The organism is Microbacterium sp. NPDC089321 (assembly GCF_040684935.1).
In the GTDB taxonomy this organism is placed as follows: domain Bacteria; phylum Actinomycetota; class Actinomycetes; order Actinomycetales; family Microbacteriaceae; genus Microbacterium.
In genome coordinates, this window is sequence record NZ_JBFBGX010000002.1 from 1,015,837 (window position 1) to 1,072,254 (window position 56,418).

55 protein-coding genes (1 of these 55 only partly in view) are annotated in these 56,418 nt (G+C 67.7%); 13 read left to right on the top strand and 42 right to left on the bottom strand.

Features of this window, described 5'->3' with window-relative positions; translation table 11 throughout:
* Window positions 1-50: 50 nt before the first annotated feature.
* The 4 genes from rapZ to AB0N59_RS12945 form a co-directional block, all read right to left on the bottom strand.
* Window positions 51-923, bottom strand: coding sequence for an RNase adapter RapZ (gene rapZ, locus AB0N59_RS12930; RefSeq protein WP_363483813.1), 873 nt, complete (start codon window positions 921-923; stop codon window positions 51-53).
* Between the two features lie 27 nt (window positions 924-950).
* Window positions 951-2,834, bottom strand: a complete 1,884-nt coding sequence (gene uvrC, locus AB0N59_RS12935; RefSeq protein WP_363483816.1) for an excinuclease ABC subunit UvrC — start codon at window positions 2,832-2,834, stop codon at window positions 951-953.
* Complete coding sequence (gene uvrA / locus AB0N59_RS12940; protein ID WP_363483819.1) at window positions 2,834-5,725, bottom strand: excinuclease ABC subunit UvrA; 2,892 nt, start codon at window positions 5,723-5,725, stop codon at window positions 2,834-2,836. The genes uvrC and uvrA overlap by 1 nt, the downstream gene beginning before the upstream one ends.
* Before the next feature lie 100 nt (window positions 5,726-5,825).
* The gene (locus tag AB0N59_RS12945) at window positions 5,826-6,269 is read right to left on the bottom strand and encodes a MarR family transcriptional regulator (RefSeq protein ID WP_363483822.1); all 444 of its coding nucleotides are present in this window, start codon (window positions 6,267-6,269) and stop codon (window positions 5,826-5,828) included.
* A 43-nt stretch (window positions 6,270-6,312) separates the two neighbouring features.
* Here AB0N59_RS12945 and AB0N59_RS12950 point away from each other — a divergent pair, with 43 nt between their 5' ends.
* Window positions 6,313-6,555: a hypothetical protein gene (locus AB0N59_RS12950; RefSeq protein ID WP_363483825.1), complete on the top strand. Its 243-nt coding sequence runs from the start codon at window positions 6,313-6,315 to the stop codon at window positions 6,553-6,555.
* A gap of 34 nt (window positions 6,556-6,589) precedes the next feature.
* Here the strand turns inward: AB0N59_RS12950 and uvrB are convergent, their stop codons facing one another.
* Entirely contained in the window at window positions 6,590-8,659 is a 2,070-nt protein-coding gene (uvrB, locus tag AB0N59_RS12955; protein WP_363483828.1) for an excinuclease ABC subunit UvrB, read from the bottom strand.
* A 176-nt stretch (window positions 8,660-8,835) separates the two neighbouring features.
* On the opposite strand from uvrB, the gene AB0N59_RS12960 reads away from it, so the two are divergent.
* Entirely contained in the window at window positions 8,836-9,456 is a 621-nt protein-coding gene (locus AB0N59_RS12960; protein WP_363483831.1) for a DUF4126 domain-containing protein, read from the top strand.
* Here the strand turns inward: AB0N59_RS12960 and AB0N59_RS12965 are convergent.
* The 3 genes from AB0N59_RS12965 to rpsA form a co-directional block, all read right to left on the bottom strand.
* Window positions 9,429-10,211, bottom strand: coding sequence for a GNAT family N-acetyltransferase (locus tag AB0N59_RS12965; protein ID WP_363483834.1), 783 nt, complete (start codon window positions 10,209-10,211; stop codon window positions 9,429-9,431). The genes AB0N59_RS12960 and AB0N59_RS12965 overlap by 28 nt on opposite strands.
* On the bottom strand, window positions 10,208-10,810 hold the full coding sequence (coaE, locus tag AB0N59_RS12970) for a dephospho-CoA kinase (RefSeq protein WP_363483837.1): 603 nt from the start codon (window positions 10,808-10,810) through the stop codon (window positions 10,208-10,210). The genes AB0N59_RS12965 and coaE overlap by 4 nt, the downstream gene beginning before the upstream one ends.
* Window positions 10,811-10,898: 88 nt before the next feature.
* On the bottom strand, window positions 10,899-12,353 hold the full coding sequence (gene rpsA, locus AB0N59_RS12975) for a 30S ribosomal protein S1 (RefSeq protein ID WP_204973926.1): 1,455 nt from the start codon (window positions 12,351-12,353) through the stop codon (window positions 10,899-10,901).
* Window positions 12,354-12,539: 186 nt separating this feature from the next.
* On the opposite strand from rpsA, the gene AB0N59_RS12980 reads away from it, so the two are divergent.
* On the top strand, window positions 12,540-13,463 hold the full coding sequence (locus AB0N59_RS12980) for a 5'-3' exonuclease (RefSeq protein ID WP_363483842.1): 924 nt from the start codon (window positions 12,540-12,542) through the stop codon (window positions 13,461-13,463).
* Window positions 13,464-13,477: 14 nt separating this feature from the next.
* On the opposite strand, the gene AB0N59_RS12985 is transcribed toward AB0N59_RS12980, so the two are convergent.
* Entirely contained in the window at window positions 13,478-14,467 is a 990-nt protein-coding gene (locus AB0N59_RS12985; protein ID WP_363483845.1) for a PHP domain-containing protein, read from the bottom strand.
* Between the two features lie 16 nt (window positions 14,468-14,483).
* Window positions 14,484-15,548, bottom strand: coding sequence for an anthranilate phosphoribosyltransferase (gene trpD, locus AB0N59_RS12990; protein ID WP_363483848.1), 1,065 nt, complete (start codon window positions 15,546-15,548; stop codon window positions 14,484-14,486).
* Between the two features lie 286 nt (window positions 15,549-15,834).
* Here trpD and AB0N59_RS12995 point away from each other — a divergent pair, with 286 nt between their 5' ends.
* The 7 genes from AB0N59_RS12995 to AB0N59_RS13025 all read left to right on the top strand — a co-directional run bounded on the left by AB0N59_RS12995 (window position 15,835) and on the right by AB0N59_RS13025 (window position 21,230).
* Entirely contained in the window at window positions 15,835-16,392 is a 558-nt protein-coding gene (locus AB0N59_RS12995) for a heme-copper oxidase subunit III (RefSeq protein ID WP_239528311.1), read from the top strand.
* Window positions 16,393-16,412: 20 nt separating this feature from the next.
* Entirely contained in the window at window positions 16,413-17,246 is an 834-nt protein-coding gene (locus AB0N59_RS13000; RefSeq protein WP_363483851.1) for a cytochrome c, read from the top strand.
* A gap of 36 nt (window positions 17,247-17,282) precedes the next feature.
* Complete coding sequence (locus AB0N59_RS13005; protein WP_204973935.1) at window positions 17,283-18,362, top strand: Rieske 2Fe-2S domain-containing protein; 1,080 nt, start codon at window positions 17,283-17,285, stop codon at window positions 18,360-18,362.
* On the top strand, window positions 18,359-20,170 hold the full coding sequence (locus tag AB0N59_RS13010; protein ID WP_363483856.1) for a ubiquinol-cytochrome c reductase cytochrome b subunit: 1,812 nt from the start codon (window positions 18,359-18,361) through the stop codon (window positions 20,168-20,170). The genes AB0N59_RS13005 and AB0N59_RS13010 overlap by 4 nt, the downstream gene beginning before the upstream one ends.
* Before the next feature lie 81 nt (window positions 20,171-20,251).
* Window positions 20,252-20,545: a hypothetical protein gene (locus tag AB0N59_RS13015; protein ID WP_363483859.1), complete on the top strand. Its 294-nt coding sequence runs from the start codon at window positions 20,252-20,254 to the stop codon at window positions 20,543-20,545.
* Window positions 20,546-20,586: 41 nt separating this feature from the next.
* Window positions 20,587-20,808 carry a hypothetical protein gene (locus AB0N59_RS13020; RefSeq protein ID WP_363483862.1) on the top strand — a complete coding sequence of 74 codons (222 nt, stop codon included), beginning with the start codon at window positions 20,587-20,589 and terminating at the stop codon, window positions 20,806-20,808.
* 2 nt (window positions 20,809-20,810) lie between these two features.
* The gene (locus tag AB0N59_RS13025) at window positions 20,811-21,230 is read left to right on the top strand and encodes a rhodanese-like domain-containing protein (protein ID WP_363483865.1); all 420 of its coding nucleotides are present in this window, start codon (window positions 20,811-20,813) and stop codon (window positions 21,228-21,230) included.
* 64 nt (window positions 21,231-21,294) lie between these two features.
* Here AB0N59_RS13025 and AB0N59_RS13030 read toward each other — a convergent pair whose 3' ends face one another.
* The 5 genes from AB0N59_RS13030 to AB0N59_RS13050 form a co-directional block, all read right to left on the bottom strand.
* Window positions 21,295-21,717 (bottom strand): cytochrome c oxidase subunit 4, encoded by a 423-nt coding sequence (locus AB0N59_RS13030; RefSeq protein ID WP_204973941.1) that lies wholly within the window; start codon window positions 21,715-21,717, stop codon window positions 21,295-21,297.
* A gap of 3 nt (window positions 21,718-21,720) precedes the next feature.
* The gene (ctaD, locus tag AB0N59_RS13035; RefSeq protein WP_363483869.1) at window positions 21,721-23,445 is read right to left on the bottom strand and encodes a cytochrome c oxidase subunit I; all 1,725 of its coding nucleotides are present in this window, start codon (window positions 23,443-23,445) and stop codon (window positions 21,721-21,723) included.
* Window positions 23,446-23,448: 3 nt separating this feature from the next.
* The gene (gene coxB / locus AB0N59_RS13040; RefSeq protein WP_363483872.1) at window positions 23,449-24,342 is read right to left on the bottom strand and encodes a cytochrome c oxidase subunit II; all 894 of its coding nucleotides are present in this window, start codon (window positions 24,340-24,342) and stop codon (window positions 23,449-23,451) included.
* An 89-nt stretch (window positions 24,343-24,431) separates the two neighbouring features.
* Window positions 24,432-24,800, bottom strand: a complete 369-nt coding sequence (gene erpA, locus AB0N59_RS13045; RefSeq protein WP_071643050.1) for an iron-sulfur cluster insertion protein ErpA — start codon at window positions 24,798-24,800, stop codon at window positions 24,432-24,434.
* A gap of 110 nt (window positions 24,801-24,910) precedes the next feature.
* Window positions 24,911-26,323 (bottom strand): dipeptidase, encoded by a 1,413-nt coding sequence (locus AB0N59_RS13050; RefSeq protein WP_363483875.1) that lies wholly within the window; start codon window positions 26,321-26,323, stop codon window positions 24,911-24,913.
* Window positions 26,324-26,367: 44 nt separating this feature from the next.
* Here AB0N59_RS13050 and AB0N59_RS13055 point away from each other — a divergent pair, with 44 nt between their 5' ends.
* Entirely contained in the window at window positions 26,368-26,928 is a 561-nt protein-coding gene (locus AB0N59_RS13055; protein ID WP_363483878.1) for a DUF3043 domain-containing protein, read from the top strand.
* Window positions 26,929-26,961: 33 nt separating this feature from the next.
* Here the strand turns inward: AB0N59_RS13055 and AB0N59_RS13060 are convergent, their stop codons facing one another.
* From AB0N59_RS13060 to dnaE, 5 genes are all read right to left on the bottom strand, one after another.
* Window positions 26,962-27,981 carry a quinone-dependent dihydroorotate dehydrogenase gene (locus tag AB0N59_RS13060; protein WP_363484251.1) on the bottom strand — a complete coding sequence of 340 codons (1,020 nt, stop codon included), beginning with the start codon at window positions 27,979-27,981 and terminating at the stop codon, window positions 26,962-26,964.
* 12 nt (window positions 27,982-27,993) lie between these two features.
* On the bottom strand, window positions 27,994-28,470 hold the full coding sequence (gene nrdR / locus AB0N59_RS13065) for a transcriptional regulator NrdR (protein ID WP_363483881.1): 477 nt from the start codon (window positions 28,468-28,470) through the stop codon (window positions 27,994-27,996).
* Window positions 28,471-28,500: 30 nt separating this feature from the next.
* Window positions 28,501-29,814 carry a histidinol dehydrogenase gene (hisD, locus tag AB0N59_RS13070; protein WP_363483884.1) on the bottom strand — a complete coding sequence of 438 codons (1,314 nt, stop codon included), beginning with the start codon at window positions 29,812-29,814 and terminating at the stop codon, window positions 28,501-28,503.
* Between the two features lie 4 nt (window positions 29,815-29,818).
* Entirely contained in the window at window positions 29,819-31,267 is a 1,449-nt protein-coding gene (locus tag AB0N59_RS13075; RefSeq protein ID WP_363483887.1) for a hypothetical protein, read from the bottom strand.
* A gap of 96 nt (window positions 31,268-31,363) precedes the next feature.
* A complete protein-coding gene (dnaE, locus tag AB0N59_RS13080) occupies window positions 31,364-34,882 on the bottom strand; it encodes a DNA polymerase III subunit alpha (protein WP_363483890.1) in 3,519 nt (1,172 codons plus the stop codon).
* 65 nt (window positions 34,883-34,947) lie between these two features.
* Here dnaE and AB0N59_RS13085 point away from each other — a divergent pair, with 65 nt between their 5' ends.
* Complete coding sequence (locus tag AB0N59_RS13085; protein WP_363483893.1) at window positions 34,948-35,430, top strand: NUDIX domain-containing protein; 483 nt, start codon at window positions 34,948-34,950, stop codon at window positions 35,428-35,430.
* 3 nt (window positions 35,431-35,433) lie between these two features.
* On the opposite strand, the gene AB0N59_RS13090 is transcribed toward AB0N59_RS13085, so the two are convergent.
* From AB0N59_RS13090 to AB0N59_RS13195, 22 genes are all read right to left on the bottom strand, one after another.
* Complete coding sequence (locus AB0N59_RS13090) at window positions 35,434-36,516, bottom strand: hypothetical protein (protein ID WP_363483896.1); 1,083 nt, start codon at window positions 36,514-36,516, stop codon at window positions 35,434-35,436.
* Window positions 36,517-36,550: 34 nt separating this feature from the next.
* Entirely contained in the window at window positions 36,551-37,153 is a 603-nt protein-coding gene (locus AB0N59_RS13095; protein WP_363483899.1) for an RNA polymerase sigma factor, read from the bottom strand.
* 31 nt (window positions 37,154-37,184) lie between these two features.
* Complete coding sequence (locus AB0N59_RS13100) at window positions 37,185-37,766, bottom strand: GNAT family N-acetyltransferase (protein ID WP_363483902.1); 582 nt, start codon at window positions 37,764-37,766, stop codon at window positions 37,185-37,187.
* 48 nt (window positions 37,767-37,814) lie between these two features.
* Window positions 37,815-38,747 carry an RluA family pseudouridine synthase gene (locus AB0N59_RS13105; protein WP_363483905.1) on the bottom strand — a complete coding sequence of 311 codons (933 nt, stop codon included), beginning with the start codon at window positions 38,745-38,747 and terminating at the stop codon, window positions 37,815-37,817.
* 2 nt (window positions 38,748-38,749) lie between these two features.
* The gene (lspA, locus tag AB0N59_RS13110) at window positions 38,750-39,331 is read right to left on the bottom strand and encodes a signal peptidase II (protein ID WP_363483908.1); all 582 of its coding nucleotides are present in this window, start codon (window positions 39,329-39,331) and stop codon (window positions 38,750-38,752) included.
* Window positions 39,332-39,338: 7 nt separating this feature from the next.
* Window positions 39,339-39,899, bottom strand: a complete 561-nt coding sequence (locus tag AB0N59_RS13115) for a DivIVA domain-containing protein (RefSeq protein ID WP_363483911.1) — start codon at window positions 39,897-39,899, stop codon at window positions 39,339-39,341.
* Between the two features lie 129 nt (window positions 39,900-40,028).
* On the bottom strand, window positions 40,029-40,322 hold the full coding sequence (locus AB0N59_RS13120; protein WP_363484254.1) for a YggT family protein: 294 nt from the start codon (window positions 40,320-40,322) through the stop codon (window positions 40,029-40,031).
* A 9-nt stretch (window positions 40,323-40,331) separates the two neighbouring features.
* Complete coding sequence (gene sepF, locus AB0N59_RS13125) at window positions 40,332-40,805, bottom strand: cell division protein SepF (protein ID WP_363483914.1); 474 nt, start codon at window positions 40,803-40,805, stop codon at window positions 40,332-40,334.
* A 43-nt stretch (window positions 40,806-40,848) separates the two neighbouring features.
* Window positions 40,849-41,526 carry a YggS family pyridoxal phosphate-dependent enzyme gene (locus AB0N59_RS13130; protein ID WP_363484257.1) on the bottom strand — a complete coding sequence of 226 codons (678 nt, stop codon included), beginning with the start codon at window positions 41,524-41,526 and terminating at the stop codon, window positions 40,849-40,851.
* A gap of 13 nt (window positions 41,527-41,539) precedes the next feature.
* Window positions 41,540-42,682 carry a cell division protein FtsZ gene (gene ftsZ / locus AB0N59_RS13135; RefSeq protein WP_363483917.1) on the bottom strand — a complete coding sequence of 381 codons (1,143 nt, stop codon included), beginning with the start codon at window positions 42,680-42,682 and terminating at the stop codon, window positions 41,540-41,542.
* A gap of 206 nt (window positions 42,683-42,888) precedes the next feature.
* Window positions 42,889-43,917: an FtsQ-type POTRA domain-containing protein gene (locus AB0N59_RS13140; RefSeq protein WP_363483920.1), complete on the bottom strand. Its 1,029-nt coding sequence runs from the start codon at window positions 43,915-43,917 to the stop codon at window positions 42,889-42,891.
* Between the two features lies 1 nt (window position 43,918).
* Window positions 43,919-45,319 carry a UDP-N-acetylmuramate--L-alanine ligase gene (gene murC, locus AB0N59_RS13145; RefSeq protein ID WP_363483923.1) on the bottom strand — a complete coding sequence of 467 codons (1,401 nt, stop codon included), beginning with the start codon at window positions 45,317-45,319 and terminating at the stop codon, window positions 43,919-43,921.
* A 12-nt stretch (window positions 45,320-45,331) separates the two neighbouring features.
* The gene (locus AB0N59_RS13150; protein WP_363483926.1) at window positions 45,332-46,405 is read right to left on the bottom strand and encodes a UDP-N-acetylglucosamine--N-acetylmuramyl-(pentapeptide) pyrophosphoryl-undecaprenol N-acetylglucosamine transferase; all 1,074 of its coding nucleotides are present in this window, start codon (window positions 46,403-46,405) and stop codon (window positions 45,332-45,334) included.
* Complete coding sequence (gene ftsW / locus AB0N59_RS13155; RefSeq protein ID WP_363483929.1) at window positions 46,402-47,628, bottom strand: putative lipid II flippase FtsW; 1,227 nt, start codon at window positions 47,626-47,628, stop codon at window positions 46,402-46,404. The genes AB0N59_RS13150 and ftsW overlap by 4 nt, the downstream gene beginning before the upstream one ends.
* Window positions 47,629-47,643: 15 nt before the next feature.
* A complete protein-coding gene (gene murD, locus AB0N59_RS13160) occupies window positions 47,644-49,146 on the bottom strand; it encodes a UDP-N-acetylmuramoyl-L-alanine--D-glutamate ligase (protein WP_363483932.1) in 1,503 nt (500 codons plus the stop codon).
* Window positions 49,143-50,243 carry a phospho-N-acetylmuramoyl-pentapeptide-transferase gene (gene mraY / locus AB0N59_RS13165; protein ID WP_204973980.1) on the bottom strand — a complete coding sequence of 367 codons (1,101 nt, stop codon included), beginning with the start codon at window positions 50,241-50,243 and terminating at the stop codon, window positions 49,143-49,145. The genes murD and mraY overlap by 4 nt, the downstream gene beginning before the upstream one ends.
* Complete coding sequence (gene murF, locus AB0N59_RS13170) at window positions 50,240-51,652, bottom strand: UDP-N-acetylmuramoyl-tripeptide--D-alanyl-D-alanine ligase (RefSeq protein WP_363483935.1); 1,413 nt, start codon at window positions 51,650-51,652, stop codon at window positions 50,240-50,242. Before murF ends, mraY begins: the two co-directional genes overlap by 4 nt.
* 30 nt (window positions 51,653-51,682) lie before the next feature.
* Window positions 51,683-53,485, bottom strand: coding sequence for a penicillin-binding protein 2 (locus tag AB0N59_RS13175; protein WP_363483938.1), 1,803 nt, complete (start codon window positions 53,483-53,485; stop codon window positions 51,683-51,685).
* Window positions 53,486-53,506: 21 nt separating this feature from the next.
* Window positions 53,507-54,100 (bottom strand): hypothetical protein, encoded by a 594-nt coding sequence (locus AB0N59_RS13180; protein ID WP_363483941.1) that lies wholly within the window; start codon window positions 54,098-54,100, stop codon window positions 53,507-53,509.
* Window positions 54,097-55,035 (bottom strand): 16S rRNA (cytosine(1402)-N(4))-methyltransferase RsmH, encoded by a 939-nt coding sequence (rsmH, locus tag AB0N59_RS13185; RefSeq protein WP_363483944.1) that lies wholly within the window; start codon window positions 55,033-55,035, stop codon window positions 54,097-54,099. Before rsmH ends, AB0N59_RS13180 begins: the two co-directional genes overlap by 4 nt.
* A gap of 96 nt (window positions 55,036-55,131) precedes the next feature.
* A complete protein-coding gene (gene mraZ, locus AB0N59_RS13190; RefSeq protein WP_363483947.1) occupies window positions 55,132-55,563 on the bottom strand; it encodes a division/cell wall cluster transcriptional repressor MraZ in 432 nt (143 codons plus the stop codon).
* Between the two features lie 255 nt (window positions 55,564-55,818).
* Window positions 55,819-56,205, bottom strand: coding sequence for a DUF3040 domain-containing protein (locus tag AB0N59_RS13195; protein ID WP_363483950.1), 387 nt, complete (start codon window positions 56,203-56,205; stop codon window positions 55,819-55,821).
* Window positions 56,206-56,302: 97 nt separating this feature from the next.
* On the opposite strand from AB0N59_RS13195, the gene AB0N59_RS13200 reads away from it, so the two are divergent.
* Window positions 56,303-56,418: the 5' portion of a polyprenyl synthetase family protein gene (locus AB0N59_RS13200; RefSeq protein ID WP_363483953.1), read on the top strand. The gene runs 958 nt beyond the window's last position; only the first 116 of its 1,074 coding nucleotides appear in the window; it begins with the start codon at window positions 56,303-56,305; the stop codon falls past the right edge of the window.

The following is a 56,418-nucleotide window of genomic DNA, read 5'->3' on the forward strand; positions in this document are numbered from 1 at the left end:
TCACGGGCTTCGCACCGACCTGATCGCGTCCGGGCCGACGCGGGAGCGGGTCACTCGCGCCCGAGATCCCGATGCCGCACGTTGATCGCAACACCCGGCACATCGGCCAGTCGTCTGGCGAGCTCCTCCGTCATCGCGACCGAACGATGCTTGCCGCCGGTGCAGCCGATCGCCACGGTGGAATGCGTCTTGTTCTCGCGCTGATAGCCCTCGAGAACCGGTCGCAGCGCATCGGCGTACGAGTCGAGGAACTGCGCCGACCCGGGCAGGCCGAGCACGTAGTCGCGTACCGCGTCGTCACGGCCGGTGAGGTCGCGGAGCTCGTCGTTCCAGAACGGGTTCGGAAGGAACCGCATGTCGGCGACGAGGTCGACGTCGGTCGGCAGGCCGTACTTGAAGCCGAAGCTGAGGATCGTGAGGCGGTGGCGGGCGGTGCCCTCCTCCGAGAACATCTCCGTCACCTGCATCGCGAGCTGATGGATGTTCAGCGTCGACGTGTCGATCAGCAGGTCGGCCGACTCGCGGATGGCGGCGAGACGCGCGCGCTCGGTGCGGATGCCGTCGAGCAGCGTGCCGTCGCCCTGCAGGGGATGCGGGCGCCGCACCGATTCGAAGCGGCGCACGAGCACATCGTCGGAGGCGTCGAGATACAGCACCTTGACGCCGCCGCGGGAGCGCAGCGCGCGGTACACCTCGGGAAGCTCGTCGAACAGGCCCCGGCCGCGTACGTCCACGACGGCGGCCACCTTGGGCAGGTTGCCCCCGCCCATGTCGGTCAGCTCGAGCAGCGGCCGCAGGATCTGAGGAGGGAGGTTGTCGACCACATACCAGCCGAGGTCTTCGAGAGCGTTCGCCGCGGTCGTGCGACCGGCTCCCGACATACCCGTGACGATCAGGAATTCGCCCTCTTGTGCGGCCGTCATGGTGTGTGCTCCCTTCCCTGCACCAGCCTAGCGAGTCGCAGGGGCGAGCCCGCCCGCCAGGTGCGCATGGATCGTCGCGGCGAGCACAGGGCCGATTCCGGCGACCTCGCTGATCTGCTCTGGACTGGACGCCCGCAGCGCGGTCACCGAGCCGAAGTGCGTCAGCAGCGCCTTGATCCTCGCATCGCCGAGCCCGGGTATCTCCTTCAGGACCGACTGGATATCGCGGCGGCGCCGCTTGCGCTGATGTGTGATCGCGAAGCGGTGCGCCTCGTCGCGCAGCCGCTGCACGAGATACAGCGCTTCGCTGGTGCGCGGCAGGATGACAGGGAAGTCGTCATCAGGCACCCAGATCTCCTCGAGCCGCTTCGCGATGCCGCACAGCGCTATCTCGGTGTGACCGCTGTCGCGCAGGGCGCGTGCCGCCGCCTGCACCTGCGGCTGGCCGCCGTCGACGACGAGCAGCTGCGGCCGATAGGCGAAGCGAGGACGCCGTCTGCCCTCGGCCTCGTCGTCGTCCGTCTCGGGTGTCGAGTCCACGCGCGCGAGACGGCGCATCAGCACCTGGTACATCGAGTCCGTGTCGTCGGTCGTCTCAGCGATGTTGAAGGACCGGTACTGGTCCTTTCGCGGCAGGCCGTCTTCGAAGACCACCATGGAGGCGACCACGTTCGTGCCCCCGAGATGCGAGATGTCGAAGCACTCGATGCGCAGCGGCGCCTCGGTCATTCCGAGGGCCTCCTGCAGGTCGGTGAGGGCCTGCGTGCGTGCGACGTAGTCGCTCGTCCTGCGCGTCTTGTGACGCAGGAGCGCCTGCTGTGCGTTGAGCGTCGCGGTGCGCATCAGGTCTGCGCGCTGTCCGCGTTGGGCGACCGCGATCTCGACGCGGCGACCGCGCCGGTCGCGCAGCCACTGCTCGAGCTCGGCGGCATCGTCGGGCAGGGTCGGCACGAGCACCCGGCGAGGAATGTCGGCGGACTCGCCGTACACGCGCTGCAGGATCTGGTCGACGAGCTCGCCACGACTGATGTCGAGCTCCTTGCCTACAGCGAGCGAGCGCACACCGCGCACACGACCGCCGCGGATCACGAAGTGATGCACCGCAGCCGAGAGCTCATCCTCGGCGATGCCGAACAGATCGGCATCCTCATCCGATGGGAGGACGAGCGCGCTCTTGCCGAGCACCGCCTCGATCGCCGAGAGCTTGTCGCGGAACCTCGCGGCGGCCTCGTAGTCCATCGCGGCGGACGCCGCCAGCATCCGCTTCGTGAGGTCGCGGGTGAAGCGCTCGTCGCCCCCGGCCATGAAGGCGACGAAGTCGTCGACCATCGCCCGATGCTCCTCGATCGTCACCGTCATCGAGCACGGCCCGCCGCACTTGCCGATCTGACCGGGGAAGCACGGGCGCCCGGTCTGCATCGCACGTCTGTAGCTGGAGTCGCTGCACGTGCGGATCGGGAACGCCTTCACCATCAGGTCGATGGTCTCGTGCACCGCCCACACCTTGGGATACGGACCGAAGTAGCGGGCCCCCGGGATGCGCCGGTTGCGCGTGACCATGACCCGCGGCGCCTCGTCGCCGAGGGTGATGGCCATGAACGGGTAGGACTTGTCGTCGCGGTAGCGCACGTTGAACGGTGGATCGAACTCCTTGATCCACATGTACTCGAGCTGCAGCGAGTCGACGTCGGTCGCGACGACGGTCCACTCGACCGACGCCGCTGTGGTGACCATCCGCCGGGTGCGCTCGTGCAGGGTGCGCAGCGGAGCGAAATAGTTCGACAGCCGCTGACGGAGGTTCTTCGCCTTGCCGACGTAGAGCACACGGCCGTCGGCGTCGCGGAAGCGGTAGACCCCCGGATCGGTCGGGATCTCCCCCGGCCGCGGCTTGTACGGGAGCACATCGGCCATCAGCCGGCCTTGCGCCTCGCTCCGGGCTCCTGCCCGAGGATCTCGGCGAGGAAGGTGCCGGTGTGGCTCTCCTCGACCTCGGCGATCTGCTCCGGGGTGCCGGCGGCGAGGATCTGGCCGCCGCCCGAACCGCCCTCGGGCCCGAGGTCGATCACCCAGTCCGCCGACTTGATGACGTCGAGGTTGTGCTCGATGACGATGACGGTGTTGCCCTTGTCAACGAGGCCGTTCAGCACCTCGAGCAGCTTGCGCACGTCTTCGAAGTGCAGACCTGTGGTCGGCTCGTCGAGCACGTAGATGCTGCGGCCGTTGCTGCGGCGCTGGAGCTCGGTGGCCAGCTTGACGCGCTGCGCCTCGCCGCCGGACAGGGTGGTCGCCGCCTGGCCGAGACGCACGTAGCCGAGGCCGACGTCGACCAGCGTCTTCATGTAGCGGTGGATCGCCTGGATCGGCTCGAAGAACTCGGCCGCCTCGGCGATCGGCATCTCGAGCACCTCGGCGATGTTCTTGCCCTTGTAATGCACCGCCAGGGTGTCTCGGTTGTACCGCTTGCCGTGGCAGACCTCGCAGTCGACGTACACGTCGGGCAGGAAGTTCATCTCGATCTTGATCGTGCCGTCGCCCGAGCAGGCATCGCAGCGACCGCCCTTGACGTTGAAGCTGAAGCGACCGGGCTGGTAGCCGCGCACCTTCGCCTCGGGCGTCTCGCTGAACAGGGTGCGGATGCGGTCGAAGACACCCGTGTACGTGGCGGGGTTCGACCGCGGAGTGCGGCCGATCGGCGCCTGGTCGACGTGCACGACCTTGTCGAGGTTGTCGAGACCGGTGACGCGCGTGTGCTTGCCCGGCACGGTGCGGGCCCCGTTGAGCCGACCCGCGAGCACCTGGTACAGGATGTCGTTCACCAGCGACGATTTGCCCGAGCCGCTGACTCCGGTGACGGCGGTGAGAACGCCGAGGGGGAAGTCGGCGGTGACGTTCCTGAGGTTGTTCGCACGGGCGCCGACGACACTCAGCATCCGCTTCTTGTCGATCTTGCGGCGCTTCGCGGGCGTGGCGATCTCACGACGGCCAGCGAGGTAGTCGCCGGTCATCGATCCCGTCTCGGCGAGCAGCGCGGAGTACGGGCCCGAATGAACGACCTCGCCGCCGCCGACTCCGGCGCCCGGTCCGATGTCGACCACCCAGTCGGCGGCCTCGATCGTCTCTTCGTCGTGCTCGACGACGATCAGCGTGTTGCCGAGGTCACGCAGCCGAACCAGGGTCTCGATGAGACGACGGTTGTCGCGCTGGTGCAGGCCGATCGACGGCTCGTCGAGCACGTACAGCACACCCGTCAGGCCCGAGCCGATCTGCGTGGCCAGGCGGATGCGCTGAGCCTCGCCACCCGACAGCGATCCCGCTGATCGGCCGAGGTTCAGGTACGACAGGCCGACCTGCAGCAGGAACTCCAGGCGCAGTCTGATCTCTCGCAGCACCTGCGCGGCGATCTTCGCCTCGCGCTCGGTGAGCTCGAGCTCGTGCATGAAGGTGCTGGCGTCGGCGAGGCTGAGGTTCGACACCTCGGCGATCGAGTGCCCGTGCACCTTGACCGCGAGCACCTCGGGCTTGAGACGCGCGCCGTCGCACACCGGGCACGGCACCTCGCGGAGGTACTCGCCCCAGCGGCCTCGCTGCGTGTCGGACTCGGCCTGCAGGTACTGCCGCTCGATGTAGGGCACGACGCCCTCGAAGCCCGAGGTGTATCGCATCTCGCGTCCGTAGCGGTTCTTCCACTTGACGCTGACCTTGTAGTTGTCGCCGCGGAGCACAGCCTCCCGCACATCGGAGTGCAACTGGTTCCACGGGGTGTCGAGTGAGAAGTCGAGGTCACGTGCCAGGCCCTCGAGCAGCCGCTCGTAGTACTGGAACAGGCCCTTGCCCTGGGTCGTCCACGGCAGGATGACGCCCTCGCGGATCGACAGCTCCTCGTCGCCGAGCATGAGGTCGACGTCGACCGACATGCGGGTGCCCAGACCGGCGCATGCAGGGCAGGCCCCGAAAGGAGCGTTGAACGAGAACGTGCGCGGCTCGATCTCGGTGAGCGTGATCGCGTGGCCGTTCGGACATGCGAGCTTCTCGGAGAACGACTGCCAGGCGTCATCGCCCTCTTCGTCGACGAAGTTGACCTGCATCACGCCGCCGGCGAGGCCGAGCGCCGTCTCGACCGAGTCCGTCACGCGTCCCAGGATGTCGCCGGACGCCACGAGGCGGTCGACCACGACCGCGATGTCGTGCTTGTAGCTCTTCTTGAGCGTCGGCGGTTCGGCCAGCTGCACCAGCTCGCCGTCGACGATCGCGCGCGAATAGCCCTTGGCGCCGAGCTCTTTGAAGAGATCGACGAACTCGCCCTTCTTCTGCGTGACGACCGGCGCGACGATCTGGTAGCGCGTGCGCTCCGGCAGCTCGACCAGCTGGTCGGCGATCTGCTGCACCGTCTGCCGCTGGATCCGCTCACCGCACTCGGGGCAGTGCGGGATGCCGATGCGCGCCCACAGCAGACGCATGTAGTCGTGGATCTCGGTGATCGTGCCCACCGTCGACCGCGGGTTGCGGTTGGTCGACTTCTGGTCGATCGACACGGCAGGGCTGAGGCCCTCGATGAAGTCGACGTCGGGACGGTCGACCTGACCGAGGAATTGGCGCGCGTACGCACTCAGCGATTCGACGTAGCGACGCTGCCCCTCCGCGAAGATCGTGTCGAACGCGAGGCTCGACTTCCCCGACCCGGAGAGCCCGGTGAAGACGACCAGAGAGTCGCGTGGGATGTCGATGTCGACGTTCTTCAGATTGTGCACGCGGGCACCGCGGACACTCAGTTTTGCGGAGGAGGCGACAGGAACGATGGGCACCGTCCAAGTCTAGGAGCGGCCACCGACACCGGGCTCCGCATCAGCCGAGGGCGAACGCAGGGCCGATGCGGAGAACGTCGGCACAGGCCGGCGGAGGCCTTCAGCCGACGGCGGCGGTGCGCCCGGCGAACGGCTTGAGCGCGTCGCGCAGCGACGCGACCTCGTCGATTCCCGTGCCGACCGCGGCCATCACGGCTCGTGGCACGTCGATCGCCCTCTCACGCAGAGCCCGACCCTCCTCGGTGAGCGTGATGTCGAGGCGTCGCTCGTCGGCCGCGCTGCGCGCCCGTTCGACGAGTCCGTCCTTCTCGAGCCGCTTCACGAGCGGTGAGGCGCTGGCAGGCTCGAGAGCCAGCTCGGCCGCGAGATCGGTGAGGGAACGGGGCGCGCGCTCCCACAGAGCGAGCATGACGAGGTACTGCGGGTGCGTCAGCCCGAGCGGCTCGAGGATGGGCCGGTACACGGCGACGACGTTGCGGGCTGCGGTGACCATCGCGAAGCAGAGCTGGTTCTCGAGCCGCAGCAGATCGTCATCGCTTGTCATGATCCCACTCTATTCGTGCGCAGATGTTTAGTACACTAAAGATATGGCAAAGGATTCCGACCACGTCCCGCTCCGCACGCGCATCCGCGAGGCCGGCGGACTGTACGCCTGGTTCAATTCGAACCTGATCCGTTTCGCCGGCCCCGCCTCGGTCGGGCCGTACGAGCCCACGCTTCCGCCCAGCGCCGAGGAGCGCGCTGAGCGCGCCTGCCCGCTGTGCGGTGCGCCGATGAATCAGCACACGATCGACCGAAGCGGGCCGAAGCCGCTGATGCACTGCCCCTGACGCAGGCAGAACCGCACCCGCGGATGAGCGACGCTCAGGCGTGCCCCGCGCGCTCCATCGCCCGCAGCTCCTTCTTCAGGTCCTGCACCTCATCACGCAGACGGGCGGCCAGCTCGAATTTCAGCTCGCTGGCGGCCGCCAGCATCTGATCGGAGAGGTCGGCGATCGTGTCCTCGAGCTGCGCAGCACCCTCCGCCGCGATGCCCGTGCGTCGCAGGTTCGGCGTGGGCGACTTGCCCTTCCCGCTCTTGTTCCGCGCCGACCGCATGTCAGCAGTGTCGGCCGCCTCGCGGGCGAGCACCTCGGTGATGTCTGCAATCCGCTTGCGCAGGGGCTGCGGGTCGATGCCGTTCTCTTTGTTGTAGGCGATCTGCTTCTCGCGACGTCTGTCGGTCTCCTCGATGGCTTTCGCCATCGAATCCGTCATGTTGTCGGCGTACATGTGCACCTGGCCAGAGACGTTTCGCGCGGCGCGACCGATGGTCTGGATCAGCGACGTCCCCGAGCGCAGGAAACCCTCCTTGTCGGCGTCGAGGATCGCCACCAGCGACACTTCTGGAAGGTCGAGCCCCTCGCGAAGCAGGTTGATGCCGACGAGCACGTCGTAGACGCCCGCCCGCAGCTCACTGAGAAGCTCGACGCGACGGAGAGTGTCGACGTCTGAGTGCAGATAGCGCACCCGCACGCCGTGCTCGCCCAGGAAGTCCGTCAGCTCCTCTGCCATCTTCTTCGTGAGCGTCGTGACCAGCACGCGCTCGTCTCGCTCGACCCGCAGGCGGATCTCCTCCAGCAGATCGTCGATCTGGCCCTTGGACGGCTTCACGATGATCTCGGGGTCGACGAGCCCGGTCGGGCGGATGATCTGCTCGACCACGCCATCGGCGATGCCCATCTCGTACTTGCCAGGGGTGGCCGAGAGGTAGACCGTCTGGCCGATGCGGTTCTTGAACTCGTCCCAGCGCAGCGGACGGTTGTCCATCGCGCTGGGCAGGCGGAAGCCGTGCTCGACGAGCGTGCGCTTGCGCGAGGCGTCGCCCTCGTACATCGCGCCGATCTGCGGCACGGTGACGTGCGACTCGTCGATCACCAGCAGGAAGTCGTCGGGGAAGAAGTCGAGCAGCGTGTGCGGCGGCTCGCCGGGGGCACGTCCGTCCATATGGCGCGAGTAGTTCTCGATGCCCGAGCAGAAACCGAGCTGCTGCAGCATCTCGATGTCGAACGTCGTGCGCATGCGCAGCCGCTGCGCCTCGAGCAGCTTGCCCTGGCGCTCGAGCTCGGCCAGCCGCTGCTCGAGCTCGTGCTCGATGGTGCCGATGGCGCGCTGCACCACGTCGGTGCCCGCAACATAGTGCGATGCAGGGAAGATCGGCACGGAGTCGAGCTTGGCGATGACCTCGCCGGTGAGCGGGTGCAGAGAATACAGAGCCTCGATCTCGTCGCCGAACAGCTCGATGCGGATCGCGTGCTCTTCGTACACCGGGATGATCTCGATCGTGTCGCCTCGCACACGGAAGTTGCCGCGCGAGAAGTCGACGTCGTTGCGGTTGTACTGCATGGCGATGAACTGGCGGATGAGAGCGTCGCGGTCGTAGCGCTCCCCCACCTGCAGCGCGACCATGGCACGCAGGTACTCCTCGGGGGCGCCGAGGCCGTAGATGCACGACACGGTCGAGACCACGACGACATCTCGGCGGCTGAGCAGCGAGTTCGTCGTCGAATGCCTCAGACGCTCCACCTCGGCGTTGACCGAGGAGTCCTTCTCGATGAAGGTGTCGGTCTGGGGCACGTATGCCTCGGGCTGGTAGTAGTCGTAGTACGACACGAAGTACTCGATCGCATTGTTCGGCATGAGCTCGCGGAACTCGTTGGCGAGCTGGGCGGCCAGCGTCTTGTTGTGCGCCATGACCAGGGTCGGGCGCTGAACCTGCTCGATGAGCCATGCGGTCGTCGCGGACTTTCCCGTGCCGGTCGCGCCGAGCAGCACGACATCCGTCTCGCCGGCGTTGATGCGCGCCGCGAGTTGCGCGATGGCCTGCGGCTGGTCGCCGGCCGGCATGTACTCGCTGACGACCTCGAAGGGGCGAACGCTGCGCGTGGGTTGCATCCCACCAGCCTACGAGCACCCTCCGACACTTCGTCTCGCTGCGCTCGCTCAGCGCACCGCGCTTCGTCTCGCTGCGCTCGCTCAGCGCACCGCACTTGGTCTCGCCGCGCTCGCTCAGCGCAGCGCATCGAGGGCGGGCTCGGCGCGTCCCATCCGGCCGGGCCTAGAGTGTGACCGTGATCGAGTTCATCATCGGCAGCAGCCTCGCCGCCAGCGCCGGGCTGAACGCCTGGATGCCCCTCTTCCTGCTCGGCCTGTCCGACCGACTGCTTCCGGCGGTCGATCTCCCCGGCGGCTGGTCGTGGCTGTCGAGCGACATCGCGCTCTGGATCGTCGGCGCTCTGCTGGTGCTCGAGATCGTCGCAGACAAGATCCCGGCGCTCGACTCGATCAACGACATCGTGCAGAGCATCCTGCGTCCGGCATCGGGCGGCATCGCCTTCGGGGCCGGCGCCAGCGCGCAGACCGTGGCCGTCGACGACCCCTCCGCCTTCTTCTCCGAGAGCACCTGGGCGCCGATCGTCGCGGGAATCGCGATCGCACTGATCGTCCACGTCGTGAAGGCGACCGGACGCCTGGCCGCGAACACCGCGACGGCGGGCCTCGCCGCTCCCGTCCTCAGCACCGTCGAAGACGGTGCGTCCTTCGCACTCGCCGCCGCCGCCATCGTCGTCCCGGTGCTCGCACTGCTTCTGCTGATCGGCCTGATCGTGGCCGCCGTGCTGATCGTCCGTCGGGCTTCGCGCCGGCGACGCGAGCGGACCACGCGTCAGCCGGGCGGAGGCGTCCAGACGTAAGGCGTGGTGGTCGACACCCTCACCAGCCCCGCCCGCTCAAGGATGGGTCGCGAGAACTCGGTCGAGTCCGACTGCAGGTAGCGCTTGCCCAGGGTCAGAGCCGCGCGTGCGCGTTCAGCCGTCAGCGCGCGGTAGATGCCGCGCCCCCGCCACTCCGGCAGCGTCGCACCGCCCCACAGCCCCGCGAACTCCGTGTTCTCGACCGGTTCCAGACGTCCCGCGCTGATGACCTCTCCCCCGGCGACGGCCGCCCACAGCTGCAGGGAGTCGTCGACGCGCAGCCGTCGCATCGTCGCGTCGGCGCGCGAGCGCCACTCGGAATCGCCGAAGACACGGCCCTGCATGCGCTCCATCGCGAGCACCTCATCGTCAGTCGTCGCACGACGCAGCTCGACTCCGTCGGGAAGCGGCACATCCTGCACGAGCAGGGCGGCCTCGCCGACCATGATCGACTCGGCGTCCTCAGGTTCGAAACCGCGCGCCATCAGCGCGTCGGTCAACCCCGTCGCACGATCGTGCGCCCGGGTCTTCCACTCGACCGATCGGATGCCGGGGCGTGACGCGAAATGCTCCAGTGCGGCGTCGACGAGGCCGCCGAGGTCGGTCGAATCGAGGTCACGGCCGCTGATGAAGCCCCTTCCGCCGTCGAACTCGGCCAGCAGCAGCGGTCCGAACTCGACAGCATCGACTGCGTGCGCAGCCTCAGGCCGGCCGCGCAGCTGGCTGTCGTAGGCCGCCAGGTACCGTCCGATCATGCTGGCTGCACCAGTGAGGCCCAGAGGGCGTCGACCTGCGCGAGCGTGTCGTCCATGCTTCCGGACGTGTCGATCACGACATCCGCGATCGCGCGACGCTCCTCGTCCGACACCTGAGCGCCGATCCGGCGACTCGCGTCGTCCTCGTCCATCCCCCGCAGGTGGACCATCCGACGCACACGTTCGTCAGCGGGGGCGTCGGCGACCACGATGAGATCCCAGGGGTCGTCGACCCTCGCTTCCACCAGCAGGGGCACGTCGTACACGACGACCGAGGCGGGGTCGGTCGAGAGCGCTGCCGCGAACCTCCTGTGCGACTCCGCCCGCACGGCCGGATGCACGATCGCGTTCAGCCGCTGCAGGGCTGCCTCATCTCCGAAGACGCGCGCACCGAGGGCGGCGCGATCCAGCGCACCGTCGGCGGTGAGCACATCACGGCCGAACTCCGCGACGATCGCCTCCAGCACGGGACCGCCGGGCTGCTGCACCTCGCGCACGATCGCGTCAGCGTCGATGACGGTCGCACCGTGCTCGGCGAGACGGGCGGCTACGGTCGACTTTCCCGAGGCGATGCCGCCGGTGAGTGCGATGAGTGGCATCTCCCCATCCTGGCACCGCTCGTCGTGCCGGATACGCGGAACGGGCCGCCACCCGAAGGTGACAGCCCGTTCCTGACGTGATCAGTGATCAGCTGTTGCCGCCCGAGAGCTTCTCGCGCAGCGCGGCGAGAGCCTCGTCGTCGGCCAGGGTGCCGGCACCGGTCGAGTCGCTCGAGAACGTCTGCGCACCGAAGTCGTCGCCCGCTGCGGCCTCGGCCTCGGCGGCCTTGACGACCTGAGCCTTGTGAGCCTCCCAGCGGGTCTGAGCAGCGGCGTACTCCTGCTCCCAGGCCTCGCGCTGGGCGTCGAAGCCTTCCTTCCATGCACCGGTCTCGGCGTCGAAGCCCTCCGGGTACTTGTACTCGCCGTTCTCGTCGTACTCGGCGAGCATGCCGTACAGAGCCGGGTCGAACTCGGTGCCGTTGGGGTCAACCGACTCGTTGGCCTGCTTCAGCGACAGCGAGATGCGGCGGCGCTCCAGGTCGATGTCGATGACCTTGACGAAGACCTCTTCGCCGACCGACACGACCTGCTCAGCCAGCTCGACGTGCTTGCTCGAGAGCTCGGAGATGTGCACGAGGCCCTCGATGCCGTCTGCGACGCGCACGAACGCACCGAAGGGGACGAGCTTGGTGACCTTGCCCGGTGCGATCTGACCGATCGCGTGGGTGCGAGCGAAGACCTGCCACGGGTCCTCCTGGGTCGCCTTCAGCGACAGCGAGACGCGCTCGCGGTCGAGGTCGACCTCGAGGATCTCGACGGTGACCTCCTGGCCCACCTCGACGACCTCGGAGGCGTGCTCGATGTGCTTCCACGAGAGCTCGGAGACGTGCACGAGGCCGTCCACGCCGCCCAGGTCGACGAACGCACCGAAGTTGACGATCGACGAGACGACACCCTTGCGGACCTGACCCTTGTGCAGGTTGTTCAGGAACGTGGTGCGCGACTCCGACTGCGTCTGCTCGAGCAGGGCGCGGCGGCTGAGCACCACGTTGTTGCGGTTCTTGTCGAGTTCGAGGATCTTGGCCTCGAGCTCCTGACCGAGGTACGGCGTGAGGTCGCGGACGCGGCGCAGCTCGATGAGCGACGCGGGCAGGAAGCCGCGCAGTCCGATGTCGACGATGAGGCCGCCCTTGACGACCTCGATGACGGTGCCGGTGACGACGCCGTCGTTCTCCTTGATCTTCTCGACATCGCCCCAGGCGCGCTCGTACTGCGCACGCTTCTTGGAGAGGATCAGACGGCCTTCCTTGTCCTCCTTCTGGAGAACGAGGGCCTCGACCTGGTCGCCGACGGCGACGACCTCGTTGGGGTCGACGTCGTGCTTGATGGAGAGCTCGCGCGAGGGGATGACACCCTCGGTCTTGTAGCCCACGTCGAGCAGAACCTCATCGCGGTCGATCTTGACGATCGTGCCCTCGATGATGTCGCCGTCGTTGAAGAACTTCAGGGTCTTCTCGACCGCGGCCAGGAAGTCCTCAGCAGAGCCGATGTCGTTGATCGCGACCTGCTTGGTGGCCGGGGCGGTCGTTGCGCTAGTCATGTAGTGGGTTGTCCTTGTGAATGGATGATCGGGCTTCGACGGCCGGCGCGCACGCCGGGATCAGTCCTCGAAGCGGTTGGATTGTGAGTGCGATGCCACGAGGGCAGGCACAGGCCCGCCACGAGTGACACTTCAGATTATCAGATCCACCCGAGCTGCGCTCCCCTCTCCTCCTATGCTGGAGCCGTGACCGAACGACTGATGCTGCTCGACACCGCCAGCCTGTACTTCCGGGCGTTCTTCGGGGTGCCCGACAAGGTGAAGGCACCGGACGGATCGTCGGTGAATGCGACCCGCGGACTGCTCGACATCATCGCCAAGCTCGTGACGCTGTACCAGCCGTCCCAGATGATCGCGTGCTGGGACGACGACTGGCGTCCGCAGTGGCGCGTCGATCTCATCCCGAGCTACAAGGCGCATCGCGTCGTCGAGGAGGTCGCCGCGTCTCCCGATGTCGAGGAGGTTCCGGATGCCCTGCAGCAGCAGATCCCGCTGATCCGCGAGGCACTCGGCGTGCTCGGCATCCCGATCATCGGCGTGGCCGAGCATGAGGCCGACGACGTCATCGGCACCCTGGCGACGCATGCCGCCCTTCCCGTGGACATCGTCACCGGGGACCGCGACCTGTTCCAGCTCGTCGACGACAGCCGCGACGTGCGCGTGATCTACACCGCCCGCGGAATGAGCAACCTCGAGATCATCACCGACGAGACCGTGGTCGCCAAATACGGCGTGCTCCCCTCGCAGTACGCCGACTTCGCGACCATGCGCGGCGACGCATCCGACGGCCTCCCCGGGGTCAAGGGCATCGGCGAGAAGACCGCCGCCACCCTGCTCCGCGCACACGCAGACCTCGCCGGCATCCGTGCCGCGGCAGCCGAGGGACTGCTCTCGGCGACTGCGTCCGCCCGCTTCGCGGAGGCCTCCGACTACCTCGACGTGGCGCCGACCGTCGTCGAGGTCGCGACCGACCTCGACATCGCCGCCCCCGGGACTGCGCTGGGCGACCTGTCCGCGGCCGATCGGGAGGCCGCAGAGGCCCTGGCCGAGCAGTGGAACCTGGGCACGTCGATGAGCCGTGCGCTCAGCGCCCTGGCATCCGGGGACTGAGTCGCAGCCGATGCTCAGCCGCGCGCCCAGGCGCGCAGCCGTTCCAGGCCCCAGGTCGTGACGATGCGCTCAGCCGGCACACCAGCCGCCTCGGCGCGCTCCGCCCCGTGATCGATCAGCGAGAGCTGGCCCGGAGCGTGGGCATCGGAGTCGATCGAGAACAGGCATCCCTCCTGGAGGGCGATCGCGATCAGATCGTCCGGCGGGTCCTGCCGCTCGGGCCGCGAGTTGATCTCGACGGCGACGCCGTTCTCGGCGCACGCGGCGAAGACCGCCCTCGCATCGAACTCGGAGCGCGGCCGCGTGCCGCGTGATCCTTCGACGAGCCGACCCGTGCAGTGCCCGAGCACGTTCACCCTGGGATCTGCGACGGCGGCGAGCATCCGACGCGTCATCGGAGCGGAGTCCATGCGCAGCTTCGAGTGCACCGACGCGACCACGATGTCGAGTGCGTCGAGCATCTCGTCGGTCTGATCGAGCGCTCCGTCCTCGAGGATGTCGACCTCGATGCCGGCCAGCACCGTCAGCCCGGCGCCCGACTGGGCGCGAACCAGCGGGATCTGCTCTCGCAGCCGCTCGACCGACAGGCCGCGCGCGACCTTCAATCGCGGCGAATGGTCGGTGATGGCCACGTACTCGTGGCCGAGTGCGCGCGCGGCGGCCACCATGGCCTCGATCGGGGTCGTGCCGTCTGACCAGTCCGTATGGCTGTGAAGATCGCCCTTCAGCCGCGCCCGCAGCGCGGAACGCCGCTCGGGCTCGACCTCGCCGCGCAGCTCGATCAGGTAGTCCGGCACCTGTCCCTGCTGCGCCTGCCTGATCACGGCGAACGTCGAGTCGCCGATGCCCTTCTGCGCCTTCAGCAGAGTGGCATCGTCGAGGATCTCGGGCGGCAGGGACGCCACGACCGCCGCGGCCTGTCGGAACGCCTTGGCCCGGTACCGCGACGCACGCTCGCGCTCGAGCAGAGCGGCGATCTCGAGCAGGGCCTCGGCGGCGTCCATGACTGATCCGCTCCGCTCAGGCGGGCAGCGGCTCCCGTGTGACCTGCACCCACTGATCCAGCTTCGCCGTGGCGCGCCCGTCATCGATGACGGCCGAAGCGCGCTCGTACGCGGCACGCAGACGCTCCACGATCGGCACCTGCGTGAGGGTCGAATCGTGCGACAGCTCGTATGCGACGATGCCCGCCGCCGCATTCAGCAGCACGATGTCGCGCACGGCGCCCCTCTCGCCGGCGAGGGTGCGGCGCAGCACCGTGGCGTTGTGCTCGGGCGAACCGCCGACGAGGTCGTCGAGATCGGCCAACGGGATGCCGAGGTCGCGAGGGTCGAGGTCGTGCTCGTGGATGTCTCCCCGCGTCACCTCCCAGATCCTGCTGTGGCCCGTGGTGGTCAGCTCATCGAGTCCGTCGTCACCGCGGAAGACCAGCGCCGTGGCGCCCCGGGTGCGGAACACCCCGGTGATCAGCGGAACCCGATCCAGCTGCGCGACGCCGACGGCGTTCGCCTCGGCCCTTGCCGGATTGCAGAGCGGGCCGAGCATGTTGAAGACGGTCGGCACCGCGAGTTCGGATCGGGCGGCTCCGGCGTGCTTGAACCCGGGGTGGAAGGCCGCCGCCCACGCGAAGGTGATGCCGGTGCGCTCGAGAGCGGCAGCGACCCGCTCGGGGTCGAGAGAGATGTCCAGTCCGAGCGCCGCGAGCACATCGGACGAGCCGGACGAAGAGCTGGCCGCCCGATTGCCGTGCTTGACGACGGGGATCCCCGATGCCCCGATGATGATCGCGGCGGTCGTGGAGATGTTGACCGTGCCGATCCGGTCGCCGCCCGTGCCGACGATGTCCAGCACGTCGGAGGACACCGGCAGGGGCACAGCCGCCTCGAGGATGGCGTCACGGAATCCGACGATCTCGTCGACGGTCTCGCCTTTCGCGCGCAACGCGATGAGGAAGCCGGCGAGCTGGGCATCAGACACCTTGCCCCGCATGACCTGGCGCATGGCCCAGGTCGACTCCCACACGCTCAGATCACGGCGGTTCAGCAATGTCGAGAGGAGATCGGGCCAGGTCAGGGTGTCAGCCATGACTGCGATCCTAATCGCGGCGGGATGATGCCGATTCGAGATGACGATGTGCGCACATCCTCTGAACAGGGGTTCTCCGCGGGATGAAGGCACATTCGCAGGTACTTCTTAGGTTCTCCTTAGTCGCAGGACAGCGAGACAGGCCACGTCGGTGCGAGAATCCCCGCACGGAATCGGCCATAATGGTCAGGTGACCACCTCAGCGACGTATGCCCCGGCGGCAAGAACCATCAAGCGCCCCAATCCGGTCGCTGTCGGCACCATCGTGTGGCTCGGCAGCGAAGTCATGTTCTTCGCGGGACTCTTCGCGATCTACTTCACGCTGCGCAGCACCTCCCCCGAGCTGTGGGCCGACCGCACCGAGCTGCTGAACGTCGTGTTCGCAGCCGTGAACACCGCGATCCTGGTCGCGTCGTCGTTCACCTGCCAGATGGGTGTGTTCGCCGCTGAAGACCTGCAGCCGTACCGCATCGACAAGGGCCGGGTGAACGCCTTCGGCCGCCGCCGCCTGTTCGGGTGGGGCATGGTCGAGTGGTTCTGGCTCACCTTCATCCTCGGCGCGATCTTCGTCAGCGGTCAGGTCTGGGAGTACGCCCAGCTCGTGGCCGAGGGCATGCCGATCCAGGCCGACTCGTACGCTTCCGCGTTCTACCTCACGACCGGCTTCCACGCGCTGCACGTCACCGGCGGCCTCATCGCCTTCGTGCTGGTCATCGGCCGCGCCTACGCCGTCAAGAACTTCGGCCACAAGGAGGCGACCTCCTCGATCGTCGTGTCGTACTACTGGCACTTCGTCGACGTCGTCTGGGTCGCCCTGTTCGCCGTCATCTACTTCCTGAAATAAGAGCGGAGCGATTTCCCGAAATGGCACGAGAGAAGAAGCACCGCTCACGCGGTCGCCGCAGTCCACTCGCCGCTGCCGCCCTGATCGGCGCCGGCCTGCTGCTCACCGGCGGCGTGTACGCCGGAGCATCGGCTGCGATGGCATCCACCACCGATGCGCAGACCAGCGCGACGGCAGAGCTGACCGTGGAGGACGGCGAGAAGCTGTTCACGGCGAACTGCGCGACCTGCCACGGCCTCGACATGCAGGGCACCACCGAGGGCCCGAGCCTCGTCGGCGTCGGTGAGCTCTCCGTCGAGTTCCAGCTGGCCACGGGCCGCATGCCGCTGCAGATGCAGGGCCCGCAGGCCCCGCAGAAGAAGCCGCAGTTCACCGACGCGCAGATCCGCGCGATGGCCGCGTACGTGCAGAGCGTCGCGCCCGGGCCGAACTACCCGCAGGACTGGGTCACCGCCGGCGAAGAGAACCCCGACAACGCGCAGGACGAGGTCGACATCGCGCACGGTGCGGAGCTGTTCCGCATCAACTGCGCCATGTGCCACAACGTCGCCGCCGCCGGTGGTGCTCTGACCGAGGGCAAGTACGCCCCCGCGCTGACCTCGACCAGCCCCCTGCACATCTACGCGGCCATGGTCACCGGCCCGCAGAACATGCCGGTCTTCGGCGACATGAACCTGAGCACCGAAGACAAGCGCGACATCATCGCCGCGCTCGTCTACCAGCAGGAGGCCGTGCAGATCGGCGGCTTCACGCTCGGCTCGCTCGGCCCCGTGTCCGAGGGCCTGTTCATCTGGATCTTCGGAATCGGCGCGCTCGTCGCCCTCACCGTGTGGATCACGGCGAAGTCCAACTGACGCACTTTCATCGAAGAGTTACGTACGAGGAGCACCATGGCACACGACGACGACACGCAGGCTCTTGAGAGGGCCTACCAGCCCTCACGGGGGCTGGGCGTCGCAGTCAGCGATCCTGCGGAGAACCCGGGACTGCCGCCACACCGTGAGCGGATGACCGACAAGGACCCGCGCGCCGAGAAGGCTGCGGTCCGCACGGTCTACACCCTGTTCTACCTGTCGCTCGCTGGCAGCATCTGGGCGGTCGCCGCATACATGCTGTTCCCGATCGAGAGCGGCCTGGCGATCGACATCCGCCACAACAACATGTACATCGGCATCGGCATCGCCTTCGCGCTGCTGGCGCTCGGCATCGGCGCGATCCACTGGTCGAAGGCGCTGATGTCCGACAAGGAGTACATCGAGCACCGGCACCCCACCCGCGGCAAGGACCTCACCCGCGAGGCGGCGGTCAAGGCGTTCTCGGACGCGAACGACGACTCCGGCTTCGGTCGCCGCACCGTGATCCGCAACTCGCTGATCGCCGCGGTCATCGCATCGATCCTCCCCGGCGTGACGCTGTTCCGCGGTCTCGCACCGCACAACAACTCGCACGGCAACCCCATCGCCGGCGACCCGGTGGCGCTGCTGAAGCACACCATGTGGGAGAAGGGCATGCGCCTGGCCCGCGACCCGGAGGGCACGCCCATCCGCGCGGCTGACGTCACCCTCGGCTCCGCGTTCCACGTGATCCCCGAGCCGCTCGCCGAGCTCGGTCACCACGACGGCTACATGGAAGAGAAGGCCAAGGCCATCGTGCTTCTCATGCGTCTGCGTCCCGAGCAGCTCATCGAGGCCGAGGACCGCAAGGACTGGTCGTACGACGGCATCGTCGCGTACTCCAAGGTCTGCACCCACGTCGGCTGCCCCGTCGCCCTGTACGAGCAGCAGACCCACCACCTGCTGTGCCCGTGCCACCAGTCGCAGTTCGACGTCACGGACCACGCCAAGGTCATCTTCGGCCCGGCTGCCCGCCCGCTGCCGCAGCTGCCCATCGCCGTCGACGATGAGGGCTACCTCATCGCGCAGCGCGACTTCACCGAACCCGTCGGCCCGAGCTTCTGGGAGCGTCATTGAGCACCGCAACTCTTAAAGAGGACAACAAGCAGAAGCCCCTGGGCGGACGCTTCATCGGCGCGACGGCGAACTACCTCGACGAGCGCACCAGCATGTCGGGCTTCGTCAAGGAGCTCGGTCGCAAGATCTTCCCCGACCACTGGTCGTTCATGCTGGGTGAGATCGCACTGTGGGCGTTCGTGGCCGTGTTCCTCTCGGGCACGTTCCTGACGTTCTTCTTCCAGGCGTCGATGGCGCCCACCCACTACACGGGTGCATACGCTCCGCTGCGCGGCGTCGAGATGACCGCCGCCTTCGAGTCCGCACTCCGCATCTCGTGGGACATCCGCGGTGGCCTCCTGGTGCGCCAGATCCACCACTGGGCCGCTCTCGTGTTCATCGCGGGCATCGGCATCCACATGCTTCGCGTGTTCTTCACGGGCGCGTTCCGCAAGCCTCGCGAGCTCAACTGGGTGATCGGCTTCGTGCTGTTCATCCTGGCTCTGGCCGAGGGCTTCACCGGCTACTCGCTTCCCGACGACCTGCTCTCGGGCAACGGTCTGCGCATCATCGACGGCATGATCAAGGGCCTCCCGCTGATCGGAACGTGGACCTCGTTCCTCATCTTCGGCGGCGAGTTCCCCGGCGACGACATCGTCGGACGCCTCTACACGATGCACATCCTGCTGCTTCCGCTGCTGGTCATCGGCATGATCGTGCTGCACCTCATGCTCATGATCGTGAACAAGCACACCCAGTTCGCCGGCCCCGGCCGCACGAACGACAACGTGGTCGGCTACCCGATGATGCCGGTCTACATGTCGAAGATGGGCGGCTTCTTCTTCATCGTCTTCGGCGTGATCGTGCTGATCGCCTCGTTCTTCCAGATCCTTCCGTTCTGGGACTACGGCCCCTACGACCCGTCCCCGATCTCGGCCGGCACGCAGCCTGACTGGTACATCGGCTTCGCGGACGGTGCTCTGCGTCTCGCTCCCCCGCACCTCGATGTTCCGCTCGGCAACTTCACGCTGTCGCTGGGCATCGTGATCCCCGTGCTCGTGCTCGGACTGTTCATCGTCGTCGTGGCGCTGTACCCGTTCATCGAGGCATGGATCACCGGCGACAAGCGCGAGCACCACCTCGCAGACCGTCCGCGCAACGCTCCGACCCGCACCGCGATCGGCGTCGCCGGCATGATCTTCTACGCCGTGCTGTGGGCTGCCGCCTCGTCCGACCTGATGGCCACCCACTTCATGCTGACGATGGAGGGCGTGATCCACGCGCTCCAGGCACTGCTGTTCGTCGGCCCGGTTCTCGGATACTTCGTCACGAAGCGCATCTGCATCGCGCTGCAGAAGAAGGACCGCGAGATCGTGCTGCACGGATACGAGTCGGGCCGCATCGTCCGCCTGCCTGGTGGCGAGTTCATCGAGGTGCACCAGCCGGTCGACGTGTACGACCGCTGGAAGCTCATCGACTACACCACCTACGAGCCGCTTGTCGTTCGCCCGAATGCGAAGGGCCGTATCCCGTGGCATGAGAACCTGCGCAGCTCGATCTCGCGCTGGTTCTACGAGGACCGCCTCCAGCCGCTCACTCAGGCCGAGATCGTCGCCGCGGACGCGCACCAGCACCACACGCTGGCGCACGACGAGGAGATCGAGGCAGCTGAGATCGCGGGTGCTCATGAGCGCGCCGGCGTCACCTCCGACGACCAGATCGCTCCGGCTGACCTTCACGTCGGCGAGACGCCGAACACCCCGAGCTCGGTGATCGCCAAGGAGCCGGCCAAGCCGCGCAAGCGCAAGAAGTCAGAGGACGGCGAGTAAGCCGCACTCCCCCATGAACGAGGGCCCGTCCGTTTTCGGACGGGCCCTCGTTCGTCTTCCTGCATAGCTAGGCTGGAGGGCGTGTCTTCGTCCTTCGTCGTGCGGACGGCGCGCGATACCGATGCCGAGCGGATCACCGCGATCGAAGCGGACGCGGATCGGATGCTCATCGATCTGTTCCAGGCCGAGGCCTGGCCCGCGCCGGACAGCGCTGCCCTTCGACTCAGAGCTCCTGGCACTGTACTCGTCTGTGCGTCGCCGTCGCACGATGTCGTGGGCTTCGCCCATCTTCTCGAACAGGACGGGCATGCGCACCACGAGCAGCTCTCGGTGCTCCCCCGCCTCGGTCGCCGCGACTCGGTCGCATGCTCGTGAGTGCGGTGCTGCGCGAGGCCGGCGCCCGAGGGCATCGAGAGGTGACGCTTCGCACATACGCGGACGTGCCCTGGAACGCGCCCTTCTACACCAGCTGCGGGTTCGTCGAGACAGAGCGGCGCACCGCGTTCCTTCGCCGCCTGATCGACGTCGAGGAGAGTCTGGGTATTTCGCAGCACGGGCGTCGTCTGCAGATGACCGCAGCCGTGGAATCTCCGGCGTCACGGGAGGATGAGCTCGGCGAGGCGCGCAGTACCCTGTGAGCATGACGGATCGACAGGAGTTCTTCTCCGCCAAGCTTCAGTACGAGACCGACCCGAGCGACGTGTACGCCGCGCAGAAGGCGGCAGCTCCGATCGTGATCGTCGATGTCCGGTCAGATGAGGCGTGGGCCCAAGGTCGCATCGCCGGCGCCGTGCACATGCATTACAGCGAGATCGCGGTGCGCGCCCCCGCGGAGATCCCGCAGGACGCGGAGGTCGTCGTGTACTGCTGGAGCCCCGGCTGCAATGCGGGCGCAAAAGGCGCGCTCGAGTTCGCGAAGCTCGGATACGCGGTCCGCGAGATGATCGGTGGATTCGAGTACTGGGTGCGCGAAGGGTATCCGATCACGGATCACGACGGTGTTCATCGTCGTCCGATCGACCCGCTCACGGGCGTGCCTCGTGTGCGCACTCGCTCCTGATGCCCCGTGCCACGACGAAGGCCCCCTGGATGGATCCAGGGGGCCTTCGCGCGAAACGGACGCGTCAGCGCGCGAAGTGGCCGCGGTAGTACTCGTACACCCAGCCGACGATCGCCACGAGGAAGATCGCGAAGCCGATGGGGAGCAGGAAGTGACCGACCGCGAGACCGAGCAGGAACACCGCCGCGGAACCCGCGAGAACCAGCGGCCACCACGACCACGGAGAGAACTCACCGAGCTCGGGGTCTCCGTCATCGATGTCTGCGGTCAGCACGTCCTCAGGCAGCTCGCCGCCCTGCGCCTTGTAGGTGCGGTGCAGGTACACGGCGATCATGGCGCTCATGAACGCGACGAACAGCAGGGCCACCGTGCCCACCCACTCCACGTAGCCGTGGAAGGGGTCCACCAGGTTCCAGACGGTGTAGATGGCGGCAGCGATCGTGAAGAACACGACCAGGATCCACCACAGGATGACATTGCTGCGCATGACTTACTTGACCTCTCCCGCTGCGACACCGACCGGGTGCTCAGCAGCCTCCGGGTGGTTCAGATCGAATGCCGGACGCTCGCTGCGGATGCGCGGGATCGACGTGAAGTTGTGACGCGGGGGCGGGCACGAGGTCGCCCACTCGAGCGATGCACCGTAGCCCCACGGGTCGTTGACGGTGACCTTCGGAGCCTTGCGGGCCGTGATCCACACGTTCAGGAAGAACGGCAGCATCGATGCGCCGAGGATGATGGCACCGATCGTGGAGACCTGGTTGCCCCACTCCCAGTTGTCGTACGAGGAGTAGTCGGCGTAACGGCGCGGCATGCCGTCGACGCCCAGCCAGTGCTGCACGAGGAACGTCATGTGGAAGCCGATGAAGAGCATCCAGAAGTGGATGTAGCCGAGGCGCTCGTTGAGCATGCGCCCGGTCCACTTCGGCCACCAGAAGTAGAAGCCGGCGAACATCGCGAAGACGACGGTTCCGAAGACGACGTAGTGGAAGTGGGCGACGACGAAGTACGAGTCGCTGAGGTGGAAGTCCAGCGGCGGCGCCGCGAGGATCACACCGGTCAGACCACCGAACACGAACGACACGAGGAATCCGAGGGCGAACACCATCGGGGTCTCGAACGTGATCGAGCCGCGCCACATGGTTCCGATCCAGTTGAAGATCTTCACGCCGGTCGGGACGGCGATGAGCATCGTCATCAGAGCGAAGAACGGCAGCAGGACACCACCGGTCACGTACATGTGGTGAGCCCACACGGCGACCGAGAGCGAGGCGATCGCGATGGTCGCGTAGACCAGCGTCTTGTAACCGAAGATCGGCTTGCGGCTGAACACCGGGAAGATCTCGGAGACGATGCCGAAGAACGGCAGCGCGATGATGTACACCTCAGGGTGACCGAAGAACCAGAACAGGTGCTGCCACAGCAGCACGCCGCCGTTGGCCACGTCGTAGACGTGCGATCCGAGCACGCGGTCGGCCGCGGCGGCCAGGATGGCCGCGGCGAGCACCGGGAACGCCATCAGGATCAGAAGGCTGGTGATCAGCGTGTTCCACGAGAAGATCGGCATGCGCCACATGGTCATGCCGGGTGCGCGCATCGTGATGATCGTGGTGATGAAGTTCACCGCACCGAGGATCGTGCCGAAGCCGGAGAGGCCGAGGCCCAGCATCCAGAGGTTGCCGCCCACACCGGGCGAGAACGACGAGTTGGCGAGCGGCTGGTACGCGAACCATCCGAACGACGCCGCACCCTGCGGGGTGAGGAAGCCGGCGACGGCCATGACCGAGCCGAACGTGAACAGCCAGAAGGCGAACGCGTTCAGACGCGGGAAGGCGACGTCGGGAGCTCCGAGCTGAAGAGGCAGGATCGCGTTGGCGAAGCCGGCGAACAGAGGGGTCGCGAACATCAGCAGCATGATCGTGCCGTGCATCGTGAACAGCTGGTTGTACTGCTCCTTCGTCGGCACGATCTGCATGCCGGGTGCGAAGAGCTCTGCGCGGATGATCAGCGCCATCACACCGCCGAGCAGGAAGAACAGCACCGAGGCGATCAGATACATGTACCCGATCGTCTTGTGGTCGGTGGAGGTGATCCACTTGACGATGATGTTGCCCTTCTCCTCCACACGGGAGGAGGTGAGCAGAGCCGCCTGACGAGGAGGCAGCGTGGTCGGACGGGCGCCCGGCACCGTGGTGGGTTCAGCTGTGGTGGTCATGGCTTACTCCTCTTCCTCGGGGTGGGTGCTGGCACCGTTCCCGGGGAGGTTGCTGAGTCTGTCGTAGGCGTCGGTGATATCGCCCGTGTTGCCCTGCTCGCGCAGGTCTTCGATGTACGCGTCGTACTCGTCCTGCTCGACGACCTTCACGTTGAAGAGCATCATCGAGTGGTACTCGCCGCAGAGCTCGGCGCACTTGCCGTCGTACTCGCCGACACGCTCCGGGATGAAGGACCAGGAGTTGTCCTTGCCGATGTACATGTCCTTCTTGTAAAGGAAGTCGATGATCCAGAAGGAGTGGATCACGTCGCGCGACTGCAGGTCGATCGTGACCTTCTTGCCGACCGGAAGCACCAGCGTCGGAAGCTTCTCGCGGTCGATGTCGCCGGCCTCGTCGGGGTCTGCCTGGACGCCCATGGTCCACACGGCATCCTCTTCGTCTTCGGCGCCGTACTGGAAGTCCCACGCCCACTGCTTGGCGATCGCGGTGATCTCGACGTCGGGCTCATCCCACTGCGTCTCGATCGCGGTCTGGTCGCGGGCCGTGAAGAAGAACATGCCCAGCACGAGGATCAGCGGGATCACCGTGTAGAGGATCTCGATGGGCATGTTGTAGCGCAGCTGGACCGGAAGACCGGTCTGGCCCGCGCGGCGGCGGTACATGACGAGCGCCCAGGCCATGAGCGCCCAGGTGATGACACCCACGGCGAGCAGGACGACCCAGGACGTGACCCACAGCCCAGAGACCGTCTCGGTCTGGTTGGTCGTGGGGGTGCCGTCTTCGACGAAGCCCGGAAGGAATCCATTGAGTTCGGTGGGAGTACATCCCGCCAGGGCCACAGCTGCCGCTGCTCCCAGCGGGAGCGCGGCCCAACGAAGGCGGCGTTTCGAGGGCACGATGCACCTTTCAGATCTCGGACAGGAGCAGACTCAAGTCTAGGGCAACCTCACACGCGATTCATGCCAACCACGCAGGTTGGCGCGCCTCAGTGGAAGCTGTCGCCGCAGGCGCAGCTGCCTGCGGCGTTGGGGTTGTCGATCGTGAACCCCTGCTCCGAGATGGTGTCCTTGAAGTCGATCGACGCACCGTCGAGGTACGGCACGCTCATGTTGTCGATGATGACCTCGACGCCGTCGAAGTCGACGGTCTCGTCGCCCTCGAGGTAGCGCTCGTCGAAGTACAGCTGGTAGATCAAACCAGAGCATCCGCCGGGCTGCACGGCCACGCGAAGGCGCAGGTCGTCGCGACCCTCCTGCTCGAGCAGGCTCTTCACCTTGAGAGCTGCGGCATCGGTCAGCGAGACGCCGTGGGCGGGGGCGGCGGTGGGCTCTGAGGTCAGGGTGGTGTCGCTCATCTCAACTCCTTGCAACGGGCAGCGCGGTCTCGCTGCTCGTGCTCGATTCTACCGCCGCAGGCGTCCGCCGGGCCGCGCTCGGCACCCCGGCGGACGTCTGCGGTGCGAGCTCAGGAGCCGGTGCGCTCGTTCATCCGCGCCAGCAGCAGCGCTTCGGTGCGGACCGCGTTGCGGAAGGTGTCGAGATGCAGCGACTCGTTGGGGCTGTGGGCCCGGGAGTGCGGGTCCTCGACGCCCGTCACCAGGATCTGGGCGCCCGGGAACTCGCGGACGAGATCGGCGATGAACGGGATCGATCCGCCGATGCCCAGGTCCACGGCGTCGACGCCGTACCCATCGCCCATCGCGCCACGGGTGAGCTCCACAGCCCAGCCCGAGGTGTCGACGAGGAAGCCGTCGCCCAGGTCGACGTCCGAGAAGGTGAGCTCGGCGCCGAACGGCGCGTGTGCGCGGAGGTGGCTCTCGAGCGCCGCATATGCGTCGGCGGCGCTCTGCCCGGGCGCGACACGCGCGCTGATGACGAGGCTGACCTCGGGCAGGAGGGTGTTGGATGCCGCGGCGACGCTCGTCACGTCCATACCGGTGATCGTGATCGACGGCTTGTTCCAGATGCGACCGTAGATGTCGTCTCGTCCCACCGGACTCACGCCGTCGAGCAGGCCCGTCTCCTCTCGGAGCGCCTGCTCCGAGTACTCGGGGGTCTGCGCCTCGCGGCTGGTCATGCCCTCCACGGCGACAGCGCCGTCGGCATCCCACATCGTCGCGAGCAGGGTGACCGCCGCCATCATGGCATCCGGAACCGCTCCTCCGAACATGCCCGAGTGAGACGCGTGCTCCAGGGTGCGGACGGTGAGGGTGAAGCGGGCGTTGCCCCGAAGAGACACGGTGAGACCGGGTGTCGTCGAATCGAGGTTGCCCGAGTCCGCGACGACAATGGCGTCGGCGCGCAGCGCGTCGGCGTTGTCGCGCAGGAAGCGGGCGAAGGAGCGCGAGCCGTACTCCTCCTCCCCCTCGATGAACATCGAGACGCCGAGGTCGAGATCGTCGCCCAGCACCTCGGCGACCGCACGCAGCGCCGCGATGTGCGCCATGATGCCGGCCTTGTCATCCGCGGCACCGCGACCGTACAGTCGTCCGTCACGCACGGTCGGCTCGAACGGAGGGGTCTCCCACAGCTCGTCGGCTCCGGGAGGCTGCACGTCGTGGTGCGCGTACAGCAGGATCGTCGGGCGGCCGTTCCTCGCCGCACGCGTGGCGAGCACCGCGGGCTGGCCGAGCTCTTCGGTGTCGTCGACGTTGGCGCGCAGCACGCGCACGTCGTCGAAGATCCCGACACCGCGCGCGAGCTCGGCGACCGCATCGGCCGAGCGCTGCAGCTGCGTCTGGTCGAACGCCGGCCACGCGATGCCGGGGATGCGCACCAGCGCGCCCAGGTCGGCCAGTGCGGACGGGATGCCGAGGGCCACGGCGTCGAGCAGCGCGGCCTCTGCGGCGGAGGAGACGGAGGATGCAGGGGATGTCATGCGAGTAATCTTAAGGTGAACCCGATTCCGAACTGAGGTCGAACGTGCCCAACCCCATCACCCCCGCCGACGACGCCCCTGAGACGCCCGCCGTGGGCAAGGGTCGCGCCACTCCGACTCGCGCCGAGCGCGAGGCGGCGAATCGCCGCCCCCTGGTCGCGAACACCAAGGAGGCGCGCGCCGCTGCCAAAGCCGACCTGCAGGCGCGGCGGAACCGGGCGCGCATCGGCATGGAGAACGGCGAGGACAAGTACCTCCCCGCCCGCGACCGCGGTCCGCAGCGACGCTGGGTGCGGGATTACGTCGACGCCGGCTGGCACATCTCCGAGTGGCTGATGGCCGCGATGCTCCTGGTGATCGTGCTGAGCCTCATCGACATCCGCGAGGTGCAGCTCTGGGCGATGGTCGGGCTGTGGGGCTTCATGCTGCTCGCGGTCGCCGACATGGTGCTTCTCAGCATCCGCGTCAAGAAGAAGGTCGCCGCGAAGTTCGGCCTCGAGCGCCGAGAGCGCGGCCTCGGCTGGTACGCCGCGATGCGCTCGCTTCAGATGCGCTTCATGCGCCTGCCGAAGCCGCAGGTCAAGCGCGGCCAGTACCCGGCCTGATCCGACGAGATCCTCTTCAGAGGCCTGTGCTGCTCAGCGGCGCAGGCCTCTGTTGATCTGCCTGGCCCACAGCGGGCCGCGATACAGGAACGCCGTGTACCCCTGCACGAGGGTGGCCCCGGCATCCAGCCGTCGCTGAACGTCTTCTGCGGTCTCCACTCCGCCGACGGCGATCACGCAGAAGTCGTCCGGCACGGCCGCCTTGACGACGGCGAGCACCTCGAGAGAGCGCTCCTTGAGCGGTGCACCCGACAGTCCGCCCGCTCCGGCGGCCTCGACGATCGCGCGCTCGGTGACGAGACCCTCTCGGGAGATCGTCGTGTTGTGCGCGATGATGCCTGCCAGCCCCTCGGCGACAGCCATGCGCGCGATCGCGTCGATCTCCTCGTCAGGGAGGTCGGGCGCGATCTTGACCAGAAGCGGCGTGTCACCCGCGGCCTGCTTGACGGCGCGCAGCAGCGGCGCGAGCGTCTCGACGGCCTGCAGGCCGCGCAGACCCGGAGTGTTCGGCGACGACACGTTGACCGCGAGGTAGTCGGCGAGGGGCGCGAGCCGGGCGGCCGAAGTGACGTAGTCGCCGATCGCGTCCTCCACGGCGACCACACGGCTCTTGCCGATGTTCACGCCGATCACCGCCCGCGGGGCGCGGCGACGAAGCGCCGTCAGCCTGCGCGCGGCGGCATCTGCTCCCTCGTTGTTGAAGCCCATGCGGTTTATGACGGCCCGATCGGCGACGAGACGGAACAGCCGCGGCTTCGGGTTGCCCTCCTGCGGAATCGCCGTGACGGTGCCGATCTCGACGTGACCGAAGCCGAGCGCGTCGAGTCCGCGCACACCGATGGCGTTCTTGTCGAAGCCCGCGGCGACGCCGAACGGCGAGGGGAAGACCAGGCCGAGAGCGTGCACCTGCTGCTCAGGCTGCGGTGCCGTCAGCGCACGGGCCGCCCACGAGAAGGGCGGCGCACCGAGGACGCGGATGACCGCCATGGCGGCGTGATGCGCGAACTCCGGGTCGAAGCGCGTGAGGACGTGGCGAAAGAGCAGTGAGTACATCACTGCCCAAGATTACCGGTCGTCCGATTCCGCCCCGGACGTCGCGTGGTCGGCGCGAAGATCCCCGATAGCCCGTTCGAAGTCCTCCAGCGAGTCGAACTCCTGGTAGACGCTGGCGAATCGCAGGTACGCGACCTCGTCGAGCTCCCGCAGCGGTCCGAGGATCGCGAGACCGATCTCGTTGGTGCCGAGCTGTGAGGCGCCCGTCTGCCGCACCGCCTCTTCGACCTTCTGTGCGAGCAGAGCGAGGTTCGCCTCTGTCACTGGACGCCCTTGGCAGGCCTTGCGAACTCCGGAGATGACCTTGTCGCGGCTGAAGGCCTCCATCACCCCCGAGCGCTTGATGACCATGAGGCTCGCCGTCTCGGTGGTCGAGAAGCGTCCGCCGCATTCGGGGCACTGCCGCCGACGACGGATCGACAGACCGTCGTCGCTGGTGCGCGAGTCGATGACGCGGGAGTCCGGATGCCGGCAGAAGGGGCAGTGCATGATCGGTCAGCCTACTCGCTCGGACTCAGCTCACCTGGGAGCGTCCCGGAAGCGCGCCTCCACCGCATCGCCGTGCGCGGGCAGCACCTCGGCGTTCGCGAGAGCGACGACGCCTGAGCGCACCTCGGCGAGGGCGGCGTGATCGTACTCGATGACCTGCTGCGGCCTGAGGAACGTGTACGCGCCGAGTCCGGCGGCGTAGCGCGCCTGTCCCCCGGTGGGAAGAACATGGTTGCTGCCCGCCATGTAGTCGCCGAGGCTGACGGGAGTCTGATCGCCGACGAACACCGCTCCGGCGCTGGTGAAGTGCGCCGCGGCCTCCGCTGCATCGACGAGGTGCAGCTCGAGGTGCTCCGGGGCGTAGGCGTTGCTGAAGGCCACGGCCATCTCGCGGTCGTCGACGAGCACGATCGCGGACTGCGGCCCGGCGAGGGCCTCCGCGACCCGGGCGGCGTGCATCGTGGTGGCGGCGAACTCCGCGACCTTCTCGGCCACCTGCTCGGCCAGGGCGGCCGAATCGGTCACGAGCACCGCCGACGCCTGTTCGTCGTGCTCGGCCTGACTGATCAGGTCTACGGCGATCAGAGAGGGATCGGCGTCGGCGTCGGCGACGATGAGGATCTCGGTCGCACCGGCTTCAGAGTCGGTTCCGACGACCCCGGCGACGACGCGCTTGGCTGACGCCACGTAGTTGTTGCCTGGGCCGGAGACGACGTCCACGGGGTCGAGTCCGATGTCGGAGACGCCATGCGCCAGCGCGCCGATGGCTCCGGCGCCCCCGATCGCATAGATCTCGTCTATGCCGAGAAGGGAGGCGGCGGCGAGGATCGTCGGGTGGACCCTGCCGCCGTGGGCCGCCTGCGGCGGGGAGGCGAGGGCGATGGAGGTGACGCCGGCGACCTGAGCGGGAACGACGTTCATCACGACGCTGGACGCCAGCGGCGCCTTGCCACCGGGGATGTACACGCCCGCCCTGGTGACCGGCTGCCACCGCTGAGTGATGCGAGCGCCCGCGCCGATCTCGGTGGTCTGCGGGGCGGGGACCTGAGCCGCTGAGCCGCGACGGACCCGGTCGATGGCCGCCTCGAGGGCCGCGCGCACGGCGGGGTCGACGGATGCCGCAGCTTCTGCCACGTGCTCTTCCGGAACGCGGATGGCGTGGCCGCTCACCCGATCGAAGCGCTCCGCCTGATCTCTCAGCGCGGTCTCGCCTGAGATGCGCACGGCTTCGACGATGGCCATGGCCGCCTCGAGCGCTTCGGCGCGAGCCTGAGCCGCTCGCGGGACCGCAGCCAGCATGTCAGCGGGAGAGAGCGACTGCCCTCGGAGGTCGATCGTGCGCACGTCCTCAGCCTTTCGTGATGTCGGAGATGTCGTGGAGGTAGCCGATACGGCCGTCTTCATGTCGCACGACATAGGCTCCGCCGCGGTCCTCGATCGCCAGCGCCCAAGCCGTCGGACCTATTCGGAACAGCGGCTCGCCCCGTTCGTCGAGTACGTCTCGCTCGGTCGGCGCGAGGATCCAGAACGGCTCCGGCCGGCTGGACGAAGGAGCGTAGGAGTCGGTGCCGACCGCCTGCTCCATGGGCTTCGTCTCGGTGGGCTCCGAGGGCTGCTCGTCGCGGCCGCGACGGAGCATCGGCTGCGCCTCGGAGTCGAGCGTGGACGTCTCTCCGGAGTCCGGGGAGAGCACTCCCCCGACTCCGGGGACGTCCGCACCGGAGATGCCATCTGGCGCCGTGTTGTGCTCGACCGAGCGGCGCGGGTTGGTGGTCTCGTCGACGGCGAAGATGTCGCGGAGCGCTTCCACCGCCGCGGTGTTGTAGAGCACCTCATCCTCGGGTTCGGTGGCGGGCTGCTCCGGCACCCTGTGCCCGGGCGCCGCAGTGTCGGCCTCGACGGGCAGGCGTGCGCTCGCGCTGGACTCTGCGCGGGCAGGATCGGCGGCGGCGCGCTCGTCGGGGATGACCACGGTCAGCGCCGTCTCCACGCGCGTATCGGCGGCGGGATCCATCGGGTCCTGCGTGGTGGGATCGTGGTCTGCCTCGCGGCGAGGTGCGTTTGACGCACCTGTCGCTGCCGGAGCGACTTCGCGCTCGCGCCGTGGTCGCGCGATCACCGGGCGGACGGGGTTGGCGTTGCGGTGCGCGAGGGTCTCGAGGCGACCGTGGAAATCCTCGCGCAGACGGGGCAGCAAGGGGCCGAACACGGTCACCGCGACGAGCACGAGCATCGCCAGCAGCCCGACGATCGCGGCCCATCCGATCAGGAAGGCACCGGTGGCGACCGTCGCTGCGATCTGCTGCCACAGCACCTGCGCCCACGCGACGGCGCCGACGGACGCCGCTACTGACGCGAACTGATCGATTCCGAGCGAGCCCACGCGCCGGATCCCCTCGGGCGAGAGGCGGCGCAGAACGACGAGGAACACGGCAGCGGTGGGCACCCCCATCATGAGGACCCAGTGGATGCCGCTGGTCCAGACGGTGTCGCCGATCGGGCCGATCGGGAAGAACGAGACGAGGAACCCGACGAGCCACGCACCGATGATGATCAGCTCGCGCAGAGTGAAGCCGAGGATGCCGTACTCGGGCTCGACCTGGTCTTCGTAGAGCACACCGTCATCCGGCTCGTCCTCGCCGTCCGGTCGCGGTTCATCATCGCCCGCCGGTGCGGTGAGGCCGGTCTCCCGCACGCTGTCCGCGTCGGCCTGCCAGTCGGCATCGCGTCCGGAGCCGGGGCGCACGCCATCACCCGACGAGTCGCCGGGTGCAGTGCTGGGCCTGTCGAAGCTCATCGAGCAGTCCTTTCCTTCACGGGTGGGGTCGCCACGCGAGTCATGATCCTACCCACCCGACCCTGGAGTTCGGTCGGTCGTTTCGTCGTCGTTCGCTCAGCCGAGGCAGGCCGGGCCGAGCAGCGATTTGAGATCGCCGAACAGGTCGGCGGAGACCTTGACGGGCATCGGCACTTCGAAGACCTTGGCCGAGGTCCCGCGGTGCACGCGAAGCAGCACTTCGGTCTCGCCGGCGTGCCGGCGAAGCACGTCGGCGAGGTCGTTCATGACCCGTTCGGTCGCGCGCTGCTCCGCCACGAGCAGAGACAGCGGCCCTGCGGCGTCGAAGGATCCCACGTCGGGTGCGAACGCCGACTGCGCATGCAGGTTGAGTCCGTCGTCACGCCGCGAGACGCGACCGCGGACCGCGAGGATGGCATCCTGCTGCAACGTGTGCTGGAACTCGGTGTACGTCTTGCCCATGAACATGACGGTCACCTCCCCGTTGAAGTCCTCGACCGTGATCATGCCGTAGGGGTTGCCGCTGGCCTTCGCCACGCGGTGCTGCACGCTGGTCACGAGACCGGCGACCGTCACCTGGTCGCCGTCCTGCAGATCCTCCGATGTGAGCAGGTCGTTGATCGAGATGGAGGCGTGCTTCGCGAGCGGCACCTCGAGACCGGCCAGCGGGTGATCAGAGACGTAGAGCCCCAGCATCTCGCGCTCGAAGGCCAGCTTGTCCTTCTTCACCCATTCGGGGCGGTCGGGGACCTTGGCGGGCGCCGCCTCTTCCATGTCGTCGTACAGGCTGTCGAAGTCGAAGCCGATCGCCCCCTGGGCCTCGTTCCGCTTGCGATCGACCGCGGCTTCGACGGCGGACTCGTGGATCTCCATGAGTGCACGACGGGTGTCGCCCATCGAGTCGAACGCGCCGGCCTTGATCAACGACTCGACGGTGCGCTTGTTGGAGACGTGCAGCGGGACCTTGCTGAGGAAGTCGTGGAACGACGTGAATGCGCCGTCCTTGCGCGAGGCGACGATTCCGTCCACGACATTGCTGCCGACGTTGCGCACGGCGCCGAGGCCGAAGCGGATGTCCTCGCCGACAGCCGCGAAGAAGTTGATCGACTCCGAGACATCGGGCGGGAGCACCCGGATGCCCATGCGCCGGCACTCGTTGAGGTAGAGCGCCATCTTGTCTTTGGAGTCGCCGACGCTCGTGAGCAGCGCGGCCATGTACTCGGCCGGGTAGTGCGCCTTCAGATACGCGGTCCAGTAGGAGACGAGGCCGTACGCGGCGGAGTGCGCTTTGTTGAAGGCGTAGTCCGAGAAGGGCAGAAGGATGTCCCAGAGCGCCTTCACCGCGCCCTCGCCGTATCCCCGCTCCTTCATTCCGCCGGAGAAGCCCTCGTACTGCTTGTCGAGCTCGGACTTCTTCTTCTTGCCCATCGCACGACGCAGGATGTCGGCCTGGCCGAGGCTGAACCCGGCCACCTTCTGGGCGATGGCCATGACCTGCTCCTGGTAGATGATCAGGCCGTACGACTCCTCGAGGATGTCAGCCAGCGGCTCTTCCAGCTCGGGGTGGATGGGTGTGATCTCCTGCAGCCCGTTCTTGCGCAGGGCGTAGTTCGTGTGCGAGTTCGCACCCATCGGACCCGGGCGGTAGAGCGCGATGAGGGCCGAGATGTCGCCGAAGTTGTCGGGCTTCATCAGTCGCATCAGCGAGCGCAGCGGCGGACTGTCGAGCTGGAAGACGCCCAGCGTGTCTCCTCGGGCGAGCAGATCGTAGACCGCGCGATCGTCGAGGCCGAGGTGCTCGAGGTCGAGCTCCTCGCCCCTGTTCATCCGGATGTTGTCGAGCGCATCCGAGATGATCGTGAGGTTGCGCAGCCCTAGGAAGTCCATCTTGATCAGACCGAGCGACTCGCACGACGGGTAGTCGAACTGCGTGACGATCTGACCGTCCTGCTCGCGCTTCATGATCGGGATGATGTCGAGCAGCGGGTGCGACGACATGATCACACCGGCGGCGTGCACGCCCCACTGCCGCTTCAGGCCCTCGAGCCCGAGAGCCCGATCGAAGACGGTCTTCGCCTCGGGATCGGTGTCGATCAGGGCACGGAACTCGCTGGCTTCCTTGTACCGCGGGTGCGCGCTGTCGTACATGCCGCTGAGCGGCATGTCCTTGCCCATCACCGCCGGCGGCATCGCCTTCGTCAGTCGATCGCCCATGCTGAACGGGAAGCCGAGCACCCGTCCGGCGTCCTTGAGCGCCTGCTTCGACTTGATCGTGCCGTAGGTGACGATCTGCGCGACGCGTTCGGAGCCGTACTTCTCGGTGACGTACTCGATGACCTCGCCGCGGCGACGGTCGTCGAAGTCGACGTCGAAGTCGGGCATCGAGACGCGGTCGGGGTTGAGGAAGCGCTCGAAGATCAGGCCGTGCTCGAGCGGGTCGAGATCGGTGATCTTCATCGCGTAGGCGACCATCGAGCCGGCTCCCGAGCCACGGCCGGGCCCGACGCGGATGCCGTTGTCCTTCGCCCAGTTGATGAAGTCGGCGACCACCAGGAAGTAGCCGGGGAAGCCCATCTGCAGGATGACGCCGAGCTCGTACTCCGCCTGCTTGCGCACCTTGTCGGGAATGCCGCCCGGATAGCGGTAGTGGAGGCCTGCCTCGACCTCTTTCACCAGCCAGCTGTCTTCCGTCTCGCCGTCCGGCACGGGGAACTTCGGCATGTAGTTCGCCGAGGTGTCGAACTCGACCTGGCAGCGCTCCGCGATCAGCAGGGTGTTGTCACACGCCTCCGGGTGGTCGCGGAACAGCTGGCGCATCTCCTGGGCTGTCTTGATGTAGTACCCGTCGCCGTCGAACTTGAAGCGGTTGGGATCGTCCATCGTCGAGCCGGACTGCACGCACAGGAGGGCCTCGTGTGCATCGGCCTCGTGCTGGTGCGTGTAGTGCGAGTCGTTGGTCGCGACCAGCGGGATGCTGAGGTCCTTGGCGAGTCGCAGCAGGTCGGTCATCACGCGGCGCTCGATGGAGAGCCCGTGATCCATGATCTCGGCGAAGAAGTTCTCCTTCCCGAAGATGTCCTGGAACTCGGCTGCCGCCGCCCGGGCCGCGTCGTACTGCCCGAGGCGGAGCCTCGTCTGGACCTCGCCCGACGGGCATCCGGTGGTGGCGATCAGCCCCTTGCCGTAGGTCTGCAGCAGCTCGCGGTCCATACGGGGCTTGAAGTAGTAGCCCTCCATGCTCGATCGCGAGCTGATGCGGAACAGATTGTGCATGCCCTGCGTGGTCTCACTCCACATGGTCATGTGGGTGTAAGCGCCCGAGCCCGAGACGTCGTCGCTCTTCTGATCCGGCGATCCCCACGACACGCGGGTCTTGTCGCTGCGGTGCGTTCCGGGCGTCATGTACGCCTCGAGCCCGATGATCGGCTTGATGCCGGCGTTCTTCGCCGCGTTGTAGAACTCGAATGCGGCGAAGGTGTTGCCGTGGTCGGTGACGGCGATCGCAGGCATCCCGTAGTCGGCCGCGGCCTGCGTCATGGCGTTGATCTTCGCCGCACCGTCCAGCATCGAGTACTCGCTGTGGACGTGGAGGTGCACGAAGGAGTCGGATGCCATGATTCGAGTCTACGTATCCCCCTCCGACATCAGGTCCCGCGAGCACACCCGGATACGATCGGAGCATGGCAACCCCTGAGTTCGTCCTCGCCCTGCGCGAGCACATCGGCACCGCCCCGCTCGCGCTCGTCGGCACCACCGCGATCGTGTTCCGAGACGAGAAGGTCCTGCTCGGCAAGCGCGCGGACAACGGGGCCTGGCAGCCCATCGCCGGCATCGTCGAGCCCGGCGAGGAGCCGGCGGATGCCGCTGCGCGGGAGTGCCTCGAGGAGGCGGGCATCGTGGTCTCCGTGGACCGGCTCGCCCTCGTGCAGCAGCTTCCGCGCATCACGTACGGAAACGGAGATCAGGTCGACTATCTCGACCTCGTCTTCCGCTGCTCCTGGGTGTCCGGTGTCCCTCATCCTGCCGATGGCGAGCTCACCGAGGTCGACTTCTACGACCTGGCCGCGATGGGCGACATCGACCAGGCGCAGGTGCGCAAGATCGCCCTCGCGATGGCTGAGGACGATCCTGCGCACTTCCGGGGTGGGCGGGTCAGGCGCTGAGCCTCACGGGATCTCGTCGACGATCGAGACGGTGAACGTCCGCCGCTGGTCAGGGGTGGAGTCCGGCACGAGCGCGGGATTGCTCCCCGTGCGTTCGGTGTACTCGAGCACGATTCCCGTGCGCGTGTCGATGGTGACCGAATGCCAGCGATCGGGCTGCGGGTCGTTGCTGTGTCCCGGCACCGTGTGGAAGACGACGGTGGCCCGCTCGCCGTCCTGGGAGACCACCTCTGAGCCAGGAAGCTCACTCAAGACGCGGTACAACGCTGCCCGCTGCTCTTTCGATCCCACATTCTGAGCCAGCATGGCGGCCAGCGTCCACCCCGTCTTCTGAGGGTCGGTGCTCCCGTCGCCGTACACCTGGTCGAACCACGCTTTCAACGCGCCAGGCTCGTCGGGTACCCGGTCGAGGAAGTCGCTCAGCTGCCCGCCTTGTCCGTCGGCCCATCCGCCCGACGGTCCTGGTCCACCGACGATCCTGAGCTCCGGATCCATCGGGGTCAGAGTCTGCAGCCATTCCGCCGCATGCGCCTCCGCACCGGCTCCGAAGTGCGCGACCGTCGAAAGATCTCCGGGGAAGCGCAGCACCCACTCCCCGTGGATGTCGGCCGGCGCGAACGACGTCTGCGTGCGGCTCATGACCCAGGACGCCTCGGCGTTTCCTCTCGTCACGGCGAGATCGTTCACGCCGTCGACGGAGTTGAAGTTGATCAGCGTCTCCTCGACCATGTCGATGCGCACGTACTGCCCCTGCGAGGGTGAGGGAACTTCGCCCCTGAGCACGCGCTGTGCCACCGAGGCGAAGACGGTCTGCGCCGTCGCAGGCTGGGCCGGCGATGCGGAGGGCTTCGCGCTCGGCTCCACGGGCACGACGCTGGCGTCCGGCGAAGGCGACTCGGCAGGCCCGGCTACCTGCTGGCCCTGAGGTGTGAGGACGCTCGGCAGGACGAGCACTCCGATCGCGACGGCTGCCAGCCCGGCAACAGCACCGCCGAGAAGCAGGGCAGGACGGCGAAGCCGGCCTCGTGACGATCGCGTGCTCTCCTCCCTGATCGCACCCGCGAGCTTCGCGCGGGCGTCGGACACCGCGCCTTCGCGCGCATCAACGTCGTTTCTCAGATCACGCACGCGCTGCAACACGTCCATCACGATCACCTTTCTCCTGTTCGGGTCCGGTCACGCCCCGCTTGCCCCTCGCGGGATCCAGCTTCCGGCGTACGCGGTTCAGGCGTGAGCGCACGGTTCCGACGGGGATGCGCAGAGCCACGGCGATCTCCTCATAGGTGAGGTCGGCCCAGGCGTACAGCAGCAATGTCTCTCTGTCCGCCGCCGAGAGCGCCGCGATCCGCCCGCCGAGCGCACGCGCTTCGACCGCCGCGTCGACACGCTCCCCGGCTGCTTCGGCCTCGCCGAACTGGACGTGCTGCTCCCAGCCGGCGACGGCGTTGAGCGATCGCCACTGCCGGGCCTCAGCGGCTCGCTGTTTGCGCACCAGCCGTGAGGCGATGCCGAGCAGCCAGGGAAGACTCGACTCCCAGCTGGTGTCGAACGCTGCTCGACGTCGGAACGCCACCAGGAACGTCTCACTCAGAACGTCATCACCCGCGTCGCCGACTCGCCGGGCGGCGAAGGAGGCTATGGCGCGCGCGTGTCGCTCGAAGATCTCGGAGAAGGCCCCCGGGTCCTCGATCGACCGCGCGATGATCTCGCTGTCTGTGCTCACACTGTGTATTGCCCGTGTCTCAGCTTTCGGTTCACGGTCTCTCGGAAAGGTCGAGCCGCATCAGCACTCGCGGGAAACCGTCCAGCACGGATCCCGTGCCAGCTGCCTTCTCGAAGCCGGCGCTCTCGAAGAGCGAGCGGGTGCCGACATACATCATCGTCTGGTTGACCTTCTCACCGCGGTTGTCGACCGGATAGCCCTCGATCGCAGGAGCACCGCGCTCGCGTGCGTACTCGACCGCCCCCGCGACGAGCGCGTGCATGATGCCCTGCTTCCGATGCCCCGGTCGCACGCGGAAGCACCACAGCGACCACACGTCGAGCTCATCGATATGGGGGATCAGACGGTTTCGCGCGAAGCTGGTGTCGCGCCTCGGGTGCAGTGCCGCCCAGCCGACGGGGGCGTCGTCGAGGTACGCGATGACGCCGGGCGGCGGGTCGTGATCGCACAGCTCCCTGACGCGATCCGCGCGCGCCTCGCCCCGCAGCGCGACGTTCTCTTTGCTGCCGATGCGGTAGCTCAGGCAGAAGCAGACATTGGACGCCGGATTCTTCGGCCCGACGAGCGTTGCGACGTCGTCGAAGCGCGTCGCCGGTCTCACCTCGATGCTCACCCGAGCAGTCTTGCGCATGCCGCCGACATCGCGACGAAGGTGACCCGATCAGTCCGTGCCGCGGCCCGGGTCGAGGACCTCGAGGGCATGCCGGAAGTCTGCCGGGTACGGCGACTCGAACTGCACCCACTCCCCTGTGGCCGGGTGGCTGAAGGCGAGCTGGTGCGCGTGCAGCCACTGCCGTGTGAGTCCGAGCTTGGCCGAGAGGGTCGGGTCGGCGCCATACAGCGGGTCTCCGACACACGGATGCCGGTGCGCTGCCATGTGCACGCGGATCTGATGTGTGCGCCCGGTCTCGAGGTGGATCTCGAGCAGTGACGCTCCAGGGAACGCCTCGAGAGTCTCGTAGTGGGTCACCGATGGCTTGCCGTCCGGCACGACCGCGAACTTCCAGCTGTGGTTCGGATGCCGGCCGATCGGCGCATCGATGGTGCCGCTCAGCGGATCCGGATGCCCTTGCACGACCGCGTGGTAGATCTTCTCGACGGTTCGCTCTTTGAAGGCGCGCTTGAGTGCGGTGTAGGCGCTCTCGGTCTTCGCGACGACCATGAGCCCGCTGGTCCCGACATCGAGTCGATGCACGACACCCTGGCGTTCCGGCGCTCCGCTCGTCGCCACCCGGAACCCGGCTGCTGCGAGAGCTCCGACCACGGTCGGTCCTTCCCAGCCCAACGAGGGATGGGCTGCGACTCCGGTCGGCTTGTCCACGACGACGATGTCATCATCGTCGTACACGATCCCGAGATCGGGCACGGGGATCGGCTCGATCCGGGGCTCCTCCTTCGGCGACCAGCTGACATCGAGCCAGCCTCCCGCGCGAAGACGGTCGGACTTCCCGATCGGAACGCCGTCCAGCGTCACCCCTCCGGCTTCGGCCACCTCGGCGGCGAAGGTGCGCGAGAAGCCCAGCATCTTCGCCAGCGCTGCGTCGACGCGCTGGCCGTCGAGCCCGTCGGGGACGGGAAGGCTGCGTGACTGCATGATCAGGCGCCCGCGGACGCTGCCGCGTCCTCCTGGCCGCTCGCGGCATCGTCGGCTGCGCTCTTCTCGTGCTCGCGCTCGCGTGTGCCGTCCAGACGCAGCCCGAACACCACGAGGAGTGCGACCGAGATCATGCCGGAGACGATGAAGATGTCGGCGACGTTGAAGATCGCGGGCAGCATCCACGGCATCGAGATCATGTCGACCACATGGCCGACGGCGAAACCGGGTTCGCGCAGCAGGCGATCGGTGAGATTGCCGAGCACACCGCCCAGAAGGCACCCCATCACCACGGCCCAGAGCCGGGAGCCGACTTCGAACGTCTTCCAGACGATGATCCCCGCCACGATCGCCATGGCGATCGTGAAGATCCACGTCATGTTGGAGCCGATGGAGAAGGCTGCTCCGGAGTTGCGCACGTAGTACAGCTGGAGGAACTCACCCAGCACCGGCACGGCCTCGTGCTTAGGGAGGTTCTCGATCGTGAGGTGCTTCACAAACTGATCGGCGGCCAGCACGATCGCCGCGAGAATCGCGACGATCGCACCGGCCGCCGACCGACGAAGAGGACGACGTCCTGCCAAGAGTGACCTACAGGCCGATGGCGGAGACGGGCGTCGAGTCCGTCGGAGACTTCTGGTCGAGGTCGCGCAGCTGGCCCTCGATCATCGCGCGCAGCTTGCCGCGGTAGTCGCGCTCGAACTCGCGGAGCTCGGTGATGCGCCCCTCGAGGGTGTTGCGCTCGCGCTCGAGTCGTGCCGACTCCTCGCGCTGCTTGGCCTCGGCCTCGGTGCGGATACGCGCGACCTCTGCCTCGGCGTCCTCGATGAGCTGCTTGCGCTTCGCCTCACCCTCCGCGACGTGCTCGTCGTGGAGGCGCTGAGCGAGCTCGATGATGCCTGCGGAGGTGCCGGTCGACGACGCCTCGGCAGCCGGAGCCTGAGCAGGAGCAGCCGCGACCGGTGCGGGCGCGCTCTCGCCGGACTCGAAGGCCGCGAGCTTCGCCTTCAGCTCGTTGTTCTCCTCGATGGTCTTGCGCCATTCAACGACGATCTCGTCGAGGTAGTCGTCGACCTCCTCGGGGTCGAAGCCGTCCTTGAATCGGACGTGCTGGAACTCCTTGTGGACGACGTCATCCGGGGTAAGTGCCATGGGTGGCTCCTCTTTCGATGAGTTCGGTTGCCAGTCGCTGAGAGCCGGCGATGTGGTTCTTTTGACGCGTACCCGGGGCGCGCGCCTGGGAGCCAAGCATAGTCCCCCAGTCTGAGCGGCGCAGGTCGATCAGGTCAGTGCGCGCACGATCGCCATCAGGATGAACACGCTGAGCATGGTCAGCATGAATCCGAAATCGAGCGCGATCGCACCGATCCGCAGCGGCGGGACCAGCCTGCGGAAGAAGCGGATGGGCGGGTCGGTGATCGTGTAGACGATCTCCGCCGCGACCAGCCCGGCGCCGGTGGGGCGCCAGGATCGGTTGAACATCGGGATGTACTCGAGCACCAGGCGGACGATGAGCACGAACACGTAGAGCGTCAGCACCAGTTCGACGATGCCGCCGATGATGCTGAGGATCATTCCCACGGATCAGGAGTCGAACGAGGCGGAGTCCGCCTGAGCGATGCCACCCTGTCCCGACACGGCGATGTTCTCGGGCGAGAGCAGGAAGACCTTGCTGGTGACTCGCTCGATTCGTCCGTAGAGACCCAGCGACAGGCCGCTTGCGAAGTCGATCAGGCGACGCGCGTCGGCGTCGCTCATCTGCGACAGGTTGATGATGACGGGAACGCCGTCGCGGAAGTTCTCGGCGATGATCTGCGCGTCACGGTACTGCTTCGGGTGCACGGTGAGGATCTCGTTGACCGCGCCGGCCGCCGGCTGACGCACGGCGGTCGGTCGACGCAGGGGCGTGACGGGAGCAGGCGCGACCTCGTCCCGTTCGGGGGTCTCGTGCTTGTCGCGCGGGGCACGCGCGGGCGTCTGCGCGGCCTCTTCCTCGTAGACCTCTTCCTCATCGGCGAGGCCGAGATACACCATGGTCTTCTTCAGCGGGTTACCCATCGTGTCCTCCGGTTCGAACGTTCGGGCTGGTCTGGTTGAAAGGCTAACCCCGGTCGGGGCGCGGGCCTGTGATTGCGGAACCGATCCGCAGGTGTGTCGCACCCGCATCGATCGCCGCCTCGAAATCGCCGGTCATCCCGGCTGAGATCCACGTCGCGGCGGGTGCCAGCGCGCGGATGCGGTCGGCCACTCCGCGCAGACGCTCGAAAGCCCTCGCGGGCTCCTCATCGAGTGGAGCGACGGCCATGACGCCGCGAAGTCGCAGCGACGGAAGCTGGAGCACATGCTCGGCCAGCGCCTCGGCATCCGAGAGCGTGCTGCCCCCGCGCCCGAGATCTTCCGTCAGGTTGACCTGCACCAGAACATCGAGCGGGTCACCGTCGGCATCCACACGATGCAGAGCATCCGCGAGCTTCACGCGGTCGACGGAGTGGACCACGTCGGAGTCGCGGCGGATCGCCGCCGCCTTGTTGGTCTGCGCCTGGCCGATGAAGTGCCAGCGCACGTCGACATCGTCGAGAGCGGCGCGCTTCGCGGACATCTCCTGCTGCCGGTTCTCGCCGACGTCGGCGACGCCGAGCTCATGCAGCTCGCGCACCAGGGAAGCCGGGTGGAACTTGGTCACCACGATGCGGGTGATCTCTTCCTGCTCCCGACCAGCCCGGCGCGCGGCGTCGGCGATGCGCTCATCGATCGCCGACAGCCGCGCACTCAGATCCACGTCGGGCACAGGATCACTTCAGGAACTCGGGGATGTCGATGTCGTCGTCCGAGAACGCAGGCTCGATGTGCGAGGCCACGGGCGCCGGAGCTGCGACCGGCTTGGCCGGCTCGACACGCTCGTCGGAGGACTTCTCGTCGACGCGCACCTCCGGCAGCGGGTTGGCTGCCGGACGCTCGACGACCATCGGCTCCAGCCGCGGCGCGGGCTCGCCGCCGTCGAAGCCGGCCGCGATCACCGTGACGCGCACCTCGTCTCCGAGGGTGTCGTCGATGACCGTTCCGAAGATGATGTTCGCCTCGGGGTGCGCCGCCTCCTTGACGAGGTCCGCGGCGTCGTGGATCTCGAAGATGCCGAGATTCGAGCCACCCTGGATCGACAGCAGAACGCCGTGCGCTCCCTCGATGGACGCCTCCAGCAGCGGGGACTCCACGGCCAGCTCAGCTGCCTTGATCGCCCGATCCGCGCCCCGAGCCGAGCCGATGCCCATGAGCGCCGAACCCGCCCCCTGCATGACGGACTTCACGTCGGCGAAGTCGAGGTTGATGAGGCCCGGAGTGGTGATGAGGTCGGTGATGCCCTGCACACCGGCCAGCAGCACCTGGTCTGCGGTGGCGAATGCCTCGATCATGGAGATGCCGCGATCGCTGATCTCGAGGAGTCGGTCGTTCGGCACCACGATGAGCGTGTCGACCTCTTCCTTCAGCTTGGACACGCCCGCCTCCGCCTGGCTCTGGCGGCGGCGACCCTCGAAGGAGAACGGCTTGGTCACCACGCCGATGGTCAGCGCGCCGATCGACTTCGCGATGCGCGCCACGACGGGAGCACCGCCGGTACCGGTTCCGCCACCTTCGCCCGCGGTGACGAACACCATGTCGGCGCCCGTCAGGGCCTGCTCGATCTCCTCGGCGTGGTCCTCGGCGGCGCGACGACCCACCTCGGGGTCTGCGCCGGCACCGAGTCCGCGGGTCAGTTCGCGACCCACGTCGAGCTTGACGTCTGCGTCGCTCATCAGCAGCGCCTGCGCGTCGGTGTTGACGGCGATGAACTCGACTCCGCGGAGTCCGAGCTCGATCATGCGGTTGACGGCGTTGACGCCGCCACCGCCGACGCCGACGACCTTGATCACGGCGAGGTAGTTCTGGTTCTGGCTCATGGCCGGCCTCCGTTATTCGAGCCTGACGAGGGATAAACCTTAAACCTCAACGAGAGGGTTAAACTGTTTCCCGGTATTGCGTTCTCGTGATCGACGGTATGCGCAAGACCCGCGTGCGCCCGCACCGACGCGGCGTGTCGCCGTGATCGATGTCCGTCGGAGTTCGCCATGGCCCCTGACGGCTTCCGCACGATACGAAAGCGGACTCAGCGCACCACCGGCACGGTCGGAGAGGACACGTCGAACGCCTTCGAATCAGGCGACGCGGCGATGAGTCGGACGAGGACGGCCGCCTTGAGGACCGAATCCCTCTCGCTCCCCCACACCACGGTCTTGCCGTCGGCCAGCCGCAGCGCCACGTCGTCGCCCGAGGTCGCTCGAACCGTCGTCACCGTGCCTCGCAGATCGGCAGGCAGGGAACGCATCACGAGCCCGGCGCTGCGGAACGCCGCGGAGTCGATGCCGCCGGTGATCTCGAGCTCGGGCCGCCCCTCCGGCAGCTCGGGGCTCGACGAGAGCACGACGCCCGCCGCATCGACGACCGCGTAGCCGTCCGCGTCGCGGATGGCGCCGATGGGCGTGCGCTCCACGATGCGCACGAGCAGCTCACGCGGCGGCCGCACCTCGAGCGCGTACGACTCGATGATGGGGAATCCACCCAGTGCGGACTTCACCTCGTCGGCGTCGACCAGCGCCAGCGGTGCACCGATCTGATCGGACAGGGACTGCTGCACGACGGCAGGTTCGATCGTCTTCGCACCCGCGACGGTGATCTTCTCGACCGCGAACATCGGGCTGTATGCGGCGATCACGCTGCCGAGCACCAGTGCGACGACCGCGCCGATCGAGCCCCACACGATGAATCGGCGGCGGCGCGACCGCTGAGTGAACCGTCTGATCTCCGCCCGCAGCGCCTTGCGGCGGGCGCGCGCCGCCCGCCAGACCTCACCGCTGCGCATCGGGGCGCTCACCGTGTCTCGATCGGCCTCTTCGATCACAGCCGTGATCGAAGAGGCGTCGCCGGTGACGCCCCCGGCAGCGTAGCTGTGAATGCCATCGGCATCCGGTGCGACGGCATCCGGCATCCGCACATCGGCGGCGACCGCCGCGTCATCCGCTCCCCCACCGCCGAAGCCCGGCAGGCCACGACGGCGACGGACCGACGGGGCGCTCTCGACGCCCTCGTCGGGGTGCGGCTCCTCGGGCGAGGCCGGAAGCGGTGCCGGGCGCCGCATCTCAGTCCTCGGCGGACCGGCGCAGCGAGTCGAGCACCTGCGGGATGATCTGATACACGTTGCCGCAGCCGAGCGTCACGACGTAGTCCCCGTCGCGGGCGATGCGTGCGGTGTAGTCGGCAGCCTCCTGCCAATCCGGCACGTAGTGCACGTTCCCCTGGTCGGCGAAGGCGCCGCTGACCAGCTCGCCCGTGACACCGGGGACGGGATCCTCGCGCGCGCCGTACACGTCGAGCATGACGGTGTGATCGGCGAGCTCCTCGAGGACCTCGGCGAACTCGCGGTACATGTGCTGGGTTCGGGAGTACGTGTGCGGCTGCTGGATCGCGATGAGGCGCCCGGAGCCGGCCACGCCGCGCATCGCCTCGAGCGCCGCGCGCACCTCGGTGGGATGGTGCGAGTAGTCGTCGTACACGTGCACGCCACGGGCCTCACCGTGCAGCTCGAGGCGCCGAACGGTGCCCGCGAAGCCCTCGACCGCGCGGACAGCGGCCTCGAGGTCGTAGCCGAGGGTGAGCAGCACGGCGACGACGCCACCGGCGTTGATCGCGTTGTGCGCCCCCGGCACCGCCAGCTGCATGCGCACCGACTGGTCGCCGTGCACGAGCGTGGCGGACACGCCGCCGGCTGCGGCGATGTCGTCGATGCGCAGGTCTGCGTCGGCAGCACGACCGAAGGTCACGACGGTGCGGTGGGTGAGGCCGGCACGCACGCGCTGGGCTCCCGCATCATCGCTCGAGATCACGACAGCCTCTCGTGCCCCGTCGGCGAAGCGCACGAAGGCGTCGTAGAACGCATCCTCGGAGCCGAAGAAGTCGAGGTGGTCCGGGTCGACGTTGGTGATGACCGCGATCGCCGTGTCATAGAGCTCGAACGTGCCGTCGGACTCGTCGGCCTCGATGACGAAGAGCTCATCGACGCCAGTGCCGCTCGATACGCCCAGCTGCTCGATCACGCCGCCGTTGACGAAGCTCGGGTCTGCACCGAGAGCCTGCAGTGAGGTGACGAGCATCCCGGTCGAGCTGGTCTTGCCGTGCGCCCCGGCGACCGAGACGAGGCGGCGCCCCCCGATCAGCCAGAACAGGGCCTGGGAGCGATGGATGACGTGCAGTCCGCGCTGCTTGGCCGTCGTGAACTCGGGATTCTCGGGCCAGATGGCTCCCGTGTGGATCACGGTGTCGGCGTCGCCCAGGTGCGCGGCGTCATGGCCGACGTGCACCGTGGCACCGGCGGCGGCGAGAGCGCGCAGGTTGGCGCTGTCGGCGCGGTCGGAGCCGGAGACGCGGATGCCCGCATCGAGGAACATCTTCGCGAGTCCGCTCATCCCGGATCCGCCGATGCCGATGAAGTGGGCGGAGCGGATCTCGTCGGGGATGGGGAGAGTGAGGTCGGGTCTGATCATGTCGCTCCCAGTCTACTTTTCGGCGAGAGCGCGATCGACGAGCGCGATGAGATCCTCGGCGCCCGTCCGCGACCCGATGCGCTCGGCCGAGGCCGCCATCGCCTCGATGCGCTGACGATCGCCGAGCAGCGGGATGATCCGCTCACGGACCACATCCGCGTCGAACGTCGCGTCGTCGAGCAGCACCGCCGCGCCCGCCGCGACCGCGGAGGCGGCATTCAGGCGCTGTTCGCCGTTGCCGACCGAGTAGGGCACGTAGACGGCGGGGATGCCGAGGGCGCTGACCTCGCTGACGGTGGCGGAGCCCGCGCGGGACACGATCAGGTCGGCAAGTGCGAAGGCCAGGTCCATCCGGTCGATGTAGCGACGCATCGTATAGCCGGGCACCTCCGGATCCACGAGGTCACTGCGCTCGCCCGTGGCATGCAGCAGCTGCCAGCCCGCGGCGAGGACGTCGCCCCACGACCCGGCGATCGCCTCGTTCAGTCGGAGGGCTCCGAGCGAGCCGCCGAAGACGAGCAGAACGGGTCGATCCGCGTCGAGTCCGAAGTACTCGGCCGCCTCGGCGCGCAGACCGGCGCGATCGAGCTCGACCACCTCTCGGCGCAGAGGCATCCCCACGACTTCCCCTCGCCGCAGCGGCGTGCCATCGAAGGCCACCCCCACCGCTGCCGCGGTGCGGGCGCCGAGCACGTTGGCGAGCCCGGGCTTGGCGTTCGCCTCGTGCACCACGAACGGGATCCGCTCGCGCCGCGCGGCGATGTACGCGGGCGCAGATGCGTAGCCGCCGAAGCCGACGACGACGTCGACGTCGTGGCGGCGGATGTGCGCGCGCACCTGCGCGACCGCCCGCTGGAAGGCCGCGGGGAACACCACGGCGGCCCGGTTCGGGCGGCGCGGGAACGGCACCTTGTCGACGATGAGGAGCTCATAGCCGCGCTCGGGGACCAGGCGCGACTCGAGCCCCTCTTTCGTGCCGAGCACGAGCACGTCATCGCCCTCGCGCTGACGCAGCAGATCAGCGACGGCGAGCAGGGGGTTCACATGGCCGGCGGTGCCACCGCCGGCGAGAAGGTACGAAGTCACCTCGCGACCTTACCCCTCGCCGTCGCCCCGGCGCCCATCGCAGGGGCGGCCGGAGACTCGGCCCCGGAAGCGGGCATCGTGCGCGCGAACGCCAGCAGCACTCCGCACGCGGCGAGCACCGAGATCAGTGCTGTGCCGCCCTGCGACATGAACGGCAGCGGAACGCCCATCACGGGGAAGACGCGCAGGACCACGCCGATGTTGATGAGAGCCTGCCCCAGGATCCACACGCCGATCCCGCCGGCGGCGACGCGGACGAACGGGTCGTCCGAACGACGCACGATGCGGAACACGCCGATCGCGAGGACGGCGAACAGCGCGAGCACCAGCACGCAGCCGATCAGCCCGAGCTCTTCGCCGACGATGGCGAAGATGTAGTCGTTCTCGGCCGCGGGCAGCCACCCGTACTTCTCCTGCGAATTGCCGAGGCCGACACCGAAGATGCCGCCGTTCGCCATGCCCCAGATGCCGTGCACGGCCTGATAGCAGGGACCGGAGTTGTCGCACGCCTCGGGGTTGAGCGCCGAGAGGATGCGACCCATGCGGTTGTCGCTCGAGGCGGCGTAGAACCCCACGGCGATGACCCCGAGGATCATCGGCAGGATGAACAGCCGCAGCTTGACGCCCGAGAAGAACAGGCAGCCGAGCATGATCAGCACGAGCACCATCGCGGTGCCGAGGTCTTTCGCCCCGATGACCGTGCCGATGACGAGCGCCGAGACGGGCACCACGGGGATGAACACGTGATGCCAGATGCCGAGGCGAGCGCGCTTGCGCAGCAGCACGTAGGCGATCCACAGCGCGAGAGTCAGCTTGAGGAACTCGGAGGGCTGCAGCTGGAATCCGGCGATGCGGATCCAGTTGGTGTTGCCGTACGACGACACGCGCAGACCAGGGACGAACACGAGCAGCTGCAGCACCGTCGCCGCGATCAGGGCGGGCCACGCGATGCGCCCGAGGAACTTCACGGGGAGCCTGCTGATGAGGAGCATCAGCGGGATGCCGATCATGGCGAAGATCCCCTGCTTGATCGCTCCGTCCCACGGGTCGGACTTCGCGCTGGTGGCAGACAGCACCATGACCCACCCGAAGACCGTGAGGACGAGCGCCGTCGAGGCGATGAGCACGAATTCGGTGGTCGGCGCGGTGAAGAGGCGACCGAGAGAGACCCGGGCTGCGAGCCCTCGCTCGTCAGTGCGCGGAGGGCGACCGACCTGTGTCATCCGCGCCTCCCCTGCTCACGATCCGGACTGCTCGATCCATGCGCGCACCGCCTGTGCGAAACGCTCTCCCCGGTCCGCGTAACTCGAGAACTGGTCGAAGGATGCCGCGGCAGGAGCCAGCAGAACCGTGCCCTCGCCCACGATGATCCCCGTCGCCAGTTCAACGACGCGATCCATGACATCACCAGTCTCACCGGGGATCACCTCGAACACCGGCACCTGGGATGCGTGTCGCTGGAATGCCGACAGAACAGGTTCGCGGTCGACGCCGATCACGATCGCGGCTCCCGCTGTCCGACCGGCCTCGGCGACGAGATCGCCGAGATCGACGCCCTTGAGATCGCCCCCGACCACCCATACCGCGCCCGGGTACGCCCGCAGCGACGACGCCGCGGCGTGAGGGTTGGTCGCCTTCGAGTCGTCGACCCAGCGGATGCCGCGATGCTCGGCGACCACCTGTATGCGGTGCGCATCGAGGGAGAATCCCTGCAGCGCGTCGCGGATCGCGGCGGGCTCGACACCGAGTGACCGCGCGAGTGCGGCTGCGGCGAGGATGTTCTGGACGATGTGCGGCGCATCCAGCCCGACGGCACGCAGGTCCGTCACCGTCGTCAGCTCGAGGGCGCTGTTGCGCCGATCATCGTGGAAGGCACGATCGACGAGGATCCCGTCGACGATGCCGAGATCGCTGGGGCCCGGCGTGCCGAGATCGAACCCGATGGCGCGGGCGCCCTCGGTGACGTCGGCCTCTTCGACCATCCGCCTCGTGGCGACGTCCGCCTTGTTGTACACGCAGGCGACCTTCGTATGCCGATACACGAACGACTTCGCCTCGCGATACGCGTCCGCGCTGCCGTGCCACACCAGGTGGTCGTCGGCGAGGTTGAGGCAGACCGCGGAATGCGGCACGAGCTGACCTGCGGTCTCGGACTGGCCGATGTACCAGAGCTGGTGGCTCGACAGCTCCACCACGAGCACATCGAACCCACCGGGGTCGCGGACGGCGTCGAGCACGGGGACGCCGATGTTGCCGCACGGCGCAGCGCGCAGTCCACCCGCCTGAAGGAGGGTGGCAGTGAGCTGGGTCGTGGTCGTCTTGCCGTTGGTGCCGGTGATCAGCACCCACTCGGCCGGCTCACCGTCTGCGCGCACGACCTTGTCGCGCACGCGCCATGCGAGCTCGACGTCTCCCCAGAGCGCGATGCCGCTCTCTCGCGTCCACTGGATCAGCGGATGCGAGGGCGGGAAGCCGGGTGAGGCGATCACGACCTCGGGCGCGAACTCGCGAAGCGCATCCGGCACATCGGTGAGCGGCCCCAGTTCGAGGCGTGCACCGATCACCGGCACGAGCCGGGCGTATTCGTCCGATGCGCCCTCTGAGAGCACCAGCACCTCGGCGCCGAGCTCGGTGAGCGTGTCGGCCGCCGAGAATCCGGTCATCGACAGCCCGAGCACGGCGACCCGCAGCCCTGACCAGTCGGAGTGCCAGCTCGTGAGCGTGTCCAGTCGGGCGCTCATGCCTGGATCAGCCAGTCGACGTAGAAGAGTCCGACAGCCGAGACGGCGAGCAGACCGGCGATGATCCACAGTCTCACGACGATCGTGACCTCGGCCCAGCCTCGCATCTCGAGGTGGTGGTGGAACGGGCTCATCAGGAAGAGCCGCTTGCCCCCGGTCACCTTGAAGTACAGCCGCTGCAGGATCACCGAGCCCGACGAGAGCACGAAGATGCCGGCGATCACGAGCAGGAGCAGCTCGGTGCGCGTGAGGATCGCCATCGCGGTGATGACGCCGCCGATAGCCATGGATCCGACGTCGCCCATGAACACCTTCGCCTTGGGGGCGTTCCACCACAGGAATCCGACCAGGCCTCCCGCGAACGCCGCGGAGACAGTGGCGAGGTTCAGTGGCTCTCGCACCTCGTAGCAGCCGGCCTGCACCATCAGCGCGCCGACGCACGACTGCTTGAACTGCCAGAACGCGATCAGGCTGTACGCACCGACCACGACCACGCCGGCGCCCGCGGCCAGACCGTCGAGTCCGTCGGTGAGGTTCACGCTGTTCGAGGTCGCGACGCCGATCACGGAGACCCAGATGAGGTAGAGGATCCAGCCGAGCACCGCACCGAACGCGAAGAGGTTCAGCCAGGAGATGTCGCGGAACAGCGACACGTGTCCGCTGGCCGGGTACTGGCCGAGGCGGTTCGGGAAGTTGAGGGCGACGATGCCGAACGGCACGAGCACGAGCAGCTGCCCGACGATCTTGCGCCAACCCGAGAGGCCGAGGCTGCGCTGGCTGCGGATCTTCATGTAGTCGTCGATGAAGCCGACCACGCCGAAGCCGACCATGAGCCACAGCACGAGGATCGCCGACAGCGCCGGGGTGGTGCCGCCGAACAGGCTGCCGGCGAAGTACCCGAGGATCGTCCCGACGATGAAGATGACGCCGCCCATGGTGGGGGTGCCGCGCTTGGCCTCGTGGCTCGGATTCGCGATGTCCTCGGGGGTGCGGATCACCTGCCCCCATCCGATCCGGCGGAACACCTTCAGGAAGACGGGGGTCAGGAAGAGCGAGAAGGCGAGCGAAATCGCCGTCGCCATAAGCAAGGACCTCACGAGAACGATTCTCCCAGACGATCGCCGAGATGCCGGAGCCCCGCGGAGTTGGACGACTTCACCAGCACGCGGTCACCGTCGCGCAGCTCGCCCTTCAGGTACTCGAAGGCGGCGTCCTGGTCCGGCAGGTGCACGGCCTCGCCGTCCCACGAACCCTCGCCGACGGCCGCGAGGAACAGCCTCCGCGCCTCGGGACCGACGACCACGATGCGCTGGATGTTCAGACGAACGGCGAGCAGCCCGATGCGGTCGTGCTCCTCCCCCGCCGTCTCACCGAGCTCGCTCATCGCGCCCAGCACGGCGACGGTGCGCTCACCAGGCGCCACGATCTGGGCGAGGGTGCGCAGCGCCGCCGCCATCGAGTCGGGGCTCGCGTTGTAGGCGTCGTTGATGATGCGCACGCGGTCGGAGCCCATCGGCTGCATCCTCCACCGCTCGGCGATCTCCACGGTCTCGAGACGGCTGATCGAGTGCGCGACCGGCACACCGAGAACGCGGGCCGCGGCGATCGCCGCGAGGGCGTTGTGCACGTGGTGGGCGCCGAGCACCTGAAGCCGCAGCGGGGTCTCCTCGCCGTCGGCGAGGATGACGGCCGAGGTGCCGTTGGCGGCCACCTCGATGCGGTCGGCACGGACGTCGGCATCCGGATGCTGGCCGAACCCGACGACAGACATCCCGCGCTCCTCGGCGATCGACCTCATGGCCCAGACTCGCGGGTCGTCGATGTTGAGCACGGCCGTGCCGTCGGTTCGAGCAGCGGAGACCAGTTCGGACTTCGCCTTCGCGGTCGCCTCGATGCCTCCGAAGCCGCCGGCGTGCGCGAGCCCCACCATCAGCACGACCGACACATCGGGCGTCACGAGTCCTGCGAGGCGCGCGATGCTGCCGGCGCCTGCGGCGCCGAACTCGCTCACCAGGAATCGGGTGGTGGGCGTGACCCTTAGCATCGTGAGGGGCGCTCCGACCTCGTTGTTGTACGAGCGGACCGGGGCCACCGTCTCGCCCTCCTCCGAGAGGATCCGGGCGAGGAAGTTCTTGGTGGTGGTCTTGCCGTTCGACCCGGTGATGCCGACGATCTTGAGCTCTCCCGCGGCGCGCACGCGCGCGACGACTTCGCGGGCGAGGTCGGCGAGGGCGACGACGGCGTCGGCGACGACGATTTGGGTCACCGCGACGTCTACCGGGCGCTCGACGATGGCGAGCACAGCGCCCGCCTCTGCGGCGGCGCTGACGAAGTTGTGGCCGTCGGTCACCTCGCCGGGCTTGGCGACGAAGATCGAGCCGGTGGTCATCTCGCGGGAGTCGGTGTCGACGGTCCCGTCGACGACGGTCTCGGCCGTGTGCGGGGCGTGCAGACGCAGCTCACCGTGCAGGACCTCGGCGATCTCGGCGAGCGGAAGGGCGATCATGTGGCATCTCCTTGCGCGGCGCGATGCCGGCTAGTCGAATTTCGGGAGCAGCTCATCCATGGGCTGCGAGGAGGGGGCGACGCGGTAAGTCTTCAGCACCTGCGTCATCGCCTTCTGGAAGGCGGCGGCGGTGGCCCCGGAGTTCCTAATCCTAGTCGGCTCGTCGAGGGTGACCAGCACGACGAACTGCGGGTCCTCGATCGGCGCGATGCCCGCCATGTTCGTGAAGTAGACGCCCTTCTTGTAGCCGCCCTTGCCGTCCGGCGTCTGCGCCGTACCCGTCTTGATGCCGATGCGGTAGCCGGGCACCTCGACCGTCTTGGCGAGGCCTCCTTGCACCGCGACGTTCTCGAGCATGCGCTGCACGGTCTTCGCGGTCTGCTCGGTGACCACTCGCTCGCTCTTCGGCGGATCCGGCTTGATCACCGTGCCGTCACCGGTCGTGCAGGACTCGATGACCGAGAGGTCGAGCTTCTCGCCTCCGTTCGCGAGCGCCTGATACGCTCCCGCGATCTGGGCGGGGGTGACCGTGAACGCCTGTCCGAAGGTGGTGGTGTACAGGTCCTGGGAGCCCCAGGTCTTCGGGTCGCGGATGAGACCCGTCAGCTCTTCGGGGAAGCCGACGGCGGTCTTCTCGCCGACGCCGAACCTCTTCAGGTAGTCGTAGCGCTTCTCGGGCGAGATCATCGTGCCGAACTGCGACAGCGAGACGTTCGACGAGTCGATCAGCGCACCGGCGAACGTGTACTGGTACGTCGGGTGCTTGAACGGGTCGTTGACGACGGCCCCGTTGGCGAACTTCTTGTGGTCGGGAGCCGTCACCGAGGTCAGCGGCGTCGCCGCCCCCTCGTTGATGACAGACGCCGCGGTGATGGGCTTGAACGTCGAGCCGGGCTCGAACCAGTACGAGAAGATCTGCGAGCGCCAGTAGTCGTCGTCCACCGAGTTCACGTCGTTGGGGTCGAGCGAAGGGTATTCGGCCATCGCGCGGATCTTGCCCGTCTTGACGTCGACGACAGTGACCGAGCCCGCCTTGGCGCCCTGCTTCTTCGCCTCCTCCGCGATCATCTGCTGCAGGTACCAGTTCAGGTCGCTGTTGATCGTGAGCTGCACCGTGCCGCCGTCGGTGGCGGGGGTGATCTGCTCGCTGCCGGGGATCTTCACCCCGCCCTGTCCGCGGAGGTAGGTCATCTCGCCGTTCTTCGCCGAGAGGCACGCGTCGTCCATGAGCTCGACGCCGTAGAGGGGCTTGCCAGAGCCGTCGAGGAAGCCGAGGGCGCTGCCGGCGACCGCGCCGTTGGGGTACACCCGCACGGAGCGCGGCTTCATCGCGATGTAGGCCAGCCCGTCGTCGGTCTTCAGCTCGCGGAGCTTCAGGTACTGCTCGGTGCTGAGGCCGGTGGCGAGCTCGAGGTACTGGGAGTTCGGGTCCTGCTCGATCCTCTTCGACACCTTGTCACGCAGGTCATCGACGTCGATTCCCACGATGTCGGCGATGCGCTCGCTGGCGTCGTCCCAGACGAGCTTCGGCTTCTTCTTCTCGTCGGTCTGCTCTTCGAACTGGCGGATGAGCAGCGGTGAGAGCTCGGCGTCGTAGACCAGCACGCTCGAGGCGAGCACGGTGCCGTCGGTGTCGGTGATGTCACCGCGTGCCCCGGCGATCACCTGGGTCGAGCCGAGGTTGCCGGTGTTGACGCCTTCGGCGACATGGTCATCGGCGTGCACCACCTGGATGTCGACGAGGCGGAAGACGAAGGCGCCGAGCACCATGAGGATCACGGCCAGGGCGACCGCTGTGCGTCGGCGCTGTGCGCGAGTGGCTCGAGTCGTCATGCGCGTCTCCGTCGGGTGCGGCTATCGGGTGGTGGGGGTCGGAAGGCCGTCTGTGATGGCAGGAGGGCCCGCCGGCTCGACCGTGCCGGCTGCGGCTTCGTCGCGCTTGGCGGCGGCTTCCTCCGCGGCTTTCTTCTCCGCCGCTGTGGGCGGCGGAGGGGCGAGAAGGGCGTTGCCCACCTTGGTAGCGCCGTTCGGATCGACGGTGGATGCCCAGCTGGCGCCGTCACCGGCGCCGAGCACCTTTCCGTCGCTGAGCCGCAGGTACGACGCCGATCCGGCGACGACGAGGCCCATGGCATCCGCCTTCACCGCGAGCGACTGCGGCGAGCTGATGCCGACGAGGTTCTCGTGCAGAGCCTGCTTCTGCAGACCGAGCTCGTGCTGCTGGACGTTCAGGTCGGCGAGCACGAAGGCGTCCTGGGTGGTGGCGAGCGAGATGCCCATCTGGGCGGCGCCGATGGCCAGTGCGCCGCCGACGGCGAGGGCTGCGTAGGCGAGCCGGGGGCGGCGCGCGGCTGCGGGAGCGGTGACGGGCGTCAGCCGTCGCCGAGGCTCGGAGCGCTGCGGCTGCGGTTGCGGCTGCGGCTGCACGTGGGCTGTCTGCAGGCTCATGACGACTCCCTCAGCTTCTCTGCGGCACGGAGCCGCACCGGTATGGCACGAGGATTGCGCGCCTTCTCGTCATCTCCCGCGAGCTCGGCGCCCTTGGTGAGCACGCGGAAGCGGGGAGCGTGCTCCGGCAGCTCCACGGGGAGTCCGGCGGGCGCGGTCGACGACGATGCCGCGGTGAAAGCCTGCTTGACCAGGCGGTCCTCCAGCGACTGATAGGCCATGACGGCGATCCGGCCGCCGACCGTGAGCGCGTCCATCGCCGCGGGGATGGCGTCGGCGAGCACGCTCAGCTCTGAGTTCACCTCGATGCGCAGTGCCTGGAAGACGCGCTTCGCCGGGTGGCCGGCGCGCTGCGCAGCGGCGGGGGTGGCTTCGACCAGGAGGTCGACGAGCTCGCCCGAGCGGGTGAGCGGATGCTGCTCCCGCGCCTGCACGATGAACCGGGCGTAGCGCCCGGCGAGCTTCTCCTCACCGAAGCGCTCGAAGATCCGGCGCAGCTGCCCCTCGCTGTATTCGGCGAGGATCGTGGCCGCCGTGCGTCCCTTGGTCTGGTCCATGCGCATGTCGAGCGGGGCGTCCTTCGAGTACGCGAAGCCCCGCTCGGCTTCGTCGAGCTGCAGCGACGAGACGCCCAGATCGAAGAGGATCGCCGAGGCGCCCTGCGCGTGCAGGCCGATCTCGTCGTAGACGGTGTGCACGAGGGTGACCCGGTCGCCGAACGGCGCCAGCCGCTCCCCCGCGATGCGGAGGGCGTCGGTGTCACGGTCGAGGCCGATGAGGCGGATGCCGGGGAAGCGCTGGAGGAATGCCTCGGAGTGGCCTCCCATGCCGAGCGTGGCGTCGACGAGCACCGCTCCGTCGTGCTGCAGCGCGGGTGCGAGCAGCTCGATGCAGCGTTCCAGCAGCACCGGGGTGTGGATGTCGCGGATGCTCATGATCTTCTCCCGTGACCTCCGGCTCTGATTCCTCTCCGCTCGACCCGGCACCGGGGAAGTGTGTCGGGGCGGAGCGGCGAGGCATCACAGCCGTGGTCAGAACAAGCCGGGAATCACCTCCTGTTCCAGATCGGCGTAGGACTCTTCGTTGCTCTCGAGGTATGCGTTCCAGGCGGCCGCGTCCCAGATCTCGGCGTGGGCGCCGACACCGGTGACGACCAGCTCCTTCTCCAGACCCGCGTACTGACGCAGGTGCGCCGGGATCGTGATGCGGTTCTGGCTGTCGGGCATCTCGGCGCTGGCTCCGGAGAGGAACATGCGCAGAAAGCTGCGTGCCTGCTTGTCGGTGAGCGGCGCCTGACGGATCCGCTCGTGCTTGGCCTCGAACTCGGCGGTGCTGAACACGTAGAGGCAGCGCTCCTGCCCGCGGGTGACCACGATGCCTCCGGCGAGATCCTCGCGGAACTTCGCAGGAAGGATCACACGGCCCTTGTCATCGAGCTTCGGCGTGTGGGTACCCAATAGCACTGGCCATCACCCCCTCTGCGTCCGGCCAACCCGAGGTGCGCACCACTTTACTCCACTTCTCTCCACTTTCCTACGAAAATCCGCCCCTCTTCCTGCTGATCTTCTGGGCACGGAACGCAGAACGCCCGTCATTCCGCGGAATGACGGGCGTGGAGGGCAGTGGAGGGCTAGTGGAGGGCGGGTGGAGGCGATGACCCAGATAAGGGCACGAAAAAAACCCGGATGCACGGCATCCGGGCTTCTCAGTGGGTCAGATCAGCGCTCGTCCTGGCGTCGATCCCAGCGGTCGCTCATTCGATCCATGAAGGAGGAGTCGCGCGACTTCGACGCCCGCGGCTTGGTGGATGCAGTCGATGCCGAGGTGCGGCGGACAGGCGTGAAGGCCAGGATCGCGCCACCCAGCATGGCGAGGAACGCGACGACACCGAGGATGACGCTGCCGACGACGCCGACCTTGTCACCTGCGGCCACGGCGGCCACGAGGCCGCCGATGCCGGCGAGCAGCAGCAGCGCGCCGTAGACAAGGTTGCGATAGCTGAGCGCGCGATCGCCGGACGGCGCGGTGACGACGTCTGCGTCGTGCTGGAGAAGATGGCGTTCCATCTCATCGAGCATGCGCTGCTCTTGTTCGGAAAGAGGCATGTCCAACCCCCTCGGTTCGGTCAGTAAAGTCTACCCTTGCACGCGGGCCGTCGGCTAGCCGAGCCAGCCCCGATTGCCTGCATCTAGGCTGGGAATCGTGTCAGCATCTCCCGTCACAGACGCCGTCGCAGAACGCCTCGACGCATTTCTGCTGAGCATGCGCTCCCGCAGCACCGAGTACGGGCCCGACGCCGAACTCTTTCTCGGCGCGGC

What these genes read in the sequence shown, in the direction of transcription:
- rsmH (WP_363483944.1), bottom strand. Translation starts at nt 55,035, where the DNA reads ATGAGCATCCGCGACATCCACACCCCGGTGCTGCTGGAACGCTGCATC.
- ftsW (WP_363483929.1), bottom strand. Translation starts at nt 47,628, where the DNA reads ATGACACAGGTCGGTCGCCCTCCGCGCACTGACGAGCGAGGGCTCGCA.
- AB0N59_RS13175 (WP_363483938.1), bottom strand. Translation starts at nt 53,485, where the DNA reads ATGACGACTCGAGCCACTCGCGCACAGCGCCGACGCACAGCGGTCGCC.
- AB0N59_RS12985 (WP_363483845.1), bottom strand. Translation starts at nt 14,467, where the DNA reads ATGGACGCCGCCGAGGCCCTGCTCGAGATCGCCGCTCTGCTCGAGCGC.
- AB0N59_RS13115 (WP_363483911.1), bottom strand. Translation starts at nt 39,899, where the DNA reads ATGGCACTTACCCCGGATGACGTCGTCCACAAGGAGTTCCAGCACGTC.
- AB0N59_RS13025 (WP_363483865.1), top strand. Translation starts at nt 20,811, where the DNA reads ATGACGGATCGACAGGAGTTCTTCTCCGCCAAGCTTCAGTACGAGACC.
- AB0N59_RS13180 (WP_363483941.1), bottom strand. Translation starts at nt 54,100, where the DNA reads ATGAGCCTGCAGACAGCCCACGTGCAGCCGCAGCCGCAACCGCAGCCG.
- AB0N59_RS13030 (WP_204973941.1), bottom strand. Translation starts at nt 21,717, where the DNA reads ATGCGCAGCAATGTCATCCTGTGGTGGATCCTGGTCGTGTTCTTCACG.
- murF (WP_363483935.1), bottom strand. Translation starts at nt 51,652, where the DNA reads ATGATCGCCCTTCCGCTCGCCGAGATCGCCGAGGTCCTGCACGGTGAG.
- erpA (WP_071643050.1), bottom strand. Translation starts at nt 24,800, where the DNA reads ATGAGCGACACCACCCTGACCTCAGAGCCCACCGCCGCCCCCGCCCAC.
- coaE (WP_363483837.1), bottom strand. Translation starts at nt 10,810, where the DNA reads ATGCCACTCATCGCACTCACCGGCGGCATCGCCTCGGGAAAGTCGACC.
- uvrB (WP_363483828.1), bottom strand. Translation starts at nt 8,659, where the DNA reads ATGCAACCCACGCGCAGCGTTCGCCCCTTCGAGGTCGTCAGCGAGTAC.
- murD (WP_363483932.1), bottom strand. Translation starts at nt 49,146, where the DNA reads ATGAGCGCCCGACTGGACACGCTCACGAGCTGGCACTCCGACTGGTCA.
- AB0N59_RS13005 (WP_204973935.1), top strand. Translation starts at nt 17,283, where the DNA reads ATGGCACACGACGACGACACGCAGGCTCTTGAGAGGGCCTACCAGCCC.
- AB0N59_RS13050 (WP_363483875.1), bottom strand. Translation starts at nt 26,323, where the DNA reads ATGACATCCCCTGCATCCTCCGTCTCCTCCGCCGCAGAGGCCGCGCTG.
- AB0N59_RS13075 (WP_363483887.1), bottom strand. Translation starts at nt 31,267, where the DNA reads ATGAGCTTCGACAGGCCCAGCACTGCACCCGGCGACTCGTCGGGTGAT.
- uvrC (WP_363483816.1), bottom strand. Translation starts at nt 2,834, where the DNA reads ATGGCCGATGTGCTCCCGTACAAGCCGCGGCCGGGGGAGATCCCGACC.
- AB0N59_RS13060 (WP_363484251.1), bottom strand. Translation starts at nt 27,981, where the DNA reads ATGTACTCACTGCTCTTTCGCCACGTCCTCACGCGCTTCGACCCGGAG.
- AB0N59_RS13105 (WP_363483905.1), bottom strand. Translation starts at nt 38,747, where the DNA reads ATGCAGTCACGCAGCCTTCCCGTCCCCGACGGGCTCGACGGCCAGCGC.
- AB0N59_RS13120 (WP_363484254.1), bottom strand. Translation starts at nt 40,322, where the DNA reads ATGATCCTCAGCATCATCGGCGGCATCGTCGAACTGGTGCTGACGCTC.
- AB0N59_RS12950 (WP_363483825.1), top strand. Translation starts at nt 6,313, where the DNA reads ATGGCAAAGGATTCCGACCACGTCCCGCTCCGCACGCGCATCCGCGAG.
- AB0N59_RS12965 (WP_363483834.1), bottom strand. Translation starts at nt 10,211, where the DNA reads ATGATCGGACGGTACCTGGCGGCCTACGACAGCCAGCTGCGCGGCCGG.
- AB0N59_RS13000 (WP_363483851.1), top strand. Translation starts at nt 16,413, where the DNA reads ATGGCACGAGAGAAGAAGCACCGCTCACGCGGTCGCCGCAGTCCACTC.
- rapZ (WP_363483813.1), bottom strand. Translation starts at nt 923, where the DNA reads ATGACGGCCGCACAAGAGGGCGAATTCCTGATCGTCACGGGTATGTCG.
- AB0N59_RS12995 (WP_239528311.1), top strand. Translation starts at nt 15,835, where the DNA reads ATGTTCTTCGCGGGACTCTTCGCGATCTACTTCACGCTGCGCAGCACC.
- AB0N59_RS13085 (WP_363483893.1), top strand. Translation starts at nt 34,948, where the DNA reads ATGGCAACCCCTGAGTTCGTCCTCGCCCTGCGCGAGCACATCGGCACC.
- dnaE (WP_363483890.1), bottom strand. Translation starts at nt 34,882, where the DNA reads ATGGCATCCGACTCCTTCGTGCACCTCCACGTCCACAGCGAGTACTCG.
- trpD (WP_363483848.1), bottom strand. Translation starts at nt 15,548, where the DNA reads ATGGCTGACACCCTGACCTGGCCCGATCTCCTCTCGACATTGCTGAAC.
- nrdR (WP_363483881.1), bottom strand. Translation starts at nt 28,470, where the DNA reads ATGCACTGCCCCTTCTGCCGGCATCCGGACTCCCGCGTCATCGACTCG.
- AB0N59_RS13195 (WP_363483950.1), bottom strand. Translation starts at nt 56,205, where the DNA reads ATGCCTCTTTCCGAACAAGAGCAGCGCATGCTCGATGAGATGGAACGC.
- ctaD (WP_363483869.1), bottom strand. Translation starts at nt 23,445, where the DNA reads ATGACCACCACAGCTGAACCCACCACGGTGCCGGGCGCCCGTCCGACC.
- rpsA (WP_204973926.1), bottom strand. Translation starts at nt 12,353, where the DNA reads ATGACTAGCGCAACGACCGCCCCGGCCACCAAGCAGGTCGCGATCAAC.
- murC (WP_363483923.1), bottom strand. Translation starts at nt 45,319, where the DNA reads ATGATCAGACCCGACCTCACTCTCCCCATCCCCGACGAGATCCGCTCC.
- AB0N59_RS12945 (WP_363483822.1), bottom strand. Translation starts at nt 6,269, where the DNA reads ATGACAAGCGATGACGATCTGCTGCGGCTCGAGAACCAGCTCTGCTTC.
- ftsZ (WP_363483917.1), bottom strand. Translation starts at nt 42,682, where the DNA reads ATGAGCCAGAACCAGAACTACCTCGCCGTGATCAAGGTCGTCGGCGTC.
- sepF (WP_363483914.1), bottom strand. Translation starts at nt 40,805, where the DNA reads ATGGGTAACCCGCTGAAGAAGACCATGGTGTATCTCGGCCTCGCCGAT.
- AB0N59_RS13140 (WP_363483920.1), bottom strand. Translation starts at nt 43,917, where the DNA reads ATGCGGCGCCCGGCACCGCTTCCGGCCTCGCCCGAGGAGCCGCACCCC.